This is a genomic window from Maritimibacter sp. UBA3975, from assembly GCF_002384975.1.
Classification (GTDB): domain Bacteria; phylum Pseudomonadota; class Alphaproteobacteria; order Rhodobacterales; family Rhodobacteraceae; genus Maritimibacter.
Map to the genome: position 1 here is coordinate 88,333 of NZ_DGCP01000009.1, position 55,499 is coordinate 143,831.

At 64.4% G+C, this 55,499-nt stretch carries 60 protein-coding genes (1 of these 60 running past the window's edge); 30 read left to right on the forward strand and 30 right to left on the reverse strand.

From position 1 onward, the window contains the following. From guaA to B2585_RS05375, 8 genes are all read left to right on the forward strand, one after another. Positions 1-1,317 (forward strand): glutamine-hydrolyzing GMP synthase (gene guaA / locus B2585_RS05340; protein WP_292020789.1); only part of this gene is annotated, 1,317 nt, incomplete at its 5' end. A 132-nt stretch (positions 1,318-1,449) separates the two neighbouring features. Beyond that, positions 1,450-1,725 carry a hypothetical protein gene (locus B2585_RS05345; protein WP_292020791.1) on the forward strand — a complete coding sequence of 92 codons (276 nt, stop codon included), beginning with the start codon at positions 1,450-1,452 and terminating at the stop codon, positions 1,723-1,725. A gap of 57 nt (positions 1,726-1,782) precedes the next feature. Beyond that, positions 1,783-2,673 carry a DMT family transporter gene (locus tag B2585_RS05350; RefSeq protein ID WP_292020793.1) on the forward strand — a complete coding sequence of 297 codons (891 nt, stop codon included), beginning with the start codon at positions 1,783-1,785 and terminating at the stop codon, positions 2,671-2,673. A gap of 48 nt (positions 2,674-2,721) precedes the next feature. Next, a complete protein-coding gene (locus B2585_RS05355; RefSeq protein WP_292020795.1) occupies positions 2,722-3,582 on the forward strand; it encodes an ATPase in 861 nt (286 codons plus the stop codon). Positions 3,583-3,625: 43 nt separating this feature from the next. Beyond that, positions 3,626-4,543 carry a homoserine O-acetyltransferase MetA gene (gene metA, locus B2585_RS05360; protein ID WP_292020797.1) on the forward strand — a complete coding sequence of 306 codons (918 nt, stop codon included), beginning with the start codon at positions 3,626-3,628 and terminating at the stop codon, positions 4,541-4,543. Further along, positions 4,527-5,474 (forward strand): alpha/beta fold hydrolase, encoded by a 948-nt coding sequence (locus tag B2585_RS05365; protein ID WP_292020799.1) that lies wholly within the window; start codon positions 4,527-4,529, stop codon positions 5,472-5,474. Before metA ends, B2585_RS05365 begins: the two co-directional genes overlap by 17 nt. A 32-nt stretch (positions 5,475-5,506) precedes the next feature. Then, positions 5,507-6,376, forward strand: a complete 870-nt coding sequence (gene ppk2, locus B2585_RS05370; RefSeq protein ID WP_292020802.1) for a polyphosphate kinase 2 — start codon at positions 5,507-5,509, stop codon at positions 6,374-6,376. Positions 6,377-6,380: 4 nt separating this feature from the next. Beyond that, positions 6,381-7,004, forward strand: coding sequence for a TetR/AcrR family transcriptional regulator (locus B2585_RS05375; RefSeq protein WP_292020804.1), 624 nt, complete (start codon positions 6,381-6,383; stop codon positions 7,002-7,004). Between the two features lie 96 nt (positions 7,005-7,100). Here the strand turns inward: B2585_RS05375 and B2585_RS05380 are convergent, their stop codons facing one another. The 8 genes from B2585_RS05380 to B2585_RS05415 are packed head-to-tail and all read right to left on the reverse strand — an operon-like array spanning position 7,101 to position 14,605. Next, the gene (locus B2585_RS05380; RefSeq protein WP_292020806.1) at positions 7,101-8,315 is read right to left on the reverse strand and encodes a cysteine desulfurase; all 1,215 of its coding nucleotides are present in this window, start codon (positions 8,313-8,315) and stop codon (positions 7,101-7,103) included. Then, a complete protein-coding gene (locus B2585_RS05385) occupies positions 8,308-8,910 on the reverse strand; it encodes a Yip1 family protein (RefSeq protein ID WP_292022734.1) in 603 nt (200 codons plus the stop codon). The genes B2585_RS05380 and B2585_RS05385 overlap by 8 nt, the downstream gene beginning before the upstream one ends. Positions 8,911-8,912: 2 nt before the next feature. After that, a complete protein-coding gene (locus B2585_RS05390; RefSeq protein WP_292020808.1) occupies positions 8,913-9,407 on the reverse strand; it encodes a YIP1 family protein in 495 nt (164 codons plus the stop codon). Positions 9,408-9,409: 2 nt separating this feature from the next. Continuing rightward, positions 9,410-10,714, reverse strand: a complete 1,305-nt coding sequence (gene sufD / locus B2585_RS05395) for a Fe-S cluster assembly protein SufD (protein WP_292020809.1) — start codon at positions 10,712-10,714, stop codon at positions 9,410-9,412. Further along, positions 10,714-11,466, reverse strand: a complete 753-nt coding sequence (gene sufC / locus B2585_RS05400) for a Fe-S cluster assembly ATPase SufC (protein WP_292020812.1) — start codon at positions 11,464-11,466, stop codon at positions 10,714-10,716. The genes sufD and sufC overlap by 1 nt, the downstream gene beginning before the upstream one ends. A gap of 31 nt (positions 11,467-11,497) precedes the next feature. Continuing rightward, complete coding sequence (sufB, locus tag B2585_RS05405; protein ID WP_292020814.1) at positions 11,498-13,030, reverse strand: Fe-S cluster assembly protein SufB; 1,533 nt, start codon at positions 13,028-13,030, stop codon at positions 11,498-11,500. A 9-nt stretch (positions 13,031-13,039) separates the two neighbouring features. Next, on the reverse strand, positions 13,040-14,086 hold the full coding sequence (locus B2585_RS05410; protein ID WP_292020816.1) for a cysteine desulfurase family protein: 1,047 nt from the start codon (positions 14,084-14,086) through the stop codon (positions 13,040-13,042). Positions 14,087-14,143: 57 nt separating this feature from the next. Next, positions 14,144-14,605, reverse strand: a complete 462-nt coding sequence (locus B2585_RS05415; protein WP_292020818.1) for an Rrf2 family transcriptional regulator — start codon at positions 14,603-14,605, stop codon at positions 14,144-14,146. A gap of 146 nt (positions 14,606-14,751) precedes the next feature. Between B2585_RS05415 and B2585_RS05420 the strand changes: the two genes are divergently transcribed. Genes B2585_RS05420 through B2585_RS05430 form a run of 3 tightly spaced genes read left to right on the forward strand, consistent with a single transcriptional unit; the run spans position 14,752 to position 16,329 of the window. Then, complete coding sequence (locus B2585_RS05420) at positions 14,752-15,405, forward strand: alpha/beta hydrolase (protein ID WP_292020820.1); 654 nt, start codon at positions 14,752-14,754, stop codon at positions 15,403-15,405. 14 nt (positions 15,406-15,419) lie between these two features. After that, a complete protein-coding gene (locus B2585_RS05425; RefSeq protein ID WP_292020821.1) occupies positions 15,420-15,641 on the forward strand; it encodes a hypothetical protein in 222 nt (73 codons plus the stop codon). Further along, complete coding sequence (locus tag B2585_RS05430) at positions 15,631-16,329, forward strand: VIT1/CCC1 transporter family protein (protein ID WP_292020823.1); 699 nt, start codon at positions 15,631-15,633, stop codon at positions 16,327-16,329. The genes B2585_RS05425 and B2585_RS05430 overlap by 11 nt, the downstream gene beginning before the upstream one ends. Positions 16,330-16,446: 117 nt before the next feature. Here the strand turns inward: B2585_RS05430 and B2585_RS05435 are convergent, their stop codons facing one another. Both B2585_RS05435 and ctaA read right to left on the reverse strand, forming a co-directional pair. Continuing rightward, positions 16,447-17,928 (reverse strand): carboxypeptidase M32, encoded by a 1,482-nt coding sequence (locus B2585_RS05435; protein WP_292020824.1) that lies wholly within the window; start codon positions 17,926-17,928, stop codon positions 16,447-16,449. Positions 17,929-17,930: 2 nt separating this feature from the next. After that, on the reverse strand, positions 17,931-19,076 hold the full coding sequence (gene ctaA, locus B2585_RS05440; RefSeq protein ID WP_292020826.1) for a heme A synthase: 1,146 nt from the start codon (positions 19,074-19,076) through the stop codon (positions 17,931-17,933). A gap of 194 nt (positions 19,077-19,270) precedes the next feature. Between ctaA and gyrA the strand changes: the two genes are divergently transcribed. From gyrA to B2585_RS05485, 9 genes are all read left to right on the forward strand, one after another. Beyond that, positions 19,271-22,018 carry a DNA gyrase subunit A gene (gene gyrA, locus B2585_RS05445; protein WP_292020828.1) on the forward strand — a complete coding sequence of 916 codons (2,748 nt, stop codon included), beginning with the start codon at positions 19,271-19,273 and terminating at the stop codon, positions 22,016-22,018. A gap of 41 nt (positions 22,019-22,059) precedes the next feature. Beyond that, positions 22,060-23,469: a GMC oxidoreductase gene (locus B2585_RS05450; protein WP_292020830.1), complete on the forward strand. Its 1,410-nt coding sequence runs from the start codon at positions 22,060-22,062 to the stop codon at positions 23,467-23,469. Then, positions 23,466-23,846: a hypothetical protein gene (locus tag B2585_RS05455; RefSeq protein WP_292020832.1), complete on the forward strand. Its 381-nt coding sequence runs from the start codon at positions 23,466-23,468 to the stop codon at positions 23,844-23,846. Before B2585_RS05450 ends, B2585_RS05455 begins: the two co-directional genes overlap by 4 nt. 133 nt (positions 23,847-23,979) lie before the next feature. Continuing rightward, positions 23,980-24,138, forward strand: a complete 159-nt coding sequence (locus tag B2585_RS05460) for a hypothetical protein (protein WP_292020834.1) — start codon at positions 23,980-23,982, stop codon at positions 24,136-24,138. A gap of 84 nt (positions 24,139-24,222) precedes the next feature. Further along, positions 24,223-25,575 carry a methylenetetrahydrofolate--tRNA-(uracil(54)-C(5))-methyltransferase (FADH(2)-oxidizing) TrmFO gene (gene trmFO / locus B2585_RS05465; RefSeq protein WP_292020836.1) on the forward strand — a complete coding sequence of 451 codons (1,353 nt, stop codon included), beginning with the start codon at positions 24,223-24,225 and terminating at the stop codon, positions 25,573-25,575. Next, positions 25,572-25,787, forward strand: coding sequence for a hypothetical protein (locus tag B2585_RS05470; protein ID WP_292020837.1), 216 nt, complete (start codon positions 25,572-25,574; stop codon positions 25,785-25,787). Before trmFO ends, B2585_RS05470 begins: the two co-directional genes overlap by 4 nt. A 45-nt stretch (positions 25,788-25,832) precedes the next feature. After that, positions 25,833-26,438: a class I SAM-dependent DNA methyltransferase gene (locus B2585_RS05475; protein ID WP_292020839.1), complete on the forward strand. Its 606-nt coding sequence runs from the start codon at positions 25,833-25,835 to the stop codon at positions 26,436-26,438. Next, entirely contained in the window at positions 26,439-27,263 is an 825-nt protein-coding gene (gene gluQRS / locus B2585_RS05480) for a tRNA glutamyl-Q(34) synthetase GluQRS (RefSeq protein ID WP_292020840.1), read from the forward strand. It abuts the gene before it with no gap. Between the two features lie 81 nt (positions 27,264-27,344). Next, on the forward strand, positions 27,345-27,998 hold the full coding sequence (locus tag B2585_RS05485; RefSeq protein WP_292020842.1) for a hypothetical protein: 654 nt from the start codon (positions 27,345-27,347) through the stop codon (positions 27,996-27,998). Here B2585_RS05485 and hisI read toward each other — a convergent pair whose 3' ends face one another. Further along, a complete protein-coding gene (gene hisI / locus B2585_RS05490; protein ID WP_292020845.1) occupies positions 27,999-28,358 on the reverse strand; it encodes a phosphoribosyl-AMP cyclohydrolase in 360 nt (119 codons plus the stop codon). 65 nt (positions 28,359-28,423) lie between these two features. Here hisI and B2585_RS05495 point away from each other — a divergent pair, with 65 nt between their 5' ends. Continuing rightward, complete coding sequence (locus B2585_RS05495; RefSeq protein ID WP_292020846.1) at positions 28,424-28,867, forward strand: iron-sulfur cluster assembly scaffold protein; 444 nt, start codon at positions 28,424-28,426, stop codon at positions 28,865-28,867. Positions 28,868-29,053: 186 nt separating this feature from the next. Here B2585_RS05495 and B2585_RS05500 read toward each other — a convergent pair whose 3' ends face one another. The 5 genes from B2585_RS05500 to B2585_RS05520 all read right to left on the reverse strand — a co-directional run bounded on the left by B2585_RS05500 (position 29,054) and on the right by B2585_RS05520 (position 34,800). Beyond that, positions 29,054-29,176, reverse strand: a complete 123-nt coding sequence (locus B2585_RS05500) for a hypothetical protein (RefSeq protein WP_292020848.1) — start codon at positions 29,174-29,176, stop codon at positions 29,054-29,056. A 119-nt stretch (positions 29,177-29,295) separates the two neighbouring features. Continuing rightward, positions 29,296-31,386 carry an ATP-dependent DNA helicase RecG gene (recG, locus tag B2585_RS05505; RefSeq protein ID WP_292020850.1) on the reverse strand — a complete coding sequence of 697 codons (2,091 nt, stop codon included), beginning with the start codon at positions 31,384-31,386 and terminating at the stop codon, positions 29,296-29,298. Further along, entirely contained in the window at positions 31,383-33,515 is a 2,133-nt protein-coding gene (gene ligA / locus B2585_RS05510) for an NAD-dependent DNA ligase LigA (protein WP_292020853.1), read from the reverse strand. The genes recG and ligA overlap by 4 nt, the downstream gene beginning before the upstream one ends. A gap of 195 nt (positions 33,516-33,710) precedes the next feature. Beyond that, positions 33,711-34,424 (reverse strand): response regulator transcription factor CtrA, encoded by a 714-nt coding sequence (ctrA, locus tag B2585_RS05515; protein WP_292020854.1) that lies wholly within the window; start codon positions 34,422-34,424, stop codon positions 33,711-33,713. Between the two features lie 97 nt (positions 34,425-34,521). Beyond that, positions 34,522-34,800, reverse strand: a complete 279-nt coding sequence (locus B2585_RS05520) for a DUF1153 domain-containing protein (RefSeq protein WP_292020856.1) — start codon at positions 34,798-34,800, stop codon at positions 34,522-34,524. A gap of 121 nt (positions 34,801-34,921) precedes the next feature. On the opposite strand from B2585_RS05520, the gene mnmA reads away from it, so the two are divergent. Further along, positions 34,922-36,067: a tRNA 2-thiouridine(34) synthase MnmA gene (gene mnmA / locus B2585_RS05525; RefSeq protein ID WP_292020857.1), complete on the forward strand. Its 1,146-nt coding sequence runs from the start codon at positions 34,922-34,924 to the stop codon at positions 36,065-36,067. Between the two features lie 141 nt (positions 36,068-36,208). On the opposite strand, the gene fabZ is transcribed toward mnmA, so the two are convergent. From fabZ to pyrH, 10 genes are all read right to left on the reverse strand, one after another. Then, entirely contained in the window at positions 36,209-36,676 is a 468-nt protein-coding gene (fabZ, locus tag B2585_RS05530; RefSeq protein WP_292020860.1) for a 3-hydroxyacyl-ACP dehydratase FabZ, read from the reverse strand. A gap of 78 nt (positions 36,677-36,754) precedes the next feature. Continuing rightward, entirely contained in the window at positions 36,755-37,351 is a 597-nt protein-coding gene (locus B2585_RS05535) for an OmpH family outer membrane protein (protein WP_292020862.1), read from the reverse strand. Between the two features lie 34 nt (positions 37,352-37,385). Continuing rightward, positions 37,386-39,731: an outer membrane protein assembly factor BamA gene (gene bamA, locus B2585_RS05540; RefSeq protein WP_292020864.1), complete on the reverse strand. Its 2,346-nt coding sequence runs from the start codon at positions 39,729-39,731 to the stop codon at positions 37,386-37,388. A gap of 156 nt (positions 39,732-39,887) precedes the next feature. Next, positions 39,888-40,019, reverse strand: a complete 132-nt coding sequence (locus B2585_RS05545) for a hypothetical protein (protein ID WP_292020865.1) — start codon at positions 40,017-40,019, stop codon at positions 39,888-39,890. Between the two features lie 107 nt (positions 40,020-40,126). Next, positions 40,127-41,464: an RIP metalloprotease RseP gene (gene rseP / locus B2585_RS05550; RefSeq protein WP_292020867.1), complete on the reverse strand. Its 1,338-nt coding sequence runs from the start codon at positions 41,462-41,464 to the stop codon at positions 40,127-40,129. Then, on the reverse strand, positions 41,455-42,654 hold the full coding sequence (gene dxr / locus B2585_RS05555) for a 1-deoxy-D-xylulose-5-phosphate reductoisomerase (RefSeq protein WP_292020868.1): 1,200 nt from the start codon (positions 42,652-42,654) through the stop codon (positions 41,455-41,457). The genes rseP and dxr overlap by 10 nt, the downstream gene beginning before the upstream one ends. Then, positions 42,651-43,508 carry a phosphatidate cytidylyltransferase gene (locus B2585_RS05560; RefSeq protein ID WP_292020870.1) on the reverse strand — a complete coding sequence of 286 codons (858 nt, stop codon included), beginning with the start codon at positions 43,506-43,508 and terminating at the stop codon, positions 42,651-42,653. The genes dxr and B2585_RS05560 overlap by 4 nt, the downstream gene beginning before the upstream one ends. Beyond that, positions 43,501-44,238, reverse strand: coding sequence for a polyprenyl diphosphate synthase (gene uppS / locus B2585_RS05565; protein WP_292020872.1), 738 nt, complete (start codon positions 44,236-44,238; stop codon positions 43,501-43,503). The genes B2585_RS05560 and uppS overlap by 8 nt, the downstream gene beginning before the upstream one ends. Before the next feature lie 48 nt (positions 44,239-44,286). Then, entirely contained in the window at positions 44,287-44,853 is a 567-nt protein-coding gene (gene frr / locus B2585_RS05570) for a ribosome recycling factor (protein ID WP_292020875.1), read from the reverse strand. 141 nt (positions 44,854-44,994) lie between these two features. Next, complete coding sequence (gene pyrH / locus B2585_RS05575; RefSeq protein ID WP_292020877.1) at positions 44,995-45,759, reverse strand: UMP kinase; 765 nt, start codon at positions 45,757-45,759, stop codon at positions 44,995-44,997. A gap of 100 nt (positions 45,760-45,859) precedes the next feature. On the opposite strand from pyrH, the gene miaA reads away from it, so the two are divergent. The 3 genes from miaA (at position 45,860) to B2585_RS05590 (ending at position 48,443) form a co-directional block, all read left to right on the forward strand. Beyond that, on the forward strand, positions 45,860-46,765 hold the full coding sequence (gene miaA / locus B2585_RS05580) for a tRNA (adenosine(37)-N6)-dimethylallyltransferase MiaA (protein WP_292020878.1): 906 nt from the start codon (positions 45,860-45,862) through the stop codon (positions 46,763-46,765). 228 nt (positions 46,766-46,993) lie between these two features. Further along, positions 46,994-47,782, forward strand: coding sequence for a helix-turn-helix domain-containing protein (locus tag B2585_RS05585; RefSeq protein WP_292020880.1), 789 nt, complete (start codon positions 46,994-46,996; stop codon positions 47,780-47,782). A 169-nt stretch (positions 47,783-47,951) separates the two neighbouring features. Then, positions 47,952-48,443 (forward strand): GFA family protein, encoded by a 492-nt coding sequence (locus B2585_RS05590; RefSeq protein ID WP_292020882.1) that lies wholly within the window; start codon positions 47,952-47,954, stop codon positions 48,441-48,443. A 3-nt stretch (positions 48,444-48,446) separates the two neighbouring features. Here B2585_RS05590 and B2585_RS05595 read toward each other — a convergent pair whose 3' ends face one another. Next, the gene (locus B2585_RS05595; RefSeq protein ID WP_292022736.1) at positions 48,447-48,977 is read right to left on the reverse strand and encodes a lytic transglycosylase domain-containing protein; all 531 of its coding nucleotides are present in this window, start codon (positions 48,975-48,977) and stop codon (positions 48,447-48,449) included. Between the two features lie 220 nt (positions 48,978-49,197). Here B2585_RS05595 and ssb point away from each other — a divergent pair, with 220 nt between their 5' ends. Next, positions 49,198-49,686 (forward strand): single-stranded DNA-binding protein, encoded by a 489-nt coding sequence (gene ssb / locus B2585_RS05600; protein WP_292020884.1) that lies wholly within the window; start codon positions 49,198-49,200, stop codon positions 49,684-49,686. 77 nt (positions 49,687-49,763) lie between these two features. Further along, positions 49,764-50,825 carry a site-2 protease family protein gene (locus B2585_RS05605; RefSeq protein ID WP_292020886.1) on the forward strand — a complete coding sequence of 354 codons (1,062 nt, stop codon included), beginning with the start codon at positions 49,764-49,766 and terminating at the stop codon, positions 50,823-50,825. Here B2585_RS05605 and aroB read toward each other — a convergent pair. After that, positions 50,822-51,931 carry a 3-dehydroquinate synthase gene (gene aroB / locus B2585_RS05610; protein WP_292022738.1) on the reverse strand — a complete coding sequence of 370 codons (1,110 nt, stop codon included), beginning with the start codon at positions 51,929-51,931 and terminating at the stop codon, positions 50,822-50,824. The two genes, B2585_RS05605 and aroB, sit on opposite strands and share 4 nt — an antisense overlap. 2 nt (positions 51,932-51,933) lie before the next feature. Further along, the gene (locus B2585_RS05615) at positions 51,934-52,533 is read right to left on the reverse strand and encodes a shikimate kinase (RefSeq protein WP_292020888.1); all 600 of its coding nucleotides are present in this window, start codon (positions 52,531-52,533) and stop codon (positions 51,934-51,936) included. Positions 52,534-52,631: 98 nt separating this feature from the next. Between B2585_RS05615 and B2585_RS05620 the strand changes: the two genes are divergently transcribed. From B2585_RS05620 to B2585_RS05630, 3 genes are read left to right on the forward strand one after another with little or no spacing between them, the layout of a single operon-like run. Further along, the gene (locus B2585_RS05620; protein WP_292020889.1) at positions 52,632-52,769 is read left to right on the forward strand and encodes a hypothetical protein; all 138 of its coding nucleotides are present in this window, start codon (positions 52,632-52,634) and stop codon (positions 52,767-52,769) included. Beyond that, on the forward strand, positions 52,759-54,318 hold the full coding sequence (locus B2585_RS05625) for a hypothetical protein (protein WP_292020891.1): 1,560 nt from the start codon (positions 52,759-52,761) through the stop codon (positions 54,316-54,318). Before B2585_RS05620 ends, B2585_RS05625 begins: the two co-directional genes overlap by 11 nt. Next, positions 54,315-55,253 (forward strand): site-specific tyrosine recombinase XerD, encoded by a 939-nt coding sequence (locus B2585_RS05630; RefSeq protein ID WP_292020894.1) that lies wholly within the window; start codon positions 54,315-54,317, stop codon positions 55,251-55,253. Before B2585_RS05625 ends, B2585_RS05630 begins: the two co-directional genes overlap by 4 nt. Before the next feature lie 10 nt (positions 55,254-55,263). Here B2585_RS05630 and B2585_RS05635 read toward each other — a convergent pair whose 3' ends face one another. Next, on the reverse strand, positions 55,264-55,499 hold the 3' portion of the coding sequence (locus tag B2585_RS05635; protein ID WP_292020896.1) for a type II toxin-antitoxin system RatA family toxin. It continues 211 nt past the right edge of the window; only the last 236 of its 447 coding nucleotides appear in the window; the start codon falls outside the window, past its right edge; the stop codon is at positions 55,264-55,266.

Here is a 55,499-nt window from a genome sequence, read left to right on the forward strand (position 1 = left end):
ATCTGCTATGGCCAGCAGGTCATGATGCACATGCTCGGCGGCGAAGTGCTTCGCGGTCACGGCACGGCCGAATTCGGACGCGCCTGGGTCACGCCGACCGAAGAGCGCGTCGATGTTCTGACCGGCTGGTTCATGGATGGCACCGGGCGCGAGCAGGTGTGGATGAGCCACGGCGACCACGTCTCCCGGATCGCGCCGGGCTTCAAGGTCTACGGCACCTCGCCCAATGCGCCTTTCGCCATCACGGCGGATCTCGGCCGCAACTTCTTTGCGGTTCAGTTCCACCCCGAGGTCCACCACACGCCCAATGGCAAGACGCTGTACGAAAACTTCGTGCGTCTCGCCGGGTTCAAGGGCGACTGGACGATGGACACCTACCGCGAGGAGGCGATCATGAAGATCCGCGAGGAGGTGGGCGATGCCCATGTGATCTGCGGTCTGTCCGGTGGCGTCGATTCATCGGTCACGGCAGTTCTGCTTCACGAAGCGATCGGCGACCAGCTTACCTGTGTTTTTGTGGACCACGGCCTCCTGCGCCACAACGAGGCCGAGGAAGTGGTCACGATGTTCCGCGACCACTACAACATGAAGCTGATCCATGCGGATGAGGTCGACCTGTTCCTTGGCGAACTCGAAGGGATCTCGGACCCCGAAGAAAAGCGCAAGACCATCGGACGCCTGTTCATCGACGTGTTCCAGAAATACGCGAGCGAGATCGACGATGCGGATTATCTGGCCCAGGGCACACTCTACCCAGACGTGATCGAATCCGTGTCGTTCTCGGGCGGGCCCTCGGTCACGATCAAGAGCCACCACAATGTCGGCGGTCTGCCGGAGAAAATGGGTCTAAAACTGGTCGAACCCCTGCGCGAACTTTTCAAGGACGAAGTGCGCGCGCTGGGTCACGAACTCGGCCTGCCCGCGAGCTTTATCGCTCGCCACCCCTTCCCCGGCCCCGGCCTCGCCATTCGCTGCCCGGGCGAAATCACGCGGGACAAGCTCGACATCCTGCGCAAGGCGGACGCCGTCTATATCGACCAGATCCGCAAGCACGGGCTTTATGACGAGATCTGGCAGGCCTTTGTGGCGATCTTGCCGGTGCGCACGGTGGGCGTGATGGGCGACGGGCGCACCTATGACTATGCCTGCGCGCTGCGCGCCGTCACAAGCGTCGACGGCATGACGGCGGATTACTACCCGTTCAGCCATGACTTTCTGGGCGAAACCGCCACCCGGATCATCAACGAGGTGCAGGGGATCAACCGCGTGACCTACGATATCACGTCGAAACCTCCGGGCACCATCGAGTGGGAGTGAGCGGGCCTTCCTCGCCTGACGACCAGTGGCCGAGTATGACAGAAGGTCGCCACCTATTTGGGCGCTGGGACAATCCTTTTTTTTGAAATGCAGAAATAGTTCAGGTCTCCTCTTTCACAGGAGATCAGACCCGTGATCGCGATTTCACATACGGCGCAGGCAGATTTGTTTTCATTGTGCGCCGCCGACTTATTTTGTGCGAACCGTGGGGACGGGATGCCGATCAGAGTTTTCAAATGCCGGTCATGCGGTCACCGTATGCGGCTGGCGCATAGCGAATGCGGGGCGTGTTACGCCGAAAAGCCGACATGGCAGAAGCCCGCTACTCTCTTCACAATCGTCACAGTACCGATCGCGGTTTTTGTCGCCTTCTTCGCCTTCATCTTGCTTGCCGCCGACCCGGGTTGAGGGCAATCATGCGGCCATGACGCGACATGGCGCCCGTAGGTCGGGCGAACCGGCCCGATGAACCCGATTTTCCGCGCGGCGCTCTGGATGCTGGGCGCGATCACCTGTTTCTCGACGATGGCCGTAGCGGGACGCGAAGTGAGCCTCGATCACGACACGTTCGAGGTCATGTTCTACCGGTCCTGCGTCGGCATCCTGATCGTCGTCTCGGTCGTGACCGCGACCCGCCGCTGGGGGGAAATCGGTCCCGCACAACTCGGCCTGCATTTTGTGCGCAACGTGTCTCATTTCACCGGTCAGAACCTGTGGTTCTATGCCGTCGGGGTGATCCCGCTGGCACAGGTCTTTGCGCTGGAATTCACCGCTCCCCTCTGGGTCCTCCTCATGTCGCCCATCTTTCTGGGCGAGCGCATCACGCCCCCGCGTGCCTTCGCGGCGTTCGTCGGGTTCGTGGGGATCCTCGTCGTCACGCGCCCTTTCGCCGTTGAATTGGGGCCGGGCGTGCTCGCGGCCCTCGGGGCAGCCATCGGATTCGCGGGCTCCGCAGTCTTCACCCGCAAACTCACGCGCACACAGACCCTCGCCTGCATCCTGTTTTTCCTGACGACGATGCAGGCGGTCTTCGGCCTCGTCCTCGCTACCGTCGACGGCGAAATGGCCTTGCCGTCGGCGCAGTCCGCCCCCTGGCTCGTGATCATCGGCATCGCCGGCCTTGCCGCGCATTTCTGTCTGACCACAGCGCTCAAACTGGCGCCTGCCACTGTCATCATGCCCGTGGATTTCGCCCGCCTTCCGGTCATCGCGCTCATCGGCTGGGTTCTCTACCAGGAGCGCCTGGAGCTGGCCGTGATCCTCGGCGGTGCCCTCATTCTCACCGCCAACTGGATCAACATCCGCGCCAGCGTGCGCGAGGCGCGTGTCCCGGCCCGTGCCCCCGGCTTGCCCTGACCCGGCTCGCCCGCTACCAAGCGGAACGCGAGGGCAAGAGGGACGGCCATGATCTATGAGACCGCGCAGGCGTGGCGCGACGCCAAGGCGAAGAAGGTGCTTCTGTTCGGCATGTCCGGGTTGGGCAAGACACATGTTTCCAACATGCTGCGCGACGAGGGCGAGTGGTTTCACTATTCCGTCGATTACCGCATCGGCACCCGTTACATGGGCGAGCTCATCTCGGACAATTTCAAACGCGAGGCGATGAAGAACCCGTTTCTGAGGGAGCTTCTGCTGACCGACAGTGTCTATATCGCCTCCAACATCACGTTCGAGAACCTGGCACCGCTTTCGACCTATCTCGGCAAACCGGGCGACCCGGCCAAGGGCGGCCTACCCTTCGAGGAATACCTAGAGCGGCAGGAACAGCACCGCGATGCCGAAATCGCCGCGCTTTACGACACGGTGCGCTACATCACGCGCGCCAAATCCCTTTACAACTATGACAATTTCGTTTGCGACTCCGGCGGCTCGATCTGCGAGGTGGTCGATCCCGAGGACCGCGAGGATCCGCTTCTGACCGCGCTGTCGGAAAACCTCCTGATGGTCTGGATCGAAGGATCCGAAGCGCATACCGAGGAACTGGTGCGCCGGTTCGTGCGCGCGCCCAAGCCGATGTATTACCAGCCCGAGACGCTTCAGTCCTACTGGAGGGACTACCTCGCCAAGAATGACGTGGCACCCGACAAGGTCGACCCAGACGACTTCATGCGCGCGACTTACGCGAAGGCGCTCCACCATCGCCAGCCGCTCTATCAGGCCATGGCGCGCAACTGGGGCATCACGGTCGCAGCCGACGACGTGGCGCGCGTTAGGTCCCCCGAAGACTTCGACGACCTGATCGCCACGGCCCTTGAGGCCCGGTGATCAAAGGCTTATCTCACCCGAACCTTTTGCGGAGCATCCCACAATGCCGATCAAGATTCCTGCCGACCTGCCTGCCGCCGACGTGCTCGCGCGCGAGGGCGTCATGGTCATGCCGGAGCATCAGGCCGCGCGGCAGGACATCCGCCCGCTGAAGATCGGGCTTTTGAACCTGATGCCCAAGAAGATCCAGACCGAGACGCAGTTCGCCCGGCTGATCGGGGCCACGCCGCTCCAGATCGAGCTCACCCTCATACGGATGACCGAACACGCCTCCCGCAATACGCCGGAAGAGCACCTGGGCACCTTCTACCGCACGTTTCAGGAGGTGAAGGACCAGAAGTTCGACGGTCTCCTCATCACCGGCGCGCCGATCGAACACCTTCCATTCGAGGAGGTCACTTATTGGGACGAAATGACCGAGGTGATGGACTGGACCCAGACCAACGTGCATTCCACCTTCGGCGTCTGCTGGGGTGGCATGGCGATGATCTATCACTTCCACGGAGTGCAAAAACACATGCTGCCGGAAAAGTCTTTCGGCTGCTTTCCGCAGGATAATCTGAAACCAACCTCGCCCTTTCTGCGTGGTTTCTCCGACAGCTTCATCATTCCCGTAAGCCGGTGGACCGAAATGAAACAGGATGAGATTGACGGGGCCTCGGGCCTGACGACCCTGTTGGGGTCGCCCGAAACGGGGCCCTGCCTCGTGGAAGACCCCGGCCACCGGGCGCTCTACATCTTCAATCACTTCGAATACGACTCGGACACGTTGAAGCAGGAATACGACCGGGACGTGGCCGAAGGCACGCCCATCGACGTGCCGCGCAACTACTACCCGGACGACGACCCGAGCCAGAAGCCAAAGAACCGGTGGCGCAGCCATGCCCACCTGCTCTACGGCAACTGGATCAACGATATCTATCAGACAACCCACTACAATCCCGATGAAATTGGTTCTTAGCCTCCTCCTCATTCTTGCACTCGTCGCGCTGGCCACGATGATCCGGGTCGAGCAGCGGCGTCTCGCGGCCTATCGTGAGCATCCGCCGCAGGGTCGGTTCATCGAAGTGAACGGGCATCCGGTGCATTATGTGCAGATCGGCGAAGGCCCCGATCTCGTGCTCCTCCACGGCGCGTCCGGGTCTACCCGTGACTGGATGTTCGACATCGCGCCGCGGCTGGCCGAAGACTACCGTGTCACGATCATGGATCGCCCCGGATTGGGCTACACCCCGCCGCTCGCTGCCAACGGCGTGACGCTGTCCGAGCAGACGACCCTCATGGTCGAAACGGCCCGCGCGCTCGGGGTCGAGAACCCGGTGGTCGCGGGGCAGAGTTTCGGCGGCGCGCTGGTGATGAACTGGGCCGTCTACCACCCGAACGATATTGCTGCCGCTGTCTCCATCGCGGGTGCCACCCATCCGTGGCCGGGCGGACGCGACACGCTCTATGCGCTGCTGGCGCAACCGGTCATCGGTCCGGTACTCGCGCATCTCATCTCGGCGTGGCTGCCGCAGGACTACCTTGAGACACAGATCGAAAGCGTGTTCGCGCCGAACGATCCCCTGCCCGGCTATGCCGACTACATCGGCCCCGGCATCATCCTGCTGCCTGAACAGTTCAAGGCCAACGCCCAGCAACGGCACGAACTCCTGACCCACCTTGAAGCGCAACAGCCCCGCTACAAAGAGGTCGAGATCCCGGTCGAGGTCATTCACGGCACCGCAGACACCACTGTCGGCCTGCAGATCCACTCCGAACCTCTGGTGGAGGAGGTGCAGAACGGCAACCTCACCGTGCTTGAGGGTGTGGGCCACATGCCCCATCACATCCGCCCGGACGAAACCATCGACGCCATCGACCGCGCGGCGTTGCGCGCCGGGGTCAAATAGCCATACTGGCCCCAGACAGACCGGAGGAAAGCATGGAGCTTCCGCATGGCGGGGCGATCTCGAAATTCTTCGAGCAGAGCGCACCGAAAGACATTCGCGAAGCCATTGAAGCGGCGGGCAAGGACGATGTTATCGCTCCCGGTTATCCCTACCGCGCGCGCATGGACAAGGACGACTACGAGGAGACACTCGAAGCGCTCCAGATGGAGCTGGTCAAGCTGCAAGCAGACGTGAAGGCCACTGGCAAGCGCGTGGTTGTGGTCTTCGAAGGGCGCGATGCGGCCGGCAAGGGCGGCACGATCAAGCGCATCCGCGAAAACCTGAACCCACGCGTCGCCCGCGTCGTGGCCCTCCCGAAACCCTCGGACCGGGAAGCGGGAGAATGGTATTTCCAAAGATATGTCAGGCACTTGCCGACCGAAGGTGAAATGGTCCTGTTCGACCGCTCCTGGTATAACCGCGGCGTCGTCGAAAAGGTCTTCGGCTTTTGCGAGGACGGGGAACGCGCGGCCTTCTTCCGACAACTTCCCGAGTTCGAACACATGCTCGTCGACGAAGGCATCCACTTCGTGAAAATCTGGCTCAATGTCGGCCGCGCCGAGCAACTGCGCCGCTTCTTGTCACGTGAACAGGACCCGCTAAAGCACTGGAAACTCTCGTGGATCGACGTGGAAGGCCTGAACCGCTGGGATGCCTATACCCAGGCGATCGCCGAGACCTTCGCAAGTTCACATTTCGACTACGCCCCCTGGACCATCGTCCGCTCCGACGACAAACGCCGCGCGCGGATCGCGGCCATCAGGACTGTCCTGCAAGGTCTTGACTACAAAGGCAAAGACAGCGACGTGGCTTGCCCTCCCGACCCCAGTATTGCGGGCGGGCTGGATATTTGGGAAACCTGACGCGGTGCCCACCAAAAAACGCGGATACCACCACGGCAACCTGCGCCAGGCTCTGGTCGACGCGGCCCTGATCCTGATCGAGGAGAAGGGGCCCACCGGCTTCACCCTCTCCGAGGCGGCCAAGCAGGCAGGCGTCACGCCCGCTGCTGTCTACCGCCATTTCGACGGTCGCGAGGACCTCATCGCCGAAGCGGCACGGCAGGGGTATGAGATCTTCGCAGATCTGATGGAGCACGCCTACGACAAGGGCAAACCGTCCGCGCTCGCGTCATTCGAGGCGACGGGCCGCGCCTACCTTGCCTTTTCCCGCCGTTTCCCAGGCCACTACATCGCGATGTTCGAAAGCGGCGTCTCGATCAACCGCTCCTCCGACCTCGCCCATGTCGCCAACCGCGCGCTCGGCGTTCTGGACATGGCCGCGAACGAACTCCTGCGCGATATCCCCCCCGAACAACGCCCGCCCGCTCGCATGGTCTCCGCCCATATCTGGGCGATGTGCCACGGGGTCGTCGAACTCTTCGGGCGCGGCTCTCCCGGCACGAAGTCGCCGTTTCCGCCCGAGGACTTGCTCGAGACGGGCATCGGCGTCTACCTGCGGGGACTGGGCCTCATCAAGGCCGACAGCTGACCCTGGTCCTCTTCTTCGGTCCGGAAATACCTCGGGAGGGTTTGGGAGGGCAGCGCCCTCCCAACGGGTCGGGGCAGCTTGCTGCCGCGACATACCTCAGCCGAACAGGCGGTGACAGAGTTCCAGACCCTCGACGAGCGTATCCACCTCGTCGCGCGTATTGTACATCCCGAAGCTCGCACGCGCTGTGGCCGGTACGCCCAGATGATCCATCAATGGCTGGGCGCAGTGGTGCCCCGCACGCACCGCGATCCCCTTCTTGTCGAGGATAGTGGAAATGTCATGGGCATGAGCACCGCCCTCGACGGTGAGCGAGAAAATCGCCGCCTTGCCCGGCGCGTGGCCCTGAACGTGCAGCCAATTCAGCCCTTCGAAGCGTTCCGCCGTGTACCTAGCAAGCTCCGCCTCATGCGCCGCGATGTTCTCCATCCCGATCTCCATGAGGTACTCCAGCGCCGCGCCAAGCCCGATCGTCTGCACGATCCCCGGCGTCCCCGCCTCGAACTTCATCGGCGGATCGTTGTAGGTGACCGCGTCGCGCATCACTTCCCGGATCATGTCGCCGCCGCCCATGAACGGCCGCATCTCGTCCATCCGCGCCTGCGTGATATAGATCGCACCGGACCCGGAGGGGCCGTAGAGCTTGTGGCCGGTGATTGCGTAGAAGTCGACGCCGAGGTCGGCCACGTCCACCGGCATATGCACCGCGCCCTGCGAGCCGTCGACCAGCACCGGCACGTCACCAGCCCCGGCCTTGATCGCCTTCACGTCGACCACGCTGCCCAACACGTTGGAGCACTGGGTCACAGCGATCAGCTTGGTGCGCTCCGTCACAGCCGCCAGAACCTTGTCCGCCGGAATCGACCCGTCCTCGTCCGGCTCGACCCAGACCAGCTTGACCCCCTGACGTTCGCGCAGGAAGTGCCAGGGCACGATGTTGGCGTGGTGCTCGGCCACGGTCAGAACGATCTCGTCCCCCTCGCCCATGCGCGGCGCGGCCCAGCCGTAGGCGACGAGGTTGATGCCCTCGGTCGTGCCGGAGGTGAAGACGATCTCTCGCTCCGACGGCGCACCAAGGAAGCGGGCGATGGTGCCGCGCACGGCTTCGTACCGCTCTGTCGACAGGTTCGAGAGGTAGTGAAGGCCGCGGTGGACGTTGGAATATTCCTCCGCATAGCCGCGCGTGATCGCATCTATGACGACCTGCGGTTTCTGCGCCGAAGCCCCATTGTCGAGATAGGTGAGCGGCTTCCCGTTCACCTCACGCGACAGGATCGGAAACTGTGCGCGGATCGCATTCACATCATACATTACCAAGCTCTCCCGAAGTGATCGCCGCACCGACGCCCGCGATGGCCAGAACGATCGACAGCACAGCGACCGCTACGAAACTCGTGAGCAGGATCGCGAGGAACACTCGCATGGCCGAGGAGAAACTGTGCATTTCGGCGATGAAATGGCTAAGGATCCAGAACCCCGCGAAACCGCCGGCGAGCCACAAGAGCGCGGCGAGGCTGGGGGCGAAAAGGCTCAGGACCAGCACCACGATCTGCACGATCAGCAGCACGAAGTTGAGCCATGCCACGGTGACGATGGCGTCTTCGAACCGACCGGTGCCACCTGCGGCGCGTCCGAGCCAGAAGATCAGGAAGACCGAGATCACGGCGATGGACCCCTCGGCCAGCGACACCATCAGCGGCATTCCGAAAACGGTGCCCGCCAGTTCCGGTGCAGGCGGGAAAATGACGGACGAGCCGACCCCCAGCATCGCGCCGATGACCAGCAGCAAGAGAAGCGCTTGCCAAAGCGTGCCGCGGTCGAGACCGAGCGCGAAGAGTTCACGCGCGATCTTGCGCGGTTCCGGGATGGTCTGAAGCGCCATGCCGAAGAGGTATCCCGGTTCCATTTTCACGCCTCTGCCCTGCCTCCGCTTTCGGCCACGATCAGGTTGAGCACCCAATGGATCACGAACGCGGCGAGCGCAATGGCTCCCACCAGCGTCTCGGCGGTTCCCGGCCCGACAAAACCCACCGTCAGCCCCCACAGGAGCCACATCGGTGCGGCCACGAGCATCGCCCAGAAAAGCGCGAAGCGGGCCCTGAAATAACTCCCTTTTCCGCCCATCAGGCGAAGGGCAAGATGGCTGATCCCGGATATGGCATAGGCAGCCAGCGGCACGATGAACAGCCAGGCAAAAAGCGCGCCGCCCAGAAGCGGATTGAGCTCCTGCCCGGTTTCGATCGACACCCGTTGCAAGCGCGGGGCCTGTGCAACGAAGATAAGGATGCAGGCGACCATGAGGACGGCCAGTGCCCGGTCTTCGCGCACCGTGTCACCCAGACGCCGTGCGAACACGGAGCGGGGCGCGCGGTATGCGCCGAGCACATCACCCACGACCGACATCGTCAGCTCCGTCGGCGCAGGAGCCAGGCCTCCAGCCGTCCGATGATCTCATCGCGGAATCCTTCGTCCTCGATCTCTTCCATCGCCTCGGCCACGAAAGCGATGACGAGGAGGTCCATCGACGTCTCCCTGTCGATCCCGCGCGCGCGCAGGTAGAACAGCATGTCCTCGTCGATGGCACCCGATGTGGAGCCATGCGAACAAGCCACATCGTCGGCATAGATTTCCAACTCGGGCTTGGCAAGGAATTGTGCGTCATCGTCGAGCAGCAGCGACTGCGACTTCTGGTAGCCGTCGGTTTTCTGCGCGCCGCGCTGGACAAGGATCTTGCCCTGAAACGTGCCCACGGCGCCCTTCTGAAGCACCTTCTTGAACACCTGCCGGCTTTCGCAATTCTCTGCATCATGGGTGATGAAGACCGTATCATCATGGTGGAAGTCACCATGACCCAGCGCCGCACCCGCGATATGGGCCGATGCATCGCGCCCCTGAAGCAGGATGAACGCCTCGTTGCGCGTCAGCCGACCGTTTGCGGTCAGCGTGAAGGATTTGAACAGGCTCTCGGCGTCTTGGCGCACGAACATGCTCGTCACGGCCTGCCGTTCATGATCGCGCCCCTGAGCGCGGATATGGTGGAACCGCGCACCCTTGCCCACGTCGACTTCAAGGCACTTGTTGAACCGCGCGGCAGCGGGGCCATTCTCGAGCAGCGTCATCTCCGCTCCGGCCTCCAGCTTCACCACGTTGTGCAGGTAGGCATCCGAGGTTTCGCTTTCGTGCCGATAGATCAGCGAGACGGGTTTTTCCGCCTTACCGGTCACCCGGATCAGCACGCCATCGGTCGCAAAGGCCGTATTCAGCGCGGCGAGCGGACGTTCCACCGGGGTCTGCCCCAGTTCCTCGATCACGCCATAAAGGCCCTTGGCCCAGTGAATGTCCTTGGTCGCGGCATCCGAAAGGCGCTCGATCTCGACACCGGCGAGGCTGAGATCGTCAGAGGCGTCGGCATCGAAGACGCCGTCCACGAATACGATCCGCACCCGGTCGACCGCGTCGAAGACCGGCATTTCGCCACCATGGTCGAACAGTGCGGCAGGCGCGGCCTCGGCGGCATTGAGGGCGCCGGGCGGCGTGAAGCGCCAGTATTCGTCACGCGGCGCCGGCAATCCAGTCGCCTCCAGCCGGGACAAAGCCGCCTTGCGCGCCTCGGTGATCCATGCGCCGCCTTCGGGCATCGTGAGCGCACCAAGGCGCTCGGCCAGCGCGTCACGCTTGCGGGCGAGGAGTTTTTCCTTGGCGACCGCCATCACGCATTCTCCATCAGGTCGGCATAGCCGTTCTTCTCGACTTCAAGGGCGAGGTCGGGGCCACCGGACTTGATGATGCGGCCTCCGGCCATGATGTGCACGACATCCGGCACGATGTGATCCAGCAGACGCTGGTAATGGGTGATGACAAGGAACCCGCGGTTCGGGTCTCGCAGCGCGTTCACACCGTCGGAGACAAGCTTCATCGCGTCCACGTCGAGGCCGGAATCGGTCTCGTCGAGGATGCACATCTTGGGCTCGAGCATCGCCATCTGAAGGATTTCGTTACGCTTCTTTTCACCGCCCGAGAAGCCCACGTTCACAGGGCGCTTGAGCATGTCGGCGTCGATCTTGAGCTCTTTCGCCTTCGCGCGGATTTCCTTGAGAAAATCCGTGGCCGACATTTCTTCCTGCCCGCGCGCCTTGCGCTGCGCGTTCACCGCGGTCCGCAGAAACGTCATGTTGCCGACGCCGGGGATCTCCACCGGGTACTGGAAGGCCAGGAACAGGCCAGCGGCCGCGCGTTCCTCGGTTTCGAGGGCAAGCAGGTCTTCGCCCAGAAGCGAGGCCGAGCCTTCGGTCACCTCATATCCATCGCGGCCCGACAGGACATAGGACAGGGTCGATTTGCCCGACCCGTTCGGCCCCATGATTGCGTGGACCTCGCCCGCTGGCACTTCCAGCGTGACGCCCTTTAGTATCTGCTTGTCCTCTTCTTCGAGTTTGACGTGCAGGTTTTCGATCTTAAGCATTTGCGTATTCCTTTTCGCGGCGCGTCCGGTCTTAACCGACGCTGCCTTCCAGCGAGATGGCGACGAGCTGTTGCGCTTCCATCGCGAATTCCATTGGCAGGGCCTGAAGCACTTCCTTGGCAAAGCCGTTGACGATGAGCGCCACCGCCTCTTCCTCGTCCATGCCGCGCTGGCGGCAGTAAAACATCTGGTCGTCGTCGACCTTCGATGTCGTCGCCTCATGCTCGACCCGCGAGGATTGGTTCTTCACCTCGATATAAGGCACCGTATGCGCCCCGCACTGGTCGCCGATGAGCAGCGAGTCACACTGCGTGTAGTTGCGACTGTTCTTGGCCTTCGGGTGCATCGACACGAGGCCCCGGTAGGTGTTGTTCGACTTGCCCGCCGAAATGCCCTTGGACACGATGCGCGAGCGCGTGTTCTTGCCCAGGTGGGTCATTTTGGTGCCGGTGTCGGCCTGCTGCATGTTGTTGGTGATGGCGATCGAGTAGAACTCGCCCTGGCTGTCGTCGCCGCGCAACACGCAGGAAGGATACTTCCACGTCACCGCCGAGCCGGTCTCGACTTGCGTCCACATCACCTTGGACCGGTCGCCCCGGCAATCGGCGCGCTTGGTCACGAAGTTGTAGATGCCGCCTTTGCCCTCTTCATCGCCCGGATACCAGTTCTGGACCGTCGAATATTTCACCTCGGCATCGTCGAGAATGACGATTTCCACCACGGCGGCGTGAAGCTGCGCGGTGTCGCGTTGCGGCGCTGTGCAGCCTTCGAGGTAGGAGACGTAAGCCTCCTTGTCCGCGATGATGAGCGTGCGCTCGAACTGGCCGGTGTTTTCAGCGTTGATGCGGAAATAGGTCGACAACTCCATCGGGCAGCGCACCCCGGGCGGGATGTAGACGAAGGAGCCGTCCGAGAAGACCGCGCTGTTCAATGTAGCGTAAAAGTTGTCGGTCGGCGGAACCACCGAGCCAAGGTATTTCTTGACCAGCTCCGGATGCTCGCGGATCGCTTCGGAAATCGAGCAGAAGATGACGCCCGCTTCCCTGAGTTCCTTCTGGAACGTCGTGCCCACGGACACGGAGTCGAACACCGCGTCCACCGCAACCTTGCGCTCGGAATTGTCGCCATCGGCAGGGACTTCGCCCGCGCCTTCGACACCGGCGAGGATCATTTGTTCCTTGAGCGGGATCCCCAGTTTTTCATAGGTGGCGAGCAGCTTGGGATCGACTTCGTCCAGCGACTTGGGCTTGGTCTCGAAGCTTTTCGGGCGGGCATAGTAATACTGGTTCTGGAAGTCGATTTCGGGATACTCGACCATCGCCCACTCGGGCTCTTCCATCTGAAGCCAGCGGCGATAGGCCGACAGACGCCAGTCGGTCATCCATTCCGGCTCTTCGTTCTTCTGGCTGATGAGCCGGACGATGTCTTCGGTCAGCCCCTTGGGGGCATAGTCCATCTCGACGTCGGTTTCCCAGCCATACTTGTATTTGTCGCCAAGCGATTTGACCGCAGCGACCGTTTCCTTCTCGACGCCCTCTTTGGCGACCATCGTATCGTCAGCCATCTTCGCCTCTCAATCCCCGCGCCGGGCGCGGAATTTCTCGTATTCGCGGAGCCATGCCTCGGCAAATGCCGAGATGTCCCCCTCTGTTGTGTCCGGACCCAACGACACCCGCAGCGCCGAGGCTGCCTGTTCGTCGTCATATCCCATCGCGCGAAGCACACGGCTGGCCCGGACCTTGCCCGAAGAGCAAGCGGAACCCGCAGAAACGGCGACCCCAGCAAGGTCCATCACCATCACCTGCGTTTCCCCTTTCCAGCCCGGCGTAATGAAACAGGACGTGTTGGGGAGCCTGTTCGCGTCTTTCCCGACAAAAATAGTCGTTCTTGAAGATTCTGAAAGTCTTTTCTCTAGAATATTTCTAAGTTGTTCCACCTGCCCCCACCGGCCCGCGTCCAGATCTCGTGCTGCAGCCTGCGCCGCTGCCCCGAATCCCGCGATGCCAATCACGTTTTCCGTGCCCGAACGCCGCCCCATCTCCTGCCCGCCGCCCTTGATGCGCGCTTCGACGTTCAACCCGCGCTTCATCACAAGCGCCCCGATTCCTTTCGGACCACCGATCTTGTGAGCCGATACGAAGGCCATATCCGCGTTGGACCAATTGAAAGCGAAGGGCAGTTTACCGAACGCCTGTGTGGCATCGGTGACCGCCAGCCCCTCGGGCAATGTCTGTATGACGCCGGTCTCAGAATTGGCGACCTGAAGCGTAGCGTTGGCCGGGTCGCTCACCGTCACCCGCCCGTCACCATCGACTGGCAGGACCGGATCGCACCAGGCCGAGACAGCCTCATGCTCCACATCGGCACAGGTCAGACCCCGACCTGCAAGGGCCAGCGCCGCCGCCTCGGTCGCGGAGGACACGAAGACGACATCTGCGCCTTCCGCCCCCAGCGCCTGCGACACCTGACGGCGCGCGCGCTCGATCAGCCCCTTGGCGGCGCGCCCCTCGGTATGCACCGACGAAGGGTTCCCCACCGCATCCATCGCATCGATCATCGCCGCCCGCGCTTCGGGGCGCAGCGGCGTCGTCGCGTTGTAATCAAGGTAAATACGAGCCACGGCCAGCCTTTCGTCTTTCAGACACCCGTCCGGATCGGACGGTTTGGCGTGCCGGTCTTACTCTTCGTCGACCACTTCGAAAAGGGATGGGACGGCCGGACAGGGTGCAAGCTCGTTATGCACCACGTCCGACAGCCGTGTCTGGTGGAGAAAGACATAGACGTTGGCCGAGAGGCTCTCCCACAACCGATTGGTCATCGACTGCGCCCGCGTCCCGGACAGCCCGCCAGTGGCCCCCGCGCCCGTGTGCATCGCGCTTACCGTTTCGTCCACGGCCGCCAGGATTTCGACCACCCGGATTTCGCTCGACGGCCGGGCAAGCCTGTAGCCGCCGCCGGGTCCGCGCACCGAATGCACAAGGTCGGCGCGACGCAGTTTCACGAAGAGCTGCTCAAGATATGGCAGCGAGATTCTTTGCCGTTCGGACAGTTCCGTCAGCGACAGCCGCGTGCCTTCCGGCTGAAGCGCGAGTTCTGCCAATGCGACCATCGCATACCGGCCTTTGGTCGAAAGCTTCATGGAGCCCCTCGAAACATTGACGAAACCGCCCGGCGGCTTTAGGTGACTTGAAACCCGCGCAGCCGTCAGCACGGGAACCGCACCGCTTGTAATTAGTCCGGATTCCTCCGTCAAGAAATCCGGCTCCGAGGGAGACACGAACCCACATGCCCGAGGTGATTTTTCCCGGCCCCGAAGGCCGGCTCGAAGGCCGCTACCACCCGCAGAAGGACCGCGACGCCCCGATCGCAATCGTGCTCCATCCGCACCCGCAGTTCGGCGGGACGATGAACAACAAGGTCGTCTACAACCTCCATTACTCATTCTACAAGATGGGGTTCACCGTCCTGCGCTTCAACTTCCGTGGCGTGGGCCGCTCGCAGGGCGAGTACGATCAAGGCGTGGGCGAACTGTCCGACGCCGCCTCTGCGCTCGACTACCTCCAGTCGATGAACCAGAACGCCAAGCACTGCTGGGTCGCAGGGTTCAGCTTCGGCGCGTGGATCGGGATGCAACTTCTCATGCGCCGCCCCGAAATCACGGGGTTCGTGAGCGTGTCGCCCCCCGCCAACATGTACGACTTCTCGTTCCTCGCTCCCTGCCCGTCCTCTGGTTTGGTCATCAACGGCACCGGCGACCGCGTGGCACCGCCCGCCGACACCCATTCGCTGGTGGACAAGCTGCATGAGCAGAAAGGCATCACCATCACCCATACCGAGGTCGAGGGGGCCGGGCATTTTTACGAAGGCGACCACATGCAGACCATGCTGGGCGCGGTCGATGAATACGTCCGCCGCCGGCTAACCGAGACGACCCGCTGACCGGAGACTGATCCATGCAACTTATCGACGATGTGGCGGACCGTGTGGCCATCGAGGTCCTCAAACTCGTGGACGAGACCGGGAACCTGGACATCGTCGAAGACGTGAAAAAGGTCATCGGCACCTCGTCCCAGACTCTGGAAGAGGCCTACATGACGGCCATCCGCGTCCGCCGGGCCGAAGCCCGCGCGATGGAGCTGATCGGCACCCTCAGGGCCCAGAACGGTGGCGCGTGACCGCCCGCTGATCCAGACGTATCTGCGGCAGATCACCTACGGCGGCAACGACGGCATCATCACGACATTCGCCATCGTTGCGGGCTTCGCGGGCGCGCAGGCCGACGGGGTCGCAGGGATCGGTGCGGTGGCGGTGCTGGTCTTCGGGATGGCGAACCTGATCTCGGACGGCGTCTCCATGGGACTGGGCGAAGTGCTGTCGAGCCGATCCACGCAGGCCCTTTACCGAAGCCGCGCCGCGCGCATCCGGACACTGGGCACGGCTCGCACCCGTTCGGACCTCGCCGAAATTCTTACGGAACAGGGGCTCGACCCTGCCGAAGCACAGACCGCCGCAGCCGCGCTCGCCACCTCCCCGCATCTCACGACCGACCTCACATTGCGCTACCGCGACAAGGCAGACGCGCAGGACGGCGCGCGCCCGATCCTGCGTGGTCTCGTGACCTTCCTCAGCTTTTCGACGTTCGGCCTGATCCCGATTCTGCCGTTTTTCGTCGCCCCGGATCACCCGGCCACGACGCTCGTTTCGGCGGGAGCCACCCTGCTCGCCCTCGCGGCCCTCGGCGCTTTGCGCCAACGGGCGACCGGCGAGACAGCCACGCGCGCCATCGGTGAAACGCTCCTCCTCGGCGCGCTCTGCGCGGCGCTGGCCTACGGGGCTGGCAACCTGGTCGCTGGACTCGGCTGACCCTGCCACTTCTCAGTTGCGAAAACACGTCAGGGGTTCAGGGACGGGTCCCCAACAGCCGCGTCGCGCCGGGGCTGCGCACATTCTGCGCGGGGCGCGCAGAGGCCCCGCACCGGACTACAATTTGTAGACGTCCGAGAATTTCGCTTCGAGGTAGTCGAGAAGCGGCCCTTCGCTGGGTGCCTCGCCCCCGCAGGCCCGTGTGACGACCTCGCGCGGCTCGAACAATCCGCCGTGGCGCTGGAGGTTGTCCGCAAGCCACCGCGTCGCCTCCGCCGGTTCCCCCTTCGCAAGATGCGCATCCACTTCCGGCACCTGCGCGCGCAGCGCCTTCATCAGGCAGCCGGCATAGACATTGCCCAGCGAGTAGGTCGGGAAATAGCCGAACAGCCCCACCGACCAGTGCACATCCTGCAAGCAGCCGTTCGCCGGCTGATCCACCGCGACGCCGAAATCCTTCTCGAACCGTGCGTTCCAAGCCTCCTCAAGGTCGCGCGCCGCGAGCTTTCCGGAAATCAGGTCCCGTTCCAGATCGAAGCGCAGCAGGACGTGCAGGTTGTATTGCACCTCGTCGGATTCGGTCCGGATGTAGCCCGGCGTGACCCGGTTCACGGCGCCATAGAACGCCTCGGCATCGGTCACGGAAACATCTCCGAAGACCTCGCGCATCCGGTTGTAGAGCCACCCGGTGAAGGCGCGCGAGCGGCCCATCTGGTTTTCGTAGATCCGGCTCTGGCTTTCATGCACGCCCATCGACACACCCTGCCCCAACGGCGTGAGGAGGTAGTCGCGGTCGATGTGCTGTTCGTAACAGGCGTGCCCTACTTCATGCACGGTTGAATAGATCGATCCGAACGGGTCGGTGGCCGAAGTGCGCGTGGTGATCCGCACATCCAGCCCGGACCCGGAGGAGAACGGATGCACCGCCTTGTCGATCCGCCCGTGTGCCATGTCGTAGCCGAAGGCCTTGGCAATCTCACGGGTGAGCTTCATCTGCGCCTGCTCATCGAACGTGCCGGTGAGCGGCGCAGGCTGATGGTCCGCCCCCATGATCCGGTCACGCAGGTCCACGAGGCGCGGGCGCAGGGCGTCGAACATCGCCTCCAGCTCGGCCGCCGTCGCGTTCGGCTCGTAATCGTCGAGCAAAGCGTCATAAGGATCGCCACCCATGGCGAGCGCCTCTGCCTCGGCCTGTTTAAGCGCAACCACTTTCTCAAGAACCGGCGCGAACGCCTTGAAATCGTTATCTGCCCGGGCATCCGCCCAGATTCTCTGTGACGAGGATGTCACCCGTGCAATCTCGCCCGCCAGCTTTACCGGCACACGGTTGGTGCGGTCGAACCGGCGTTGGATGTGACGCAGGTTGGCCTGCCCGGTTGCGTCCAGCGTCTCGGGATCGATCCCGGCAAGCCACTCGCCCACGCGCGGGTCCGTGCGGCGGGCGTGAAGAACATGCTCCAGCGCCTCGCTCTCCTCGGCACGCTGTGGGCCAGCCCCGCGCGGCATGACCGTCTCCTGGTCCCAGCCCAGACGCCCGGCCACCTGCCCCAACGCCTGCGTCTGGCGCTCGAACGCCATGAGGTCTTCGTAATGCGACATGTTCAGCCCCTGACGGATTGCGGCTTCGGATAACCGGCACGATAGCGCGCTGTGATGATGAGAGCGAAGGTCAGGATTGCCCCCGCCTGATGCACGATTGCAATGTGCAGCGGTGCCGCGGTGAGCACCGTGTAGATACCGATCACCATCTGCACCACTATCATGCCGGAGGCCAGCATGAACGCCGTCCGCGTAGACGCCGCCGCAGCGCGCCGTCCGCGAAAGAACGCTCCGATCGCAAACAGGACAAGAAGGTAGCCCACGATCCGGTGCATGAACTGCACGATCCCCGGGTTCTCGAAGAAGTTGCGCCATCCGGGGGTGAGCGAGAAGGCCTCGGGCGGGAAAAACTGCCCCGCCATCAGCGGCCAGTCCACGAAGGTCCGCCCGGCGTCGATCCCCGCGACCAGAGCGCCCAGCAGGATTTGCAGGAACGCCAGGTGCATGAGGCCGGTCCCCATCCCGAACAGGCCGCGTTCACGCAGGCGCCGCGCTTGCATCACATCGGCCTCGGACCGACTGAGAAGCAGGATGCACCACAGGATCAGCCCAAGTATCGCGAAGGCGAGCCCCAGATGGGTCGCCAGCCGATAGGAGGCCACATCCACCCTGTCGCCCTGAAGCCCGGAATGGACCATCCACCAGCCGACCGCGCCTTGCACGCCGATCATCACGCCGATGGTCAGAAGGCGCCCGTTCCATCCGCCCGGGATACGCCGGGACAGGAAGAAGGCAAGGAAACCCACGATCCAGTAAAGCCCGATAAACCGGCCAAGCTGGCGATGGCCCCATTCCCACCAATAGATCGTCTTGAACGACGACAGGCTCATACCTTCGTTCTGGAGACGGTATTCGGGAGAGGCCTGATACTTCTCGAACTCGCCTGCCCAGTCCTCGGCAGTCATCGGCGGCAGCGTGCCGGAGACGAGGTTCCACTCGGTGATCGACAACCCGCTGTCGGTCAGCCGGGTCAGGCCGCCCACCAGCACCATCACGGTCACCAAGGCGAACAGACCTATCAGCCAGGCCCGGATCGCGCGCCGGGCGCCGCGTCCGCCGCCCTTCTCGATCATTCCGGTGGTCACCGCCTTGCGCGGCTGCGCACCCTCGTTCACTTCTTCGAAAATGCTGCGACCTGGCTTGGCCATCGGTATCCTCTGCGCTTGTTTCGCGGGACTATCGGGGAAGCCGCGAAAAATGCCAACCCGATATGCCGGTTTTCCGGGCGACAATTGGACGCTTCCGATTGCACCCCATAGCTGGTTGTTGGTATAGAGAGACAAACAAAATGTGGTGAACGCATCACAGGCGAACGATCCAGAAAAAAGAAACGGCGGACGACTTGAACGATACCCCGGAACCACCTGAGAACGAAGGCGAATTGCCGCCTGAACGCCCCACCTATTCGGGTCCCTCGATCACGATCGAGGAGGAAATGCGCACCTCCTATCTCGACTACGCGATGAGCGTGATCGTGAGCCGGGCGATTCCGGACCTGCGAGACGGGCTGAAACCCGTGCACCGGCGCATCCTTTACGCCATGCACGAGGTCGGCAACACGCACGACAAACCCTACCGGAAATCGTCGCGTCCGGTGGCGGACACGATGGGCCAGTATCACCCGCATGGCGACGCCGCGATCTATGACGCGCTCGCCCGGATGACGCAGGACTTCTCGATGTCGCTGCCGCTTCTCGACGGTCAGGGCAACTTCGGCTCGATGGACGGGGACAAGCCCGCGGCCTTCCGTTACACCGAAGTGCGGATGGAGAAAGCGGCGCAGGCGCTGCTTGAGGATATCGACAAGGAAACCGTCGATTTTCAGGACAACTACGACGGCAAGCAAAAAGAGCCGACGGTCCTCCCCGCCCGCTTCCCCAACATGCTCGTCAACGGCGCCGGCGGGATTGCCGTCGGCATGGCCACGAACATCCCCCCGCACAACCTCGGTGAAGTCGTGGACGCGACGCTAGAGATGATCGAGAACCCGGACATCTCGGACGAGCGGCTGATGGAGATCATTCCCGGCCCGGACTTCCCGACCGGCGGCGTGATCCTCGGGCGCACCGGCGCGCGCAAGGCGTATCTGGAGGGGCGCGGCAGCGTGATCCTGCGCGCCAAGACCCGTGTCGAGGAAATCCGCAAGGACCGTTACGCCATCGTCGTCGACGAGGTGCCGTTTCAGGTCAACAAGGCCATGATGATCGAGAAGATCGCGGACCTCGTGCGCGACAAGAAGCTCGAGGGGATCTCGGCCATCCAGGACGAGAGCGACCGCTTCGGCGTGCGCGTGGTGATCGAGTTGAAGCGGGATGCGACGGCGGAAGTCGTGCTGAACCAGCTCTTTCGCTTCACCCAGCTTCAGACCTATTTCGGCTGCAATATGCTGGCGCTGAACGGTGGCAGGCCCGAGCAGCTCACGCTGCGCGATTTCCTGCGCCATTTCATCACCTTCCGCGAGGAAGTGGTGGCCCGGCGCACCGCCCACCTTCTGCGCAAGGCCCGCGAGCGCAGCCATGTCCTCTGCGGTCTGGCCGTGGCGGTGTCCAACGTGGACGAGGTCGTCGCCACGATCCGCTCGTCTGCCGACGGTGCCGAAGCACGCGAAAAACTGATGACGCGCCGGTGGCCCGCTGCGGACATCGCCGACTACATCCGGCTGATCGACGATCCGACCCACAAGATGAATGACGACGGGACCTATTACCTGTCCGAGACACAGGCCCGCGCGATCCTCGATCTCCGCCTGCAACGCCTGACCCAGATCGGGGTCAAGGAAGTCACGGACGAGTTGCAGGAACTGGCCGGCAAAATCCGCGAATACCTCGACATCCTGCGCTCGCGCGACCGGATCATGGGGATAATTTCGGACGAACTGAACGCGGTGAAGGACGAATTCGCCGTTCCGCGCCGCACCGAGATCGTCGACTGGTCCGGCGACATGGACGACGAGGACCTGATCGAGCGCGAGGACATGGTGGTCACGATCACGCAGTCCGGCTGGGCCAAACGCACGCCGCTTGCCGAATACCGCGAGCAAAAGCGCGGCGGTAAGGGCCTCTCGGGCATGGCGACCAAGGATGACGACGTCATCACCACGCTTTTCGTCGCCAATACCCACACGCAGCTTCTGTTCTTCACCACCGACGGCATGGTCTACAAGCTCAAGACCTGGCGTTTGCCGATGGGCGGGCGCACATCGCGGGGCAAAGCGATCATCAACATCCTGCCGATTCCGCAGGGCGTGGGCATCGCCGCCATCATGCCGGTGGACCGGGACGAGGCGGACTGGGACGACCTCCAGATCGTCTTCGCCACATCCAAGGGCTCGGTGCGCCGCAACCGCCTGTCGGATTTCACCAACGTCATGCGCAACGGCAAGATCGCGATGAAGTTCGAGGGTGACGACAAGGGCACACGCCTCATCAACGCCCGTATCTGCGACGAGAACGACGATGTCATGCTGGTGACGAACAAGGGCCGCGCGATCCGCTTCCCCGTGACCGACGTGCGCGTGTTCAACTCCCGCTCCTCCACCGGCGTGCGGGGGATCAAGCTCCTGTCCGACGACGCCGAGGTAGTGTCCATGTCGGTGATCCGCCACTTCGACGCGTCGTCCGAGGAACGCACAGCCTATCTCAAGATGCGCCGTCAGATGGCCGGGCTGGATGATAGCGAAGCCGACGATGATGATGAGCCGCAAGTGGAAGGCGCAATCTCGCCCGAACGGTTCGAGGAGATGCAGGGGGCGGAAGAGCTCATCCTGACCATTACCGAAGCCGGTCTGGGCAAACTGTCCTCGTCGCACGACTACCCCGTGCGCGGGCGCGGCGGCCAGGGCGTCACGGCCTTCGCCAAGGCGATGCCGGGTGGCGATCTTGTCGCGTCCTTCCCGGTGGGTGGCGAGGATCAGGTGATGCTCGCGACGTCCAAGGGTCAGTCGATCCGCTGCCCGGTCGGCGGCATCTCGTTCCGCTCGCGCAGCGCCGGTGGGGTGAAGGTGTTCAACACCGGCAAGGGCGAGAGCGTCGTGTCGGTGGCCTGGATCGCTGAGGCGGCCGAAGAGGAAGAAGAGGCGACCGAGGCGTGATCCGCCCCGGCCGTCCTTCCGGTCGCTGAACAGGCGGCCCGATGTTTCCGACGCTCACCCTGACCGAGGCCAAGGGCCGCCAGTGGGACATGATCATCGCGGGGAGTTCCTTCTCCGCGATGTTCTTTCTTCAGGGTCTGCCCAAGGGGCTTTCGGTCCTCGTGATCGAAAAGGGTCGCCATATGACCCACGAGGAACAGATCACTACCGGCTTTCGCAACCTCGAAGACGTGCCGATGGTGAACACCTCGCCGCATCAAAAGGAATGGGTGCTCCACACGCTCCTAGGCGGCAATTCCAACTGCTGGTGGGCCTGCACCCCGCGCTTCCACCCCTCCGATTTCAGGATGCAGTCGCTTTATGGCGTGGGCGAGGACTGGCCGCTGACCTACGACGACCTCGCGCCCTTCTATCAGGAAGTCGAGGAGGCGATGGATGTGAACGGCGGCGGCTCCGACCACGTCCTGCCGCGCGACAAACCTTTTCCCTACCCGGCCCACCTGCCCACGCGCTCCGACAAACTCCTGCGCGCCCATTCCGACATGTGGTGGGCCCAGCCGACCGCGCGGGCCAATGGCGGACCACGGGCGCAATGCTGCGCGAACGGGATCTGCGATGAATGCCCGATCGACTCGAAATATACCGTCCTCAACAGCTTCGACCGGCTCGCGTATGACGGCGCGCATCTTCTGACCGAGGCCGAGGTGCGCGCGATCCGCATCGAAGGCGGTCGCGCAACGGGCGTTCAGGTGCGCAGCGATGGCACCGAGGCCGAAATCACCGGCAGCGCCGTCGCGCTTGGCGCCAACGCGCTTTTCAACGCCGTGATCCTCCTGCGCTCCGGCGTCGACCACCCCAAACTCGGCGTGGGTATCAATGAACAGGTCGCTCAGAACGTGCTCGTCGACGGGCCGGGACTTGGCTACTTCGGCGGCACCTCCGTCACCGGCCACGGCTACGCACTTTACGACGGGCCGCATCGCGCCGAACATTCCGGCGTGTTGATGGAGACCTACAACGCCCCGATGGAACTGCGCCGCGAGCCGGGCAGATGGGGCGAACGCCTGCGGATGAAGATCATAGCCGAAGACCTGCCGCGCGACGACAACCGCGTGGTGCTGCGCGGCGACGACTATGTGATCGAATGGGCCGGCCACGACGATTACGCTTGGCGCGGGCTTGAATGGGGCATGGAGCAACTTCAGTCGATCCTGCCGGACGGGCTGGATTTCTGGGGCTTCACCGAGCCGGTGAAGACGGAAAAGCATGTCATGGGCACCCATCGCTTCGGGACCGATCCCGCGCGCCACGTCGTAGACCCCGACCTGCGGGTTCATGGGGTCGCAGGGTTGTTCGCACTCGGCTCGGGCGTATTTCCGACCTCTAGCCTAGCCAACCCCACCCTTACGATTTCGGCGCTTGCCCTGCGCGCCGGGCGGCAGGTTGAATGAGACGGCGCGCGCTCCTCCTCGCGTCCTTGGCGGCGCTGGCGACTCCCCTCCCGGCCTACGCGCAGCTCTTTCGCGGCGCAAAGCGGCGCCGGATGGTCGAGGCGTGCCGCTCGGCCTTGGGCGAAAGCTTCCCGGCCGATGTCATGGCCCTCCCGGCGACCGAGGAATTTCTGGCTGCTTATGCTGACCACGCCCTCGACCGCCCCGACCTTTACCCGGAGGACGGTGCGTACTTTCATTTCCTGACCTCCACGAATGTCATGGTGCATGTCGAAACGGGCGAGCCTCTGTCTTTCGACGCGATCTTCGACCCGCAAGTTACACCCTGCGCCAACCACCTCGGCGCTTTCTATGCTGCGGATGGCGAGCACGGCTGATCCGTTTCCGATCTGTGATCAATCCAGACCGATCCCCCGGATTTCCCACAAATGCCGGACAATGACCCGAAGCCTTCCCCAATCGCGCCCCATTCACGGGGCTTATTGGGGTCAACGCAAGAGGGACAGACACATGGCTTACACTTACCGCCGCATCGACATCAGCCGCCGCCCGACCGAAGTGCGTCACCGCACCTTCCGGCCGCGCGGGCGCTACGCCGAAATCCTCGACCTGATCGGTTACGGCAAGGGGCCCAAAAGCCCGCAGGCCGCCGCCCTCGCCGCGTCGTAATTCACTTCCGCCTCCTCAAGGTGCAAACTGGCCCGCGTTCGCGCGGGTCTTTTCTTTTGTCCGCCACTCGCCTACATCGCGATCATGTCCAAAACGCTTCACATCGTCGGCGGCGGCATGGCCGGGTCCGAAGCGGCCTGGCAGGCTGCACATGCGGGTCTCGACGTGGTCATCCACGAAATGCGCCCCAAGGTCGAAACCTTCGCCCACCATACCGGCAAGTTGGCCGAGATGGTCTGTTCCAACTCGTTCCGCTCGGACGATGACGAACAGAATGCGGTCGGACTGCTGCATTGGGAAATGCGGCAGGCGGAGTCGCTGATCATGCAAACCGCGGACAAGCACCGGCTTCCCGCAGGCGGCGCGCTCGCGGTGGACCGGGAGCCGTTTTCGCAGACCGTGAACGACACCTTGCGCGCGCTTCCCAACGTGTCGGTCGTGGACGAAGAGATCGACCACCTGCCCGACGACGGCCACTGGCTCTTCGCCACCGGCCCGCTGACCTCGCCCGCGCTTGGCGAGGCGATCCAGCGCGAAACCGGCGCGGACCGGCTCGCCTTTTTCGACGCTATCGCCCCCATCGTTTATGCCGAGACCATCGACATGGACGTGGTCTGGGCGCAGTCGCGCTATGACAAGGGCGAGACGGAGGATGAGCAAAAGGCTTATCTCAATTGCCCCATGACCAAGGAGCAGTACGAGGCGTTCATCGACGCGCTGCTGGCCGCCGACAAGACCGAGTTCCACGAGGGCGAAACGGCCAAGTACTTCGACGGCTGCCTGCCGATCGAGGTGATGGCCGAACGCGGCCGCGAAACGCTGCGCCACGGGCCGATGAAGCCCGTCGGGCTGACCAACGCGCACAAGCCTGAGCAAAAGGCTTATGCGGTCGTGCAGCTGCGCCGCGACAATGCATTGGGCACGCTTTTCAACATGGTCGGCTTTCAGACCAAGATGAAATACGGTGCCCAGACCGAAGTGTTCCGCATGATCCCCGGTCTGGAAAATGCGAGCTTCGCGCGGCTCGGCGGTATCCACCGCAACACCTTCATGAACTCGCCCACGCTGCTCGACGACCAGATGCGCCTGCGCTCACGCCCGAATATCCGGTTCGCGGGGCAGGTCACGGGCGTCGAGGGCTATGTCGAAAGCGCTGCGATGGGCCTCTTGGCGGCCCGCTTCGCCATCGCCGAACTGGCGGGGGAATCGCTGCCCCCGGTTCCGAACACCACCGCGATGGGCGCGCTGGTGACCCACATCACCGGCGGGGCCGACGCAAAGACCTTCCAGCCGATGAACGTGAACTTCGGCCTGTTCCCGCCCGTGGACCTCAAGGGCGGGCGCAAGAACCGGCCCGCGCGTTACAAGGCCTATACCGACCGCGCCAAGGAAGACTGGCGGAACTGGCTCACAGGTTCGCTCGTTGAGAGCGCATGAACTACGTCCTCGCTATCCTTCTCCCGCCGCTGTCGATCCTCCTTACGGGCCGCCCGATCCTGTCGATCATCATCTTCCTGATCTGGGTTCCCGCGATCATTTTCTCGGGCGGCCTTACGCACCCGATGTTCATCATCCTCGCCTGGATCCTGATCTACCAGTCGAGCGAAGACCGCCGGGCCCGCCGGATCGAACGCGCAAACCGCGATTGACCCTGCCGGGTGGACGAGCGCGCCGGTTGCACCTAGCCTGCCCTCATGGCTGACAGATTCCTCGACAAGGTCTATGAGACCGACCCCGACCGGCTGACCGGACTGTATGACGAATGGGCTGACAACTACGATGGCGAGCTTACGGGACAGGGCTACGCCACGCCCGGTCGTCTGGCTCGTGCCCTCGCCCTCCACGCGTCGGACAACTCCGCCCCGCTCCTCGATTTCGGCTGCGGAACGGGTCTGAGCGGCGCCGCGCTCGCCGCTGTGGGGTTCAGCACGCTGGACGGTTGTGATGTCTCTGCCGGTATGCTCGAAGAAGCCCGCGCAAAGGGCATCTACCGAAATCTCTGGCAGACCAAAGAAGACCAGCCTCTGCCCTTCGACCTTTCCGACTACCCTCTGGTGTGCGCCGTCGGCGTCATCTCCACCGGGGCCGCCCCACCGGAATTGCTCCCCTTCATCGTGGAGCGGATGGCGACCGGCGCGCTGCTTGCGTTTTCCTACAACGACCACACGCTCGAAGATCGGTCCTACATGGACGCGCTGGACGAGGTGACCAAAACTGCGGCGATCCTGAGCGACGAGTTGGGAGATCACATCCCCGGTGTCGGGTCCCGGTCGCGTGTCTATGTGCTGGAGATCGGATGAGTGCGCACCCGCTTCGCGCCGTCCCCGACGGGGTATCTGCATCTCGGCCACGCCTATTCCGCCCTCACCGTCGGGCAGATCGCCGCTGAGTTTTGCGGCAGTGCGCTCCTGCGGATCGAGGACACCGACAGCACCCGGTGCCGTCCGGAATATGACGCCGCGATTTTCGAAGATCTGCGATGGCTCGGCCTCGACTGGCCCGAACCGGTCTGGCGGCAGTCCGACCACTCTTCAGACTACGATGCCACGCTGACCACACTCGCGGCGCGCGGATTGCTCTACCCCTGTTCCTGTTCCCGGCGCGACGTGGCCGAGGCCGGGGCGACACCGGGCTGGGACGGGCTGGTCTATCCCGGAACCTGCCGAAGCCGCCCGATGAAGGACGCTCGGCCCGGCGATGCCCTGCGCCTGAACCTCGCCCGCGCCCTTGAGGCAACCGGCCCCCTGCCCGCCTTCACCGAGACCGGGCCGCAGCATGCCGGCACCCATCAGCCGGACCCCGAGGCCCTTCTCGCGAAGATCGGCGACCCCGTGCTCCGGCGCAAAGGCACCGGCGACCCGGCCTATCACCTCGCCTGCCCGCAAGACGACGCCGCGCAGGGGATCACCCATGTCGTGCGCGGCGCGGATCTGTGGCACGCGACGTTCCTGCATGTCGTGCTCCAGACGCTCATGGGCTGGCCCGTCCCAACCTACCACCACCACGACCTGATCCGCGATGAAAGCGGCACGCGGCTGGCCAAGATCGCCCACTCCCGCGCCATCCGCGCCTTTCGCGACGACGGGATGTCCCCGGCCGACATCCGCCGCATGGTCGGTTTCTGACAGGTTCGGGAACTTCCCCGGCCGCCTCGTGTTGGAACGCTAACCAAGGTGACTCCAAGCGACCGAAAGACACTGCCCACCATGCTCGACGCACTGACAGACCATATCGAGATCGTGCAGCTCGTGACCTCCCTCACGACCATGCTGGTCTGGGTCGTCTATCTGAACATCTTTCTGATCGGCTTCGTGCAACAGCGCCGGTCCTCTCTCCTGATCAACCGGGGCGGCGGCGAGGACCTCGACAGCCGCTGCCTCATCTCGAACATGGGCGCGCAGCCGGTCTATCTGCTCGACGTCCTCGCCGCGACGGAAGGGGAGAAAGCCCCCACGCTGGCCTCCGTCGTGGACCGCAAGGAACTCCGTGACGGCGAAATGGAGCGCCCGACCGAGATCACCGGACAAGGCCCGATCAACAGCGGTGCCTTCGTGGATATCGGGAGCTTTCGCGAGGTCGCGGAGCGGGCCGAGTTTCACGCGATGAAGAACAATGCGGACGACCCGAAGCGGCTCAAGCTGATCGTGGTCGCCGCCACCAATCAGGCAAAACACATCGTTGCGGCATCGCGGGAGTTCGACATCGCCGGCGGCGGCGACGTCGCCGTGCGCCCCCGCGCGGTCGAAGCCCGCCAGATCCGCGCGCGCCGCAAACGCAAGCGGCTCACGCGGCTTCTCAATGAAATCCAGCAGAAGAAATCCGGCGAAACGGTCGAAAGCGTCGAGATAGACCGGCTGTAATCAGGCCATCGGCCCCATCAGTTCAACCTCTTCGCCGTCGCGCACCGCTGTGTAGAAACAGGTTCGACGGTTGGTGTGACAAGCTGGACCCTCCTGCTCCACAAGCGCCAGCAAGCAATCATTGTCGCAATCCACGCGGAGCTCGACGAGCTTCTGGAAATGGCCGGAAGTCTCACCCTTGATCCAGAACGTCTGCCGCGACCGGCTCCAATATGTCACGCGCCCCGTGGCGACCGTGCGCGCGACGGCCTCGGCATTCATCCAAGCCATCATGAGCACCTCACCGGTCCCGGCCTCCTGCGCAATGCAGGGGATCAGGCCCTTGTGATCGTAGACGAGTGTGGTCGGATCGAACGCCATCTCCGTAACCTTTCCAAACGCATTTCGCTCGCCTATCTAAGGGGGACGCGACCCGAGGGGAACCCATGTCCGACACCGACCTCATCAAGCTCTACTCCAAGCGCATCCTCGCGCTGGCCGCCGATATTCCGCATCACGGGCGTCTCGACACACCCGGCGGAACGTCCAAGCAGCGCTCCCCGCTGTGCGGCTCGACGGTGACCGCGGATGTGACGGTGCGGGACGGCAAGATCGCGGATTTCGCGCAGAACGTGAAAGCCTGCGCGCTGGGTCAGGCGTCCTCGGCGATCCTCGGCAAGCATGTTGTGGGGCAGGACCGCACGACCATCGCGACCGCCCGCGACGCCCTCATCGCCATGCTCAAGGAGGACGGGCCGACCCCGCCCGCGCCTTTTGACGAGCTTGAAGTCCTGCGCCCGGCGCGCGAGTTCAAGAACCGCCACCCCTCGATCCTGCTCGCGTGGGAGGCGACGCTCGCCGCGATGGATGAGGCGCAAGACGCCGCCTGAACCCCGCGAAACACAAAAAAAACCGCCGCCCCGGGGTCCGAGACGGCGGAAGTTATGCGGTGTGGGCCGAACCCGGGGACAGAGGCAGTACCGGGTGGGACAGGAAACGCTTGGGACAGCGCAGGCATCAGGTGTTGGGGACAGAGATGCCGGGACCCTTTTTACCGCAGGCAGAAACTCGAAATCTCAGAAGAACCCGGGCAGATGGAGCATTCCGACGAGCCCGATCATGAGAGCGGCGCCGCCAGCCATGTCTTGCCAGATCGTGGCGCGGGACCGGTGAAGCACTTGGCGAATCTCGTTCATCATCGTGGGCTCCTGCTCGTTCGTTCCGTTTGTGTTCTCTTGTTACCACTTTGTTCTCATATTCGAACCTGTTCTGTAAAGAACTTTTTAAGAACATCTGAGAACTTTCTGGAACGTTTAGCCTAACCCACTGAAATCAAACGGATCGCTTCATCCTGGCGCATGAGCCAGAGGAGAACACGCGCCGCCTCGCCACGCGGCGTGGTCAACTCCGGATCATCCGCCAGCAGCTTGCGCGCATCCTTCTGCGCCACGGCCATCAACCCGGCCTGATGTTCGAGATCTCCGATCATGAACCGCGGCAGACCGGATTGCGCGGTCCCGATCAGGTCACCCGCGCCACGGATTTCGAGGTCCGCCTCGGCGATCCGGAACCCGTCCTCGGTATCACGCATGATCCCGAGCCGTTTCTCTCCACCTTCCGTCAACGGCGGCTGGTAGAGCAGCAGGCAGGTCGAGGCCTGCGAGCCGCGCCCGACCCGGCCCCGCAATTGGTGGAGCTGCGCGAGCCCGAAATGCTCAGCCCGCTCGATCACCATGATCGTCGCGTTGGGCACATCCACCCCCACTTCGATCACCGTCGTTGCGACCAGCACCTTGGTCTCGCCCCTCTGGAACGCGGCCATCGCGGCGTCCTTTTCGGCCGGCGGCATCTGCCCGTGGACAAGCCCCACGACGCCTTCGCCCAATGCCGCGCGTAATTGCTTGAACCGCTCCTCCGCCGCGATGAGTTCGCTCACCTCGCTTTCGCCGACCAGTGGGCAAACCCAATAAGCCTGCTGCCCTTTGCCCGTCACCTGCCTCAGCCGCGCCACCACGTCGTCCAACCGGGCAACCGGGACGGCCGAGGTCGTGATCGGCTTGCGCCCCGGCGGCTTTTCATCGAGCACCGAGACATCCATGTCACCATATTGGGCAAGCGACAACGAGCGGGGGATCGGCGTCGCCGTCATGACCAGCACGTCCGCGGCCTCCCCCTTCTTCCCCAAACGCATCCGTTCCGCGACACCAAAGCGATGCTGTTCATCGACGACAGCAAGGCGCAGGTCATGGTAGACCACATCATCCTGAAACACCGCATGCGTGCCGACAAGCACATGGATATCGCCGCGCCCCAGCGCCTCCAGCTTGGCGCGCCGCTCGCCGCCCTTGTCCCGGCCCGTGAGCAACTCGACCACAACCCCGGCGGCTTCCGCCATCGGCCGCAGGCTCTCAACATGCTGGCGGGCGAGGATTTCGGTGGGCGCCATCATCACGCCCTGCCCGCCTGCCTCGATCGCCGTAAGCAGCGCGAGAAACGCGACAAGCGTCTTGCCCGCGCCCACGTCACCCTGAAGCAGCCGGTTCATGCGCTGCCCCGCCGCCATGTCGGCCGCGATATCGGCCACCGCCCGCTCCTGCGCGCCGGTCGGCTGATAGGGAAGCGCGGCGCGCACCTTGTCCTGCAACGCCCCGGTCCCGACCGAGGCCCGCCCCTTGCCGCGCCGCATCCGGGCGCGGGCGAGCGCCAGCGTAAGCTGGTGCGCGAAGAACTCGTCATAGGCCAGCCGCCGCCGCGCCGGGGCCTGCGGCGAAAGGTCATCGGGCCCCGGCGGCATATGCGCGATCCGCACGGCCTCATGCCAGTCCGGCCAATGCTCCTGCGACTTCAACGCCGGATCGATCCACTCGATCAACGGCTGCACGCGCGACAGCACTTCGCCCACGGCCCGGAACATAAGCTTCTGCGTCACACCTTGGGCCAGGTGATAGACAGGCTCGAACTCCGGTATCTGGTCGGCTTCGCCCGGTCGCAGGATATGGTCCGGATGCGGCATCTGCCGGATCCCGTCGTATTCCTCGATCTTGCCCGACACGATCCGGCGCTGCCCGGTCGGCAGGTTGCGTGAGATCCAGTCGGGGCTGCCGTGGAAGAAGATGACGTGAAACGTGGTCAGCGCATCGGTCATCTCGACCTTGTAGGGGCGGTTGCGCGAAGCAGGCTTGATATGGTGGCCGACTTCCGCCTCGACGGTCACCGTCACGGGCGGGCGCACCTCGGCCACCGAGGCGCGAAAGCTCCGGTCGACGCCGGAATAGGGCAAGGAAAACAACAGGTCACGCGGCTTTTCGATTCCTAGGGACGCCAGAGACTTGGCCGATTTCGGACCCACGCCACCCAGCGTCTCGAGCTCGGCAAAGAGCGGGAACAGGATTTCGGGCCGCGTGCTCATGCGCCCGCGATCAGTTCGAGCCAGCCGTCCTCGTCCACGATCTCGACCCCCAGCTCCTCGGCTTTCTTGGCCTTCGATCCGGCGCCCGGCCCCGCAACGACGAGGTCGGTCTTGGCGGAGACCGAGCCTGAGACCTTGGCCCCGAGCGACTCCGCCCGAGCTTTGGCCTCGGCCCGCGTCATCTTCTCCAATGTGCCGGTGAAAACGACCGTCTTGCCTGCAACCGGGCTACCCGCGCTCTGAGGCGCTTCGACCGCCGCGATGTCGAGTTCTGCGACGAGGCGGTCGATAGACGCCCGCTCGGCCTCCTGGTGGAACGTGGTGACCAGTGATGTCGCCATCGTCTCGCCCACCCCGTCGATGGACAGAAGTTCCTCCCACGCCGCCCCTCCCTCAGGCGTTGCCTCCGTCATCGCCGCCTCGAAAGTCGGCCAGTCGCCATAATGCCGGGCGAGCAGATTGGCCGAGTTTTCGCCAACATGCCGTATGCCGAGCGCGAAGATCACGCGGTTGAGTGGAATGTGCCGCCGCTCGTCGATGGCGGCGAACAGGTTGGTCGCGGATTTCTCGCCCCAGCCATCGCGGTTCTTGAGTTTGGCCAATGCCTCACCGTCGCGCCGGGCGAAGGTGAAGATATCTGCAGGCTCGCGGATCGGCAGGGTCTCGTCGTGGTAAAAGGCCTCCACCTGTTTCGACCCGAGCCCTTCGATGTCGAAAGCTGCGCGGGACACGAAGTGTTTGAGCTTCTCCACAGCCTGCGCCGGGCAGATCATGCCGCCCGTGCAACGGCGCACCGCGTCGCCCTCCTCCCGGATCGCCGCGGACCCGCATTCGGGGCAGGTGTCGGGAAATACATAGGGCGCCGCGTCGTCCGGGCGCTTGTCGAGGTCCACGTCCGCGACCTTCGGGATCACGTCGCCCGCGCGGTAGACCTGGACCCAGTCGCCGATGCGGATGTCCTTGCCACCACGGATCTCCTCGCCCTTCGAATCACGCCCGGCGATGTAGTCCTCATTGTGGAGGGTCGCATTCGACACGACGACGCCGCCCACGGTCACAGGGGTCAGCCGCCCGACCGGCGAGAGCGCGCCGGTGCGCCCGACCTGAATGTCGATCGCCTCCAGTCGGGTCCAGGCAAGCTCTGCCGGGAATTTGTGCGCGATGGCCCATCGCGGCGTCGTGGACCGAAACCCCATCCGTCCCTGAAGCGCGAGATCGTCGACCTTGTAGACCACTCCGTCGATGTCATAGCCCAGCGTCGCGCGCATCTCCTCGATCGCATGGTAATGCGCGAGCATCTCGTCCGGTGTCGTCACCAGTCTGGTCAGCGGGTTCGTCGAAAATCCGAGCGCGGCGAGGCGTTCGATGGCCTGCATCTGCGTTTCCGCAAACGGTTCAGAAAGTTCGCCCCAGCTATAGGCGAAGAAACGCAAAGGTCGCGCGGCGGTGATCCGGCTGTCCAGTTGCCGAAGCGACCCGGCCGCAGCGTTGCGCGGATTGGCAAATGTCTTGCCGCCCTTTTCAGATTGCGACTCGTTCAAGCGCGCGAAATCGTCATGCGACATGTAGACTTCGCCGCGTACCTCAAGCACCTCGGGCGCGCCGGTCAACGTCTGCGGCACATCCTCGATGGTGCGCGCATTCGCGGTGACGTTCTCCCCTTCGGCCCCGTCGCCCCGCGTCGCCGCTTCGATCAGGGTCCCGTTCTCGTAGCGCAACGACAATGACAGGCCGTCGATCTTCGGCTCGGCGGTATATGCAAGCGGGTTGTCTCCGCTCATGCCGAGGAAGGCCCGGACCTGCCTGTCGAAATCGCGGATATCATCGTCGTCGAACGCATTGGAAAGAGACAGCATCCGGACGCGGTGGCGCACCTTCGCGAAACCTTCCGCCGGCGCCGCGCCGACCTGCTCACTGGGACTGTCGGCCCGCTTGAGCGCAGGAAACCTGGCCTCGATCTCTGAATTGCGCCGCTTCGCTGCGTCGTATTCCGCGTCCGTGATCTCGGGCGCATCCTCGGTGTGATAGGCCGCATTCGCTTGCGCCAGCAGCGTCGCGAGCCGCGCGAGCTCGCCCCGGGCTTGGGTCTCTGACAGCTCTGCCACAGGTGTGTCCGCGAAATCCGTCATCTGGTCCCCCAACTTGGCGCATGGAAAGAGATACGGTTCACCTGCCCGTACGTCCAGCCGGACCGAAAAGACTGAAAGAAAAACCCGGCGGCCTGGGCCGCCGGGAAGTCGGGAGGGTCGAAATGAAATCGTCGCCGGGAATACCCCGGCCTCACGCAGCTTCGTGCACAGAAACCGCGTGAGCTCTTGCGGGGCTCACGCCCCCATCGCCACCTGGCTCTCCATCTCCGCCGGCTGCGGGTCGCGCAGTACATAACCACGCCCCCAGACGGTCTCGATGTAGTTCTCGCCGCCGGTGGCTTCGGCGAGTTTCTTGCGAAGCTTGCAGATGAAGACGTCGATGATCTTAAGCTCCGGTTCGTCCATGCCGCCGTAGAGATGATTGAGGAACATCTCCTTGGTCAGCGTCGTGCCCTTGCGCAGGCTCAGAAGCTCGAGCATCTGGTATTCCTTGCCGGTCAGGTGAACGGGCTTTCCGTCAACTTCCACCGACTTGGCATCGAGGTTGACCTCCACGAGGCCGGTCGCAATGACCGATTGGGAATGACCCTTGGAACGCCGGATGATCGCGTGGATGCGCGCGACCAGTTCATCGCGATGGAAGGGCTTGGTCATGTAATCGTCCGCCCCGAACCCGAAGCCCTTGAGCTTGTTCTCGGTATCGTCAGAGCCGGAAAGGATAAGGATCGGTGTTTCGATCCGCGCCATGCGGAGCTGGCGCAGCACCTCGTGACCATTCATGTCGGGCAGGTTGAGATCGAGAAGGATCAGGTCGTAATCGTAGAGTTTGGCGAGATCGACCCCCTCTTCACCCAGGTCCGTCGAATAGACGTTCAGGTTCGCGTGGGTCAGCATGAGCTCAATCGAGCGCGAGGTGGTGGGATCGTCTTCGACCAGCAGGATCCGCATCAGTCAATCTCCAAAAAGTTCTCGTTCCGTTCGAACGCACCTTTAACTCAAATGGTTAACGTCCCGTTACCGTTGCGAACAATTTAGCGCACTCTACCTAAGGTTGTCTATACTTTTGCACGGCCGTCGCTTTCAGGGCCGCCTCCCCATGCGTTTCGACCGCATGTTGCCATTCGGCGAACTCCTCTTCAGACAGGGAATAGGTTGCCAAAGCCTCCGGCAACGGGATCAGGCCAAAGGTCACCGCCCGGACCACCGCCGCCTTGCGCGACGCGACCCAGCGTCGCGTATCCGCCCGGGGCAGGTCCGCGCGCGTCATGTGGCTGCCGTCCGGCAGGCGCACGGCACGCGGGCCATCGACTTTTTTCAAATACATCACTTTGGTCTCTCGTCATCTTCGCGCAAGCACTTTTGCGCGACTGACTTAAGGAGTGGTGAAACGCGGCCTTGTTGTTGTGTCCAATTTTCATATATTCGCGCGTTCAAGGAGCCCGCCCATGAGCCTCGACACCCAACCCCGCCTGAATTCCCTCGGTTTCGCCAAACCCGAGAGCGAAACCCGTGTGGTCGTCGCCATGTCCGGCGGCGTGGACAGCTCCGTGGTCGCGGCCAAGCTCGCGCGGGAAGGCTACGACGTGGTGGGCGTGACGCTGCAACTCTACGACCACGGCGCGGCGCTCGCGAAAAAGGGCGCTTGCTGCGCAGGCATCGACATTCACGACGCGCGCCGCGTGGCCGAGGAAATGGGCTTTCCACACTACGTCCTCGATTACGAGAACATCTTTCGCGAAGCGGTGATCGAGGAGTTCGCCGACAGCTACCTCGGCGGCGCGACTCCCGTGCCCTGCATCCGCTGCAACGAACGCGTGAAGTTCAAGGATCTGCTGGCCACCGCCCGCGACCTAGACGCCGATTGCATGGCCACCGGGCATTACATCCAGCGATTCGATGGCGACGCCGGGCCGCAACTCCATCAGGCCGCCGACGCGAACCGCGATCAAAGCTATTTCCTGTTCTCCACCACGCCCGAACAGCTCGACTTCCTACGCTTTCCCCTTGGCCACCTTAGAACCAAGGACGAAACCCGCGCTCTCGCCCGGGAATTCGGGCTCGAGGTGGCGGACAAGCCCGACAGTCAGGACATCTGCTTCGTGCCCGACGGAAACTACGCTGGCGTTATCGAAAAGCTGCGCCCCGGGGCCGCCGAACCCGGCGAGATCGTCCATGCGGACGGGCGCGTTCTGGGCACTCATGAGGGCGTGATCCACTACACCATCGGCCAGCGCCGCGGGCTCGGCATCGGTGGTTTGGCCGAGCCTCTCTATGTGGTGAAGCTGGACACCGACACGCGTCAGGTCGTCGTCGGCCCGAAAGAGATGCTCGCCACACGCACGATCCCGGTGCGCGAGATCAACTGGCTGGGCGATGAGCCCTTTACCTCCCGGTCCGAATGGCACCTCGCGGTGAAGGTCCGCTCAACCCGCCCCCCGCGCGAGGCGATCATCCGCCCGCTCAGCGACACCGAAGCCGAGGTGGAACTTCTCACACCTGAGGAAGGCGTCTCACCGGGTCAGGCCTGCGTGTTCTACGCTTCCGACAGCAGCCGCATCTTTGGTGGCGGCTGGATCTGGCGCGGCCACTGACCGCTTCTTCGTTTCTTGAAGACATCGGGGGAGTCACGACCCGTCGCGACGGGGGCAACGCGCCCTGCCGCGCCGGCCCGGCGTCAGCCGGGGCGGCGCAAATCCTGCGTGCGGGCTTGCCCGCACTCGATTTGGGAACGGTCAGGCCGAGGGCGACTGGCTGAGGTCGATCATGGCCGAAAACTCGGCGGAACAGGCCAGTTCACCGTCCACGGTCGCGCGTCCGTCGAACTTCCAGATCTTCGAACCGCCCCGGATCGTCCGGATCTGCATCCTGAGCACATCGCCCGGCACCACCTTGCGGCGGAACTTCACCTTGTCGATGCCCATGAAATAGACCAGCGGTTCCTTGTCCACGAGGTCCAGCGACAGCGACACCATCACCGCCGAAGTCTGGGCCATCGCCTCGACGATGGTGACCCCCGGCATGATCGGCGTCTGCGGGAAATGGCCCTGGAAATGCGGCTCGTTGTACGTGACGTTCTTCACCCCGACCGCGCTTTCGTTCGCCACGACATCCTCGACCCGATCGATCAGAAGGAACGGATAGCGATGCGGAATGCAGCGTTGGATCAGGTGAATATCGGCCGTGGTCGGAACGTCGGTCATGCGTAAGTCCTTCGTATCATGGGTCGCCTTTTGCCCCGGCATGCGCTGCGGCGCAAGGGTTCACCGCCCCGCCCCGCGTCAATCCGGGGTCGCCGCGTCGCCCTCGTTCGTCTCGTCCGGCACCGGTTCAGGTGCCGCCTCGGCACCATTCCCGAGATTCTCGTCGATGGCGTCGATGGCGTCCTGTGTGACATCGATCCCGTTGATCGCCAGAAGGACCGAGCGTTTGTCGAGCAGGACGACCGCGCCGCGCGCCTGCATGATCCGGCCCAGGATAGGACCGATCCGGTTGTAGAAATCACGCTGGGCCGTTTCCAGCCGCTTCAGAAAGTCGGCCTGTGCCCCGTCGCGGTCAGCGCGCAATTCAACGACCTTTTCGTCAAAGGCGTCCGCCGCGTCCCGGAATTCCGCAGCACTCATCGTGTCGCGCTGGTCGGTGAGACGCTGCTCCTCTTCCTCCAGCGCCTGCTCGATCTCGCGGGTTTCGGCCGACAGCCGCGCCGATTCGGCCTCCAGCGCAGCCGAAACGCGCTGACCATAGGCGCTTTGCTCGAACAGCGCCTCGCGATCGATGGTGAGGATCTGCGACACCACCTGACCCAGCTGCTGCGCCACAGAAGGCGCGGCAGCGGTGAGCGAGGCTGCAAGAACCATGGCAAAGGTCGTCAGTCGCATGGGCGCTCCCGTCCGGTGCGCAGGCACACGGGGATCAGAACGAGGTCTGGATGGTCACTTCGAACCGGCCTTCGCGATCATACCCCTGCTTGATAACCGGGATCGAGTAGTTGAACCGCAGTGGACCGATGGGCGTGTCCCAGAACAGCGACGCACCGACCGATGACCGCAGGTAGAACGCGTCGTCCACCGTGCCGCCCCCGGTGTTGTCCAGTCCCCAGAGCGACCCCGCATCGGCAAAGACGCCGCCGGAAATCCCGTACTCTTCGGGCAGACCCAGCGGGAACTGCGCCTCGACACGCGCCGCGACGAAGTAGTTGCCGCCAAGCGCGTCACGGTTGGCCACGGTCAGGTCACGCGGACCGGTGCCGTAGGACTGGAAACCGCGCACCTTGTCGGGGCCAAGCTGGAATCGATCCGTGATGCGGCTGCCCGCGCCCGAGATCGAATAGAGCGCACCACCCTCGACTTCGGCGCGCAACGTCACCTCGTCATTGAGGATACGGGTCTGCGCGCGCGCCAGCGCGGTCGCCTTCAGGAACTGGTTGTCCGCACCAAGCCCGCCGATGTCACCGTCGAACTGGAGAAAGAACCGCGAGGTATCGTCCAGCGCGTTGATCGCCGTGTCGAACTTGTAGGTGAAACCAGCGCCAACGCCGATCTGCCAGCCGCGCGCGGCTTCGGCGGCCAGAACCGCCGAACTCGTGGGCGACAGGTTGCTGATGTTCGAGCCCTTCACGTTCGCCCGCACGCCGATCCGGCTGGACGGGCTGATCGGGAATTCGAGATAAGGCTCCACCAGAAGACGGGTCGTGTCGTAACGCGAGCGGGCGCTCGACAGCGTGTCGAAGTAGAACGCGTTGATCCCGAGCTCGAGGTCGCGACCGAACAGGCGCGGCTCGGCAAAGCTGAACGAGTAGTTGCGGTTGGCCACGCCACCGGTGAACTCGGCAGAGATGAACTGGCCGCGCCCGAGGAAGTTGGTCTCCTGGAACGAAGCGTTGATGCCGAAGCCCGTCGCGGTCGAATAGGACGCGCCGAAGGAAAGCGAGCCGGTGCCCTGCTCTTCCACTTCCACGTCCACCACCACGCGGTCGGAGGCCGAGCCTTCGCGGGCCTCGACGGCCACGTCCGCAAAATATCCCAGCGCGCGGATGCGCTCCGCCGCATTGCGGATTTCGCGCGGATTGAAGGGGTCGCCTTCGACAGTGCGGAACTGCGAGCGCACGACACGGTCTAGCGTGGTCTGGTTGCCCTCGATGTCGATGCGCTCGACGATCACGCGCGGGCCGCGGGTGATGGCGAGTGTCAGGTCAAGCGTGCCCTCACGGTCGTTGCGCACAACGCGGGGCTCCACCGTGATGAAGTTGAGCCCCTTCTGGATCGCGAGCCGTTCCATACGGGCAATGGCCTGATCGACATCGGCGGGGTTGTAGACCGCACCTTGGCGCAGACGCGCCACGCGCTCGAACTCGGCCACGTTGATACCGTCCACTTCGGACACGGTGTTCACGTCGCCGACCGAGAACTGCTGACCCTCGATCACCTTGAAGGTGACCTGGTAGCCATCGCGGGAATCCGGCACTTCCGCTGCCACCGCCTGCGCTTCGAAATCGATGAAGCCGCGCGAGTTGTAGAAATCGGCGAGGACCTGACGGTCGAAGTCGAGCCGTCCGGGATCGTAGGTATCGGCCTTTACGAAAGCACGCAGAAGGCCCGCCTGCTTGGATGTGAGAACACGGCGCAGGCGCGAGTCGGAGAAACTGCGGTTGCCGGCAAAGCTCAGACGTTCGATCTCGGCGTTCTTGCCCTCGATCACCTCGAAGACGAGGTCAACGCGGCCATTGTTGCGCCGGATGATGCGTGGCGTCACGTCGGCGGCGATCCGGCCATCGGCGGCATAAGCCTCGGCGATGGTCTGAGCGTCGCGTTCGGCCTGCGCGGGGGAAAAGACCTGACGCGGGCGGGACTGGATCAGGGCGATCAGGTCCTCGTCATCCTTGCGCCGGTTGCCCTCGACGTTGATGCGGCTGATGAACGACTGCTCCTGCACACGCACGACCAGCGTTCGGCCACGCGGCTCGAGTTTCACCGTGTCGAAAAGTCCCGACCCCTGCAGGCGCTGGTAGGCGTCGTTCAACTCGCCCGCGCTCACCGTCTGGTTCTTGCCGAATCCCAAGTAGGAGAGGACGGTCGCGGCCTCGATTTTTTCGGTCCCGACGATCTGCACGGAAGAGAAATTGTAGGCCTGCGCCGAAGCTGCCGTCGGAGCCAGAAGAGAAGCCCCTGAAACCCCAAGGAAAAGCGCGGTGGCAGCCGGCGCGAGGACGGATTTGCGTAGCCCGGCAATACGGGCGTTACGCTGCTCGTTATACGTCATCTTGTTATCATCCGCTCAGACATCCCAGTCCCTAGTGTGACTAGCCGGTTTGGCGGACAGTGTCAAAGCGTGTGAAACGGGCAAGGGCCGCGCTATGGCGGCCCTGCGACAGGTTCGATTTTTGAAGGTTTCCGGGCGCCAGCGCCCGCACCCGGATCAGTGCAGGAAAGCACCCATCAGCGCGCCGCAGCCAAGCGCCGCCGCGATGGTGCCGACGTAGAGCAGCCGATCCCAATTCAGATCCATGAGCAGGTGCAGCCCACGATAGCTTTGCTGGATGTGTTCCATGACCCATACCTCCATTCAGTTGGGGTCACAGTCACTCCGGATTCGGGCAGCAGCATCGCGCAATTGTGGCATTTTCAGGGCATTCGCCCCGCGCCCGCCTTTCCCGGTCAGGGACAGAAAAGGTCGTTCGTCACGCCCAGCACCATGATCGACAGGATCAGGGCGAGGCCAACGGTCAGCAGAACGCGCATCGCCCGGTCGCTCGGCGGCTTGCCCGCCACGGCCTCATAGGCGTGAAAGACGAGGTGCCCGCCGTCCAGCACGGGAATCGGGAACAGGTTGAGCAGCCCCACGGCGGTCGACAGAACCGCGATGAACCAGATGAAGCTGTCCACACCCTGACTCGCCGCCGCGCCCGAGGTCTCGGCGATCCCGATCGGCCCGCGCAGGTTGCACGACGAAATCGCGCCGGTGATCATGTGCCACAGCCCCGACAACGACGAGGTGATGATGTAACCCACCTGCCCGACGCCCGTCGAAACCGCCTCGCCGAAGGTCGGCGCGCGCGTCTCGGGCTCGAACACCAGCCCGCCGGACACACCGATGAGCCAGCGGGTCTCGAATCCCCCTTCCGGCAGCGGCAGATCAACCCGGCGCGGGGTGAGCGTCACGTCGACGCCCTCGCCCTCGCGCAGGATGGTGAGGTCCAGCGTCTCGCCATCCCCCTCGCCCACGATCTGGCGCAGCGTCTCGAACGTGGCGACCGGCTCGCCGTTCACGGTCTGGATAAGATCACCTTCACGCAGCCCCGCGTCCGCCGCCGCCGACTGCGGCGTGACGGAACTGACATAGGGCGGATAGGGGTGCATCGCCTGAAAGCTCACCTCCTGCCCGTTGCGCAACACGGTGTAGTCCACCGGGCTTTCGTTCGGCAGGGTGGCGACGAAATCCGAGAAGTCGTCGAGCGGCGGAGTTTCCTCCCCGGCGATCGACAGGATCTGGTCCCCCGGTTCGAGCGATTCCAGACCCGAAACAGGCGCCAGCTTGTCGACCGTCAACGGGTCGGTCGCGACCCCGCTGTAAAAGGCCATCGAAAAGAAGATGAGTGCCGAGAGAACGAAGTTGAATACGGGACCAGCGGCCACGGTCAACGCCCGCGCCCAGAGCGGTGCGCCGTGCATCGTATGCCGTCGCTCCTCGTCGCTCAGGCCCTCCATCGCCCCCTCGTCCACACCGGCCGAGGCCGCATTGGCATCCCCCCGGAACTTGACGTAGCCGCCCACGGGAAAGGCCGCGATCTGCCATTGGGTGCCGTGCTTGTCGGTCCGCTTGGCCAGCACGGGCCCGATCCCGATCGAGAAGACGTCGGCCTTGATGCCGGTGACCCGGCCGATGATGTAATGCCCGTATTCATGGATCGCGACGATGATCGTCAGCGCGATGATGAAGGCGATGAGGGTGAAGGCGAGGTTGCCGAAGGACGGGATCAGCCCGGTCAGGTCCACGTGTCGCTCCTTTGCGGGGCGTTGTCCCCGGCCATGTTTTCTTCTGCTCGTACCCGCGCCATGTGGTCTGCGGCGCGCACGTTATCAAGGGAAAATGCGGCAGACATGAGGCCCGTGTCACCTGACAGTTGCGCGAGCACGTCCTGCACGACCCCCGCCATGTCCATGAAACCGATGCGCCCGGCGATGAACCCGTCGAGCGCGGACTCCTTTGCCGCGTTGAACACCGCGCCTGCCATGCCGCGCGCCTCCATCACCTCACGGGCGAGCCGGAGCGCCGGGTAGCGTGCATCTTCCGGCGCACGGAAATCGAGCTGGCCGATTCTGGCAAGGTCCAGCCGCTCCACCGGCAACTCCTTGCGTGCGGGCCAGTTCAGCGCATAGCCAATGGCATGACGCATATCCGCCGGCCCCACATGCGCCATGAGCCCGCCGTCGTTGAAACCGACCAGCGCATGGATCAGGCTTTGCGGATGGACGATCACTTCGATCTGCGAAGGCTCGACGCCGAAGAACTCCCGCGTTTCGATCAGCTCCAGCGCCTTGTTGAACATCGAGGCCGAGTCGATGGTGATACGCTGCCCCATGTCCCAGTTGGGATGGGACGACGCTTCCGACAGAGACGCCTCGCTCAGCTTCTCCAGCGGCCAGTCCCGGAACGCGCCGCCCGAGGCGGTGATGATCACCCGTTCGACGGCTGAAATCTCTTCGCCGACCAGCGCCTGGAAGACGGCGGAGTGCTCGCTGTCCACCGGCAGGATTCGCGCGCCATGCGACCGTGCGGTTTCAAGGATGAGCGGCCCCGCGGTGACGAGGCTTTCCTTGTTGGCAAGCGCCAGCGTCGCCCCTTCCTCCAGCGCGGCCAGACCCGGCGGCAGGCCCGCAGCCCCGACGATGGCGGACATCACCCAGTCGGCGGGGCGGCGCGCGGCCTCCACGATGGCCTCCGGCCCGGCGGCACAGGCAATCCCCGTGCCATCGAGCGCGGCTCGCAGGTCGGGCAATAGCGCCTCATCGCTGGTCACTGCGATCTCAGCCCCAAGCGCCCGCGCCTGCTCGGCCAGCCGCGCGATGTTGCGCCCGCCGGTGAGTGCGACGACATCATAGGCCGCGGGGTCGCGGGCGATCAGGTCGATGGTGGAACAGCCGATGGACCCGGTCGCGCCGAGAATCGAGACACGCCGTGTCATGGAAGCAGCCCGGACAGCACGGCCACCACCCCGGCCAGCGCAGCCACGGCGACCAGAGCGTCGAGCCGGTCCAGTACGCCGCCGTGTCCGGGGATGAGCGCGGAGCTGTCCTTCACGCCCGCCCGCCGTTTGAGCCAGCTTTCCGCGATATCGCCCATCTGTCCCGCGAACGACAGGACCACGGCGCCGAGCGCCCCCGCCCACCACGGGACCGCAAGCAGGCCGGGGGCCACAATCGCGCCGAAGATTCCCGCGCCGATCCAGCCCGCGACCGTTCCGGACCAGGTTTTCTTCGGGCTGACACGCGGCCAGAACTTCGGCCCGCCAAAGGCACGGCCCGCGAAATACCCCGCCACGTCCGAGATCACCACGATCCCCACCAGCGCGAGGATACCGCGCGGCCCGGCGACCAGTTGCCCGAAGACGAGCGACCCGGCCGCCGCCGCCAGCAACGCACCATAGGCGATCCAGGTCCGATGACCCGCGCGCAGAAGCAAAAGCCCGATGCCGAGCGGCACCAGCGCGATCAGCGCCACCCGCATCACGCCAAGCCGAAAGGCATCCCACACGGCGTCCGGCCCGACCTCTTCCGGTCCCGCCAACGGCAGCAACAGTGTGACCACCAGGACCGCGATCGGCATGAGGGCGATGATCCAGCGGCGCAGGGTCGGGATCTCGACCTCGCAAAGCTTGGCCAGCTCTCGCAGCATCAGGACATAGATCACGAGCACGAAGATCGACCAGACAAGCGGCCCGGCGAACAACGCACCAAGCGCCAGAAGCACGATCACGCCCGCCGACACGACCCGCGTGGACAGGTCGGACCATTTCGAACTGACGGCGGTTTCAGGCATTCTTCACCGCACCGAACCGGCGATCACGGGCCGCGAAGCGGTCCAGGACCTCGGCGAATTTCGCCCGATCGAAGTCGGGCCACAGCGTGTCGATGAACTCGTATTCCGCATAGGCCGACTGCCACAGCAGGAAATTGGACACCCGCGCCTCCCCCGACGTGCGGATCACGAGATCCGGGTCAGGCAGCATACAGGTGTCGAGGTACTTGGGCAGCGTTTCCTCGTCGATCTCCTCGGGGTCGAGCGAGCCGGCCTTCACGTCGCGGGCAAGCCGCTGGGTGGCGCGCGCCACCTCGTCACGCCCGCCGTAGTTCAGGGCGACCGTGACATGGACGCGCGAATTGTCCTTGGTCAGATCCTCGAGGTCGTCCATCAGCTTGCGCAGTTTCGGGTCGAGCTTGATGCGGTCCCCGATGAAGCGCACACAGGCCCCCTCGTCGTTCAGTTCCTGCGCGGTCTTGTTGATGTACCGGCGAAACAGGCTCATCAGCCCGGCCACCTCGGATTGGGTGCGCTTCCAGTTCTCGGTGGAAAAGGCGAACAGCGTGATGTGTGTGACGCCAAGGTCCGGGCAGCTCTCGACAATCTCGCGCGCCCGCTTGGCGCCGGCGTGATGGCCGAACAGCCGGGGCCGCCTGCGCTCTTTCGCCCAGCGTCCGTTGCCGTCCATGATGATGGCAACGTGCAGACCGTTTCCGGTCTCCGTGGCGATCTGGCTCTGTTTGTTCACGGCCTGCCCTTTCGCCCCGCTGTGCGCGACCGGTCCGATCCTTTCGGATCAGACCTGCATAATCTCTTCCTGCTTGGTCTCGAGCGCCTTGTCGACATTGGCGATGTACTTGTCGGTCAGCGCCTGCACCTCGTCATGCCAGATCTTGTTGTCGTCCTCGCTCATGCCGTCGTTCTTGGCCTTCTTGAGCTGCTCCATCCCGTCGCGGCGCACGTTGCGGATCGCGACGCGGGCGGTCTCGGCATATTGCGCGGCGACGCGGGCCAGTTCCCGGCGCCGTTCCTCGTTGAGTTCGGGGATCGGCAGCATGATGATCGTGCCGTTGGTCTGCGGGTTGATGCCCAGGCCCGACTCCATGATCGCCTTCTCGACGGCATTCACGAGCGATTTGTCCCACACGTTGATCGTCACCATGCGCGGCTCCGGCACGTTCACCGTGCCCACCTGGTTGATCGGCGTGCGCTGCCCGTAGGCCTCGACCGAAATCGGCTCCAGCATGGACGAGGACGCGCGCCCGGTGCGCAGCGATGCGAATTCCGTGCGCAGCGACGCCATCGCGCCTTCCATCCGACGCTCAAGGTCGTCCGTGTCGATGTCGAAATCCTGGTCAGCCATGCCTCAAACCTCCTGCAGGTGGACCCCGGGTCCGTTGATTGGCGTCATATACTCTCATTTACGCCGGATTGTATAGAGACGCGCGCCACGCGGGCGGCCCGGATCGGCCCTGCCCGCACGGCACTTGTCACCGGCGCGCGATCAGCTGACGGACTTGCCGCCGTGGACCTTGGTATAGGTCCCCTGCCCGCCAAGGATGCCCTTGAACCCTCCCGGCTCGTCCAGCGAAAAGACGATGATCGGCATCGAGTTGTCGCGGGCCAGCGCGATGGCCGAGGCGTCCATGACGCCCAGCCGCTTGGCCAGCGCCTCGTCGTAGCTCACCTCGTCATACCGCACCGCATCATCGAACTTCTTGGGGTCCTTGTCATAGACCCCATCCACCTTGGTCCCCTTGAAGATTGCCTCGCAGGCCATTTCGTTGGCCCGCAGCGTCGCCGCCGTATCGGTGGTGAAATAGGGGTTCCCGGTGCCGGCCGCGAAGATCACGACACGCTTTTTCTCAAGGTGGCGCACGGCGCGGCGGCGGATGTAGGGCTCGCAGACCTGATCCATCGGGATCGCGCTGATGACACGGGTATAGACGCCGAGCGTCTCAAGCGCCGACTGCATGGCCAGCGCGTTCATGACCGTGGCGAGCATCCCCATGTAGTCCGCCGTGGTGCGCTCCATCCCCTGTGCAGAGCCCGCAAGCCCGCGAAAGATGTTGCCGCCCCCGATCACCATGCAGATCTCGACACCCATGTCGTGAACCGACTTCACTTCCTGCGCGATGCGGGCGACAGTCGGCGGGTTGAGGCCGTAGGACCCGTCGCCCATCAGCGCCTCGCCCGAGATTTTCAACATCACCCGCGTGTATTTCGGCTTCGGGATCTCGGCGTCGGCTGCGGTTGCGGGCTCGGTCATGGCTTTGCGTCGTCCTCGCGGGTCATGTATGGATCGCGCGCAAAATGTCGGAAATCGGGACCGGGCGCAATGTGCGAAACGGCCCGGCACATGCGAGCGGATGATGGCGGACGAACGCGTTGCTCCCTACCTGGACGGGCTCGCCCCGGACCGCCCTGTCCTGATCGCCGGGCCAACGGCGAGCGGAAAGTCGGCATTGGCCCTCGCCATCGCACGGGCGGCGGGCGGCGTGATCGTGAATGCCGACGCGCTTCAGGTGTTTGAAAACTGGCGTATCCTGACCGCGCGCCCGAGCGTCTCGGAAGAAGAGGTCGCGCCCCACAGGCTCTATGGCCACATTCCAGGCGACCGCGAGTATTCCGTCGGCCACTGGCTGCGCGACCTGACCCCGATCCTCAAAGGTGAGGCGCGGCCGATCATCGTCGGCGGCACGGGGCTCTATTTCTCGGCCCTGACCGAGGGGCTCGCCGACATCCCGCTCACCCCGCCCGCGATCCGGGCCGAGGGCGAGGCGTTATTGGCGAACGAAGGTCCCGACGCGCTCATCGCGGACCTCGACAGTGCCACGCGGGCGCGCATCGACCTCCTGAACCCGGCCCGTGTCGCGCGGGCGTGGGAAGTGCAGCGCACCACCGGACGCGGCCTCGCGGCGTGGCAGGACGATACGCCCCCGCCGCTCCTGCCGCTCGCAGACGCGCTCCCCCTCGTCATCGACCCGCCGCGCGACTGGCTGCGCGACCGGATCGCGCGCCGGTTCGACGCGATGCTCTCGCAGGGTGTTCTCGAGGAGGCGCGCGCCAACCTTCCGGGCTGGTCGCCCACGCTGCCCTCGGCCAAGGCCATCGGCGCACGAGAACTTATCGCACATCTGAAGGGCGACATGACGCTGGACGCCGCCCGCGATGCGGCCATCGTGGCCAGCCAGCAATACGCCAAACGCCAACGCACATGGTTCCGCTCGCGCATGTCCGGCTGGAAAACCGTGGCGATACCGCAAGTCCCGTAACCCTTTTTCTGTGTGGCCCAACGGAAACATCGCCAAAAGACCTTCGACTTATCCACAGGAAAACCGGCCCCCTGTGGATAGCCCGCAAGACAGATCGCGGGGAATCGTCTACCGGTGGGAGGTCGCCGGTTGAGGGGTTCCGTGCGATAGGACGAATCGAACAAAGTTCGGATCGGCCGCCTTGGGACTGACAGGGAGAATCAGCACAATATGGACCAGACCAACAGCTTGAGCTCGCCTTTCCGTGTCATCCCACTCGCGCGCCTCGCCAGCGGCGGTCGATGGCGCACCGAGGCGATGCGCAGCTACGGTGCCCCGGTCCTTCTCTGGTTCACCCGCGGTCAGGGCCGCATCACGGTCAACGGCAAGACCTCCGGCTACACGACCCACAACGCGATCTACGTTCCCGCCGGCACGATGCACGGGTTCGAGATGAACTCGACCGTGCATGGCATGATCGTCGTGTTCCCCGTGGGCGTCGAAGACGAGTTGTCGCTGCCCGAAGACCCGGTTCACCTGCGCCTACAGGACGCCGACCAGCACATCGAACTGAACCGGTTGATCGAGAACCTTCAGACCGAGCTGGAGAGCGGCAACCTCGCCTCCGACCGCGCGATGCTCTGCCACGCGGGCCTTCTGTCGGTCTGGATCGAGCGCCAGATGCGTGCGCTCGACATCGAAGAGCCCGAAGAAGATGCGGCCTCGCGCCTCGCGGCCGCCTATACCGCGCTGGTGGAACAGGATTTCCACTCGGCCAAGACGGTGCGCGACTATGCCCAGGACCTCGGCGTCACGCCCACCCACCTCAGCCGCGTCTGCAACAAGGCCTGCGGGCGTCCGGCCTCGTCGATCCTCGCGGACCGGGTTCATTACGAGGCGCGGCGGCTCCTGACCGAAACGCATATGCCGATCAAGGACATCGCCTCCTCGCTTGGATTCGCTTCTGCCGCCTATTTCACGCGGGCCTTTCAGAATCATACCGGCCGCACGCCGTCGCAGTTCCGCCGCGGGGCGTGATTCTGCGCGCGGACAGGCTGCAAGTTATCACCTAGTTACAACGCGTTACGCACACTAAGTGAGACTCCGACCTCGGCTTTGTTGACATCCGCGTGAAACACCACTCTCCTGACGTCGTTAGGAGTGCCTTCTGTTGCTTACCCAAGACGTCACCTGTGATTGCCGGAAAGTGCGGCTGCGCCTCCATGGCGACTGTGAGGCCGCGACGATCTGCCATTGCGCAGAGTGTCAGACCGCCGCTGTCGTCCTGGAAAACCGCTTCGAACATGAGGTCGCAGGTCCGGGTGGCGGCACGTCGTTCGCGATCTGGCGCAAGGACCGGGTGACATGCGTCTTGGGGGCCGACAACCTCGCAGGCCACAGGCTCTTCGACGGAACCCCCGCGCAGCGCGTGATCGCCACCTGCTGCGGCACCCCGATGTTCATCGACCGCAAGGGGCGGCCCTGGGTCGGCATGTTCGCGGACCGACTCCCACCCGAAACCCGGCCGGCCCCGCGATGGCGCACGTTTTGCAAGGATCTGGCCGAAGGATCGGGGGCGGACGAAAAACTGCCCCGCTATCCGGGATATTCGCCGCCGCTCATGTTCCGGCTGTGGCGCGCGCGCATGGCGACCGGCTTCCGCGCGTCCCATGTGGATTTCGTGTCGCGCAGCCTGTGACGGTCAGCCGCCGAGGATCGCCTTCACATAACCCTCGGTTTCCTTGTAAGGCGGCACGCCGTTGTACTTGTTCACGGCCTCGGGCCCGGCATTGTAGGCCGCAAGCGCCAGTTTCCACGACTTGAACGTCTTGTATTGCTGGGCCAGATAGCGCGCCCCGCCTTCGAGGTTCTGGCGCGGGTCGTCGGGATCGACACCCAGCAGAGCAGCCGTCTCGGGCATGAGCTGGGCAAGCCCGATCGCGCCTGCATGTGATTTCGCCGTCGGGTTCCAGCCCGATTCCTGCTGCACGAGGCGCAGGAAAAGGTCCTCGGGAATCCCGTGCTTCACCGCCAGCGATTTCGCCAGCGCAAGGTATTCGCCACGGTAGTTGCCGCGGTACGAGGGCACATGCTCCTTGGGTCGCGGCTGGTATCGCACCGACCCGGAGTATTGCTCCGACGCACGCCCGTCGAGCACCTTCAGCGCGTTGTCGAAACTGCGCCGACCGTTAGAAGAAGAAAACAGCGTGTCCGCACTCACCGGCACGGCCATCGCGAAAGTCAGGATCAATGTCCCGGCAATACGTCCCTTGTTCACCGCCCACACTCCGTTTTGCCCGGAACGATAGCCTAAATCAGACCGACTCGCCACCCTCGCGCGATGACCGGGCGGCAAGGCTCCGCCGGGCGCGATCCGGGGATTTTAACCTTTCCTTCATCGGGCACGGGTGATGTAACGTTTGAAGCTAATTTTAAAGATTCGGGAGGTCCTCATGGCTGGGTCCGTCAACAAGGTCATCATCGTCGGCAACCTCGGACGCGATCCGGAGGTGCGGACCTTTCAGAACGGCGGCAAGGTGGTGAACCTGCGCATCGCGACCTCTGAGAACTGGAAAGACCGCAACACCGGGGAACGGCGCGAGCGCACCGAATGGCACTCGGTCGCGATCTTCTCGGAACCACTCGGCCGGATCGCGGAGCAGTATCTCAAGAAGGGCTCCAAGGTCTATATCGAGGGCCAGCTGGAGACCCGCAAATGGCAGGACCAGTCCGGCCAGGACCGCTACTCGACCGAAGTCGTGCTGCGCCCCTATCGTGGCGAGCTGACCCTGCTCGATTCGCGCGGCGGCGGCAGCGGCGGCGGCGGTGACTACGGCGGCGGCTCCTCCTCGGGCGGCTACGAAGACCGCGGCGGCTATGACAGCGGCCCGGCGTCCCCGGCGACCGGCGGCGGCAACTTCGACGACGAGATCCCGTTCTGATCGACGTCTGCCGGGGTGACGCGGCGACGCGCCGCGCGCCCCTTATCACGCCCGCGCCCCGCGCCTATGTCTGACTGATGCGCTGGTCTTTTCCCATCGGCCGCTTGCTCGGCTCCGAACTGCGCGTGCATGGCACGTTCCTGATTCTGCTCGCCTATGTCGCGGGCAGCGCCTGGATGGCGGCCGGCCCGCAGGCGGCACTGGTCAACACCGTCTATGTGCTTGCCCTCTTCGCCTGCGTCATCGCGCATGAATACGGCCACGCCCTGACCGCGCGCCTGTTCGGCATCCCGACCCCCGACATCACGCTCCTGCCCATCGGTGGCGTCGCGCGTCTTCTGCGCATCCCGGAGAAACCGGGGCAGGAAGTGCTTGTCGCCCTTGCCGGTCCCGCCGTGAACGTGGTGATCTTCGTCATCCTCTGGTTCGGCGCCGGTCTGAGTTTCGAGGCCGCGCCGCTGACCGGCGGCATGACCTTCGCCGACCTGCCGCGCGAACTGGCGACGCTGAACCTCATCCTCGCGGCCTTCAACATGGTCCCCGCCTTCCCGATGGACGGGGGCCGCGTCCTGCGCGCCCTGCTCGCGATGGTCACGACGCGCCTCACGGCCACCCGCATCGCCTCGCTCATCGGTCAGACCCTCGCCGTCGCTTTCGGCCTCTATGGCCTATACATCGGCAGCCTGTTCTATCCGCTCATCGCCGTGTTCATCTTCATGGCCGCGCGGGCCGAGATGCAGCAGGTCCGCCTCACCAGCCTTGCCCGCACCTCTACGGCGGGCGAGGTGATGACGACGGGCTTCAAGGCCCTTGGCAGCACCGTCACCCTTGACGCCGCGCGCGACGCCTTCTCGCGTGAAGGCGTGCCGGAATTTCCCGTGGTCGACAGTGCGAGCCGCCGGATCACCGGGTTCCTGTCCAGCGAAGACCTGGAAGCGCGCTTCGACGAACTCGGGGGACATGCCCCGATCACCCGCGCGATGGTGTCAAACGTGCCGGTCGTGCAGACGGAAACGCCGCTCTCGCAAGTGCTGAGGCTCCTCAACTCCGCTTACGGCGTCGCCGTCGTGGACTCGGCCGGAGAGACGACGGGCTTCATCAGCCGCCGCACCGTGATGGGCCGCCTCAACCGCCGTTAACGGCCCGCGAGCTCCTCTTCGAGGATGTCGTGCACGAGCGCGAGGTCGACCGCGTCGGTCACGAACGCCTCACCGATCGCGCGCGCCATGATGAACTTGATCCGCCCCGCATCGACCTTCTTGTCCTGTCCCATAAGGTCGATCAGGCCGTTGGCCCCGGGCAAGTCGCCCGGAATATCGGCAAGGTCGCGCTTCATCCCCATTGCCGAAAGGTGCTCGCGGAACCGCGACGGTGCCTCCTGGCTCATCAGCCCCATCCGTGCGGACGTCTCGAAGGCCAGCGCGCAACCGATAGCCACGCCCTCGCCGTGCAGCAGCCGGTCGGAATAGCCGGTCGCCGCCTCCAGCGCGTGGCCGAAAGTATGGCCAAGGTTCAGAAGCGCCCGGTCCCCCTGCTCGGTCTCGTCGCGCGCCACGATGTCGGCCTTCATCTGCACTGACCGGCGCACCGCCTCGGTCCGCAAAGCGACGTCGCCTGCGGCCAGCGCAGGCCCGTTGACCTCCAGCCACTCGAAGAAGTCCAGCGATCCGAGCCCGCCGTATTTCACCACCTCGCCATAGCCCGCCAGAAAATCGCGCGGGGTCAGCGTGCCCAGCACGTCGATATCCGCCAGCACCAGCGCGGGCTGGTGGAACGCCCCGACAAGGTTCTTGCCATGCGGCGAGTTGATTCCGGTCTTGCCGCCCACCGAACTGTCGACCTGCGCGAGGAGCGACGTGGGCATCTGCACGAACCGCACGCCCCGGCGCAGGATCGCGGCCGCGAACCCCGCGAGGTCCCCGATCACGCCGCCGCCGAAGGCCACGACCACGTCCTTGCGCTCGACCTTCTGGTCCAAGAGCCACTCCACCGTCTGGTTCAGATGCGCCCAGTCCTTCGTCGCCTCCCCGGGCGGCAGGATCAGCGCCTCGCTCTCGATCCCCTCGGCCTTCAGCGCCCCCTGCAACGCGTCCAGATGCAGACCCGCCACCCGCGCTTCGGTCACGATGGACACGCGCGGACGATTGAGCAGCGGCGCGACATGGGCCCCGGCCTGAGACAGCAGACCCGGCCCGATCCGCACGTCATATGATCGTGCGCCCAACTCGACGTGAACGGTTTCCATGCTCATCGCGCCTCCAGAACGTCGGGCCGGGTCTTCAGAACCCTCACGACGTGATCGGTCATGTCGGAAATGGAATACCGCGCGTCCGCATCCACCGCGAGATCCGAAAGCGCATAGATATGCTCACGCGCCGCATAGATCTCGCCCAGCGTCTTGCGCGGATCGGGCGTGCGCAGGAGCGGCCGGGTCGCCTTGTGCCGGACCCGCTGCCACAACAGGTCCAGATCGGCACGCAGCCAGATCGACACCCCCGCCTCGGAAATGGCGGCCCGGTTGCGCTCGGCCAGAAAGGCCCCGCCGCCCGTCGACAGCACCATCGGCCCGGTGGCGAGCAGCCGGGCGATCACCTCGGCCTCCCGGTCACGGAAAAACGCCTCTCCATCGCGTTCGAACACCTCGGCGATGGACATGTTGGCCGCCGCTTCGATCTCGGCATCCGAGTCGAGAAACGGGACACCCAACCGCGTGGCAAGCGACTTGCCCACGGCGGTTTTGCCGGCCCCCATCATGCCGACAACCGTGACCGGCTTTCTCAACCTGTAACTCACCGAGTCGCGTCCATTGGCAGCGCCTTGCCGAAGGGTTTGTGATCGCGGGCACATGGCGTGACCGCGCCGAACATGCCATATATGACTTGCAGGCGGGGCAAAACCCGTGATCGGGCGAGAACCGATAGAACACGAGGCACAAAGGGGACGGCATGCTGTGGCGGCTCATCAAATTCGTGGCGACCATCGCCGTGCTGGGCGCGATCGGAATCGCGGGCTACGCGTATGTGGGCGACCTCACGCCCCCGGCGTCCGAGCAGTCCATGACGGTGACGCTGGATGAAAGCTAGGTTCGCCTTCGCGACCTTTCTGACGCTCGCGCCCGGCCTCGTTCTGGCGCAGCAGGACCCCGGCACGCCGATGTCGGCGATCAACTGGCTGTCCGACAGCCTCGCCACACCGGCGGACGAACCTCTGGGCCCTGCGCCGGTCGGGGAACCGGCCCAGAGCGGGGCCGAGGTTGCCGCCGTCACCGTGACCCCGCTCGGCGCGGATCAGGGCACGCGCCCGGACGCCATCGGCTTGCTCGCGCCGCATGTCACCGGCCTGCCCGCCGACCTCTGGGGGGCGTCGGACCCCGCGACCATCGCGCGCCGGATCGCCGAGGAACGGGCCGACATGCTGCCTGCACTTCAGGCCCTCCTGATGAAAGTGCTTCTGGCCGAACTCGATCCGCCCCAGACCGGCGGTGGCTCCGGACAAGACGTGTTCCTCGCCCGCATCGACAAGCTTCTCGACATGGGCGCGGTCGAACAGGCCCATGCGATGCTGGAAAACGCCGGCCCGAGCTCGCCCGAAGTCGTGCGCCGCTGGTTCGACGCCGCGCTCCTGATCGGTCAGGAAGACGCCGTGTGCAAGGCGATGGAAACGGCTCCCGACCTCTCGCCGACCTACCCCGCCCGCGTGTTCTGCCTCGCCCGCGAAGGCGACTGGGACGGCGCTGTGCTCGTCATGGCCAATGCCCGTGCGCTGAGGGAGATCTCGGAATTCGAGGACCGCCTCCTGTCGCGCTTCCTCGACCCCGACCTGTTCGAGGGCGAAGCCCCGCTGACGCCACCACGCCGGATGACGCCGCTGACCTTCCGGCTGTTCGAAGCGATCGGCGAGCCGGTGCCTACCGCCAACCTGCCGCGCGCCTTCGCGCAGGCCGACCTTCGGTCCAACATCGGCTGGAAGGCACAGGTGGAAGCCGGTGAACGCCTCGCCCGGACCGGCGCCGTCTCCGACAACCAACTCGTCGGGCTCTACATGCGCCGCGAGCCGGCGGCCTCCGGCGGGGTGTGGGAGCGTGTGCGGCTGGTCCAGTCCCTGGACGAAGCGGTCGAAGCCGAGGAACGTGACGCACTCGCGCGCCTTCTGCCCGACCTCTGGACCGGGCTGACCGCGGCCGAGACCGAAGTGCCCATCTCGCGCATTTACGGGCAGACGCTCGCGGGTCTCGACCTGCCCGGAGTAGCGGGCCGCATCGCCTTCCGCATGGGGCTTTTGACCGACCGCTATGAGGTCGTGGCGCTGGGCGGCGTTCCGCCCGACCCCGAGGATCGCTTCCTCGCCGGTGTCGCGCGTGGCGATGTGGCCTCCCTCGAAACCCCAAACGATCAGGCGCAGGCCGTGAAAGACGGCTTCACGGCCACCGCGATCCCCGCCCGCTTCTCCGACCTCGTGGACAACGACCGTCTGGGCGAAGCGATCCTGCGCGCGCTCACGCTGTTCACCTCGGGTACACGCGGCGACTACGACGAACTCGCCGACGCCATCGCACTCCTGCGCATGGTCGGGCTCGAGGACACGGCGCGCCGCGCTGCCCTCGATTTCCTGATCCTGGAGCGCCGGGGATGAGCCCGCGCGACGCGGACACCTGGATTTCCACCTTCCTCGAGGCGCAGGCCGCCGAACTCGACGCATCGCGCAACACGCTCCTCGCGTATGGCCGTGATCTCAAGGACTTCGCAGGTTTTCTTGACAGAACGGGTGAAGATATGAGCCGCGCCGACCGCGCCGTGATCGAGGCCTACCTCGTCGATTGCGAGGCACAGGGGCTGGCCGTCTCCACCCGTGCCCGCCGCCTCTCGGCCATCAAACAGCTCTACCGCTTCGCCTTCGAGGAAGGCTGGCGCACCGAGAACCCGTCCCTGCGCATCACCGGCCCCGGAAAAGCCCGCCGACTTCCCAAGACCCTCTCGGAAAAGGAAGTCGAGCGTCTGATCACCGCAGCCCGCGCGCACGGGCGCAGCGAGGCCGATCGGCTGCGCAATGCCTGCCTGATGGAGGTGCTTTACGCCACCGGCATGCGGGTCAGCGAACTCGTCACCCTGCCCGTCGCCGCCGCCCGCGGCGACCCGCGTATGCTGCTCGTCATGGGCAAGGGCGGCAAGGAACGCATGGTGCCACTGTCGGCCCCGGCCCGCAGGGCCCTGACCGACTGGCTTGCCGCGCGTGATGCGGCCGAAGACGACGCCCGAACCAAGGGGATCAAGCCGTCACGCTTCCTGTTCCCGTCCTCGGGCAAGGACGGGCACCTGACTCGGCACCGGTTCCACGGGCTCATCAAGGAAATCGCGGTGGCCGCCGGCGTCTCGCCCGATGCGGTCACGCCCCACAGGCTGCGCCACGCTTTCGCGACCCACTTGCTCGCCCACGGCGCCGACCTGCGCGCGATTCAGACGCTTCTGGGCCATGCAGACGTATCGACGACCGAGATCTATACACATGTGCTGGATGAACGGCTGAAAGAGCTGGTCCTGTCGCACCATCCGCTCGCCAAACGGCCCTGAGAGGCCCGCCTCAGCCGTAAAGCTCGCGCGCCCGATCCTCGAATGCCTTCACGATCCGCTGCATCGCCTGATTGAACACGACCCCGATCAGGTTGCGCAGCATCGCGTTGCGGAACTCGAAATCCACGAAGAACTCCACCTCGCACCCCGCGTCGAGATCACGAAATTGCCAATAGCTTTTCATGTATTTGAACGGGCCGTCCAGATACTCGGTGTCGATCCGCATGTTGTCGTGGTCGAGCACCA

Excerpts from the sequence above, each read along its gene's own strand:
- B2585_RS05350 (WP_292020793.1), top strand. The coding sequence starts at position 1,783 with ATGAACCCGATTTTCCGCGCGGCGCTCTGGATGCTGGGCGCGATCACC.
- B2585_RS05355 (WP_292020795.1), top strand. The coding sequence starts at position 2,722 with ATGATCTATGAGACCGCGCAGGCGTGGCGCGACGCCAAGGCGAAGAAG.
- metA (WP_292020797.1), top strand. The coding sequence starts at position 3,626 with ATGCCGATCAAGATTCCTGCCGACCTGCCTGCCGCCGACGTGCTCGCG.
- B2585_RS05365 (WP_292020799.1), top strand. The coding sequence starts at position 4,527 with ATGAAATTGGTTCTTAGCCTCCTCCTCATTCTTGCACTCGTCGCGCTG.
- ppk2 (WP_292020802.1), top strand. The coding sequence starts at position 5,507 with ATGGAGCTTCCGCATGGCGGGGCGATCTCGAAATTCTTCGAGCAGAGC.
- B2585_RS05380 (WP_292020806.1), bottom strand. The coding sequence starts at position 8,315 with ATGTATGATGTGAATGCGATCCGCGCACAGTTTCCGATCCTGTCGCGT.
- B2585_RS05385 (WP_292022734.1), bottom strand. The coding sequence starts at position 8,910 with ATGGAACCGGGATACCTCTTCGGCATGGCGCTTCAGACCATCCCGGAA.
- B2585_RS05390 (WP_292020808.1), bottom strand. The coding sequence starts at position 9,407 with ATGTCGGTCGTGGGTGATGTGCTCGGCGCATACCGCGCGCCCCGCTCC.
- sufD (WP_292020809.1), bottom strand. The coding sequence starts at position 10,714 with ATGGCGGTCGCCAAGGAAAAACTCCTCGCCCGCAAGCGTGACGCGCTG.
- sufC (WP_292020812.1), bottom strand. The coding sequence starts at position 11,466 with ATGCTTAAGATCGAAAACCTGCACGTCAAACTCGAAGAAGAGGACAAG.
- sufB (WP_292020814.1), bottom strand. The coding sequence starts at position 13,030 with ATGGCTGACGATACGATGGTCGCCAAAGAGGGCGTCGAGAAGGAAACG.
- B2585_RS05415 (WP_292020818.1), bottom strand. The coding sequence starts at position 14,605 with ATGAAGCTTTCGACCAAAGGCCGGTATGCGATGGTCGCATTGGCAGAA.
- B2585_RS05420 (WP_292020820.1), top strand. The coding sequence starts at position 14,752 with ATGCCCGAGGTGATTTTTCCCGGCCCCGAAGGCCGGCTCGAAGGCCGC.
- B2585_RS05425 (WP_292020821.1), top strand. The coding sequence starts at position 15,420 with ATGCAACTTATCGACGATGTGGCGGACCGTGTGGCCATCGAGGTCCTC.
- B2585_RS05435 (WP_292020824.1), bottom strand. The coding sequence starts at position 17,928 with ATGTCGCATTACGAAGACCTCATGGCGTTCGAGCGCCAGACGCAGGCG.
- ctaA (WP_292020826.1), bottom strand. The coding sequence starts at position 19,076 with ATGGCCAAGCCAGGTCGCAGCATTTTCGAAGAAGTGAACGAGGGTGCG.
- B2585_RS05450 (WP_292020830.1), top strand. The coding sequence starts at position 22,060 with ATGTTTCCGACGCTCACCCTGACCGAGGCCAAGGGCCGCCAGTGGGAC.
- B2585_RS05455 (WP_292020832.1), top strand. The coding sequence starts at position 23,466 with ATGAGACGGCGCGCGCTCCTCCTCGCGTCCTTGGCGGCGCTGGCGACT.
- B2585_RS05460 (WP_292020834.1), top strand. The coding sequence starts at position 23,980 with ATGGCTTACACTTACCGCCGCATCGACATCAGCCGCCGCCCGACCGAA.
- trmFO (WP_292020836.1), top strand. The coding sequence starts at position 24,223 with ATGTCCAAAACGCTTCACATCGTCGGCGGCGGCATGGCCGGGTCCGAA.
- B2585_RS05470 (WP_292020837.1), top strand. The coding sequence starts at position 25,572 with ATGAACTACGTCCTCGCTATCCTTCTCCCGCCGCTGTCGATCCTCCTT.
- B2585_RS05475 (WP_292020839.1), top strand. The coding sequence starts at position 25,833 with ATGGCTGACAGATTCCTCGACAAGGTCTATGAGACCGACCCCGACCGG.
- B2585_RS05485 (WP_292020842.1), top strand. The coding sequence starts at position 27,345 with ATGCTCGACGCACTGACAGACCATATCGAGATCGTGCAGCTCGTGACC.
- hisI (WP_292020845.1), bottom strand. The coding sequence starts at position 28,358 with ATGGCGTTCGATCCGACCACACTCGTCTACGATCACAAGGGCCTGATC.
- B2585_RS05495 (WP_292020846.1), top strand. The coding sequence starts at position 28,424 with ATGTCCGACACCGACCTCATCAAGCTCTACTCCAAGCGCATCCTCGCG.
- B2585_RS05500 (WP_292020848.1), bottom strand. The coding sequence starts at position 29,176 with ATGATGAACGAGATTCGCCAAGTGCTTCACCGGTCCCGCGCCACGATC.
- recG (WP_292020850.1), bottom strand. The coding sequence starts at position 31,386 with ATGAGCACGCGGCCCGAAATCCTGTTCCCGCTCTTTGCCGAGCTCGAG.
- ligA (WP_292020853.1), bottom strand. The coding sequence starts at position 33,515 with ATGACGGATTTCGCGGACACACCTGTGGCAGAGCTGTCAGAGACCCAA.
- ctrA (WP_292020854.1), bottom strand. The coding sequence starts at position 34,424 with ATGCGGATCCTGCTGGTCGAAGACGATCCCACCACCTCGCGCTCGATT.
- B2585_RS05520 (WP_292020856.1), bottom strand. The coding sequence starts at position 34,800 with ATGTATTTGAAAAAAGTCGATGGCCCGCGTGCCGTGCGCCTGCCGGAC.
- mnmA (WP_292020857.1), top strand. The coding sequence starts at position 34,922 with ATGAGCCTCGACACCCAACCCCGCCTGAATTCCCTCGGTTTCGCCAAA.
- fabZ (WP_292020860.1), bottom strand. The coding sequence starts at position 36,676 with ATGACCGACGTTCCGACCACGGCCGATATTCACCTGATCCAACGCTGC.
- B2585_RS05535 (WP_292020862.1), bottom strand. The coding sequence starts at position 37,351 with ATGCGACTGACGACCTTTGCCATGGTTCTTGCAGCCTCGCTCACCGCT.
- bamA (WP_292020864.1), bottom strand. The coding sequence starts at position 39,731 with ATGACGTATAACGAGCAGCGTAACGCCCGTATTGCCGGGCTACGCAAA.
- B2585_RS05545 (WP_292020865.1), bottom strand. The coding sequence starts at position 40,019 with ATGGAACACATCCAGCAAAGCTATCGTGGGCTGCACCTGCTCATGGAT.
- dxr (WP_292020868.1), bottom strand. The coding sequence starts at position 42,654 with ATGACACGGCGTGTCTCGATTCTCGGCGCGACCGGGTCCATCGGCTGT.
- B2585_RS05560 (WP_292020870.1), bottom strand. The coding sequence starts at position 43,508 with ATGCCTGAAACCGCCGTCAGTTCGAAATGGTCCGACCTGTCCACGCGG.
- frr (WP_292020875.1), bottom strand. The coding sequence starts at position 44,853 with ATGGCTGACCAGGATTTCGACATCGACACGGACGACCTTGAGCGTCGG.
- pyrH (WP_292020877.1), bottom strand. The coding sequence starts at position 45,759 with ATGACCGAGCCCGCAACCGCAGCCGACGCCGAGATCCCGAAGCCGAAA.
- miaA (WP_292020878.1), top strand. The coding sequence starts at position 45,860 with ATGATGGCGGACGAACGCGTTGCTCCCTACCTGGACGGGCTCGCCCCG.
- B2585_RS05595 (WP_292022736.1), bottom strand. The coding sequence starts at position 48,977 with ATGGCCGTGCCGGTGAGTGCGGACACGCTGTTTTCTTCTTCTAACGGT.
- ssb (WP_292020884.1), top strand. The coding sequence starts at position 49,198 with ATGGCTGGGTCCGTCAACAAGGTCATCATCGTCGGCAACCTCGGACGC.
- B2585_RS05605 (WP_292020886.1), top strand. The coding sequence starts at position 49,764 with ATGCGCTGGTCTTTTCCCATCGGCCGCTTGCTCGGCTCCGAACTGCGC.
- aroB (WP_292022738.1), bottom strand. The coding sequence starts at position 51,931 with ATGGAAACCGTTCACGTCGAGTTGGGCGCACGATCATATGACGTGCGG.
- B2585_RS05615 (WP_292020888.1), bottom strand. The coding sequence starts at position 52,533 with ATGTGCCCGCGATCACAAACCCTTCGGCAAGGCGCTGCCAATGGACGC.
- B2585_RS05620 (WP_292020889.1), top strand. The coding sequence starts at position 52,632 with ATGCTGTGGCGGCTCATCAAATTCGTGGCGACCATCGCCGTGCTGGGC.
- B2585_RS05625 (WP_292020891.1), top strand. The coding sequence starts at position 52,759 with ATGAAAGCTAGGTTCGCCTTCGCGACCTTTCTGACGCTCGCGCCCGGC.
- B2585_RS05630 (WP_292020894.1), top strand. The coding sequence starts at position 54,315 with ATGAGCCCGCGCGACGCGGACACCTGGATTTCCACCTTCCTCGAGGCG.